General features: G+C 60.4%; 50 protein-coding genes (1 of these 50 running past the window's edge). 39 read left to right on the plus strand and 11 right to left on the minus strand.

From position 1 onward, the window contains the following. Nucleotides 1-396: 396 nt before the first annotated feature. The 3 genes from VNV36_RS06930 to VNV36_RS06940 all read right to left on the minus strand — a co-directional run bounded on the left by VNV36_RS06930 (nucleotide 397) and on the right by VNV36_RS06940 (nucleotide 4509). On the minus strand, nucleotides 397-1401 hold the full coding sequence (locus VNV36_RS06930; protein ID WP_325717125.1) for an asparaginase: 1005 nt from the start codon (nucleotides 1399-1401) through the stop codon (nucleotides 397-399). A gap of 30 nt (nucleotides 1402-1431) precedes the next feature. Continuing rightward, nucleotides 1432-2886 (minus strand): alanine/glycine:cation symporter family protein, encoded by a 1455-nt coding sequence (locus tag VNV36_RS06935; protein ID WP_172610237.1) that lies wholly within the window; start codon nucleotides 2884-2886, stop codon nucleotides 1432-1434. A gap of 198 nt (nucleotides 2887-3084) precedes the next feature. Continuing rightward, nucleotides 3085-4509 (minus strand): aspartate ammonia-lyase, encoded by a 1425-nt coding sequence (locus VNV36_RS06940; RefSeq protein WP_325717126.1) that lies wholly within the window; start codon nucleotides 4507-4509, stop codon nucleotides 3085-3087. Between the two features lie 180 nt (nucleotides 4510-4689). On the opposite strand from VNV36_RS06940, the gene VNV36_RS06945 reads away from it, so the two are divergent. From VNV36_RS06945 to VNV36_RS06965, 5 genes are all read left to right on the plus strand, one after another. After that, on the plus strand, nucleotides 4690-5598 hold the full coding sequence (locus VNV36_RS06945; RefSeq protein ID WP_024014837.1) for a LysR substrate-binding domain-containing protein: 909 nt from the start codon (nucleotides 4690-4692) through the stop codon (nucleotides 5596-5598). 334 nt (nucleotides 5599-5932) lie between these two features. Then, nucleotides 5933-6424: a 5-(carboxyamino)imidazole ribonucleotide mutase gene (purE, locus tag VNV36_RS06950; protein WP_007920220.1), complete on the plus strand. Its 492-nt coding sequence runs from the start codon at nucleotides 5933-5935 to the stop codon at nucleotides 6422-6424. 10 nt (nucleotides 6425-6434) lie between these two features. Further along, on the plus strand, nucleotides 6435-7517 hold the full coding sequence (locus VNV36_RS06955) for a 5-(carboxyamino)imidazole ribonucleotide synthase (protein ID WP_325717127.1): 1083 nt from the start codon (nucleotides 6435-6437) through the stop codon (nucleotides 7515-7517). Between the two features lie 111 nt (nucleotides 7518-7628). Further along, nucleotides 7629-7874, plus strand: coding sequence for a GlsB/YeaQ/YmgE family stress response membrane protein (locus VNV36_RS06960; RefSeq protein ID WP_090287652.1), 246 nt, complete (start codon nucleotides 7629-7631; stop codon nucleotides 7872-7874). Nucleotides 7875-7967: 93 nt separating this feature from the next. Further along, entirely contained in the window at nucleotides 7968-8504 is a 537-nt protein-coding gene (locus tag VNV36_RS06965; RefSeq protein WP_325717128.1) for a DUF3299 domain-containing protein, read from the plus strand. An 85-nt stretch (nucleotides 8505-8589) separates the two neighbouring features. On the opposite strand, the gene VNV36_RS06970 is transcribed toward VNV36_RS06965, so the two are convergent. Both VNV36_RS06970 and VNV36_RS06975 read right to left on the minus strand, forming a co-directional pair. After that, nucleotides 8590-9489, minus strand: coding sequence for a D-hexose-6-phosphate mutarotase (locus VNV36_RS06970; protein ID WP_325717129.1), 900 nt, complete (start codon nucleotides 9487-9489; stop codon nucleotides 8590-8592). 57 nt (nucleotides 9490-9546) lie between these two features. Continuing rightward, on the minus strand, nucleotides 9547-9951 hold the full coding sequence (locus VNV36_RS06975; protein WP_003229628.1) for an acyl-CoA thioesterase: 405 nt from the start codon (nucleotides 9949-9951) through the stop codon (nucleotides 9547-9549). Between the two features lie 377 nt (nucleotides 9952-10328). Here VNV36_RS06975 and VNV36_RS06980 point away from each other — a divergent pair, with 377 nt between their 5' ends. The 8 genes from VNV36_RS06980 to VNV36_RS07015 all read left to right on the plus strand — a co-directional run bounded on the left by VNV36_RS06980 (nucleotide 10329) and on the right by VNV36_RS07015 (nucleotide 21123). Further along, nucleotides 10329-11627 carry an MFS transporter gene (locus tag VNV36_RS06980; protein ID WP_325717130.1) on the plus strand — a complete coding sequence of 433 codons (1299 nt, stop codon included), beginning with the start codon at nucleotides 10329-10331 and terminating at the stop codon, nucleotides 11625-11627. Between the two features lie 232 nt (nucleotides 11628-11859). Continuing rightward, nucleotides 11860-12858, plus strand: a complete 999-nt coding sequence (locus tag VNV36_RS06985) for a phosphate ABC transporter substrate-binding protein PstS (protein WP_325717131.1) — start codon at nucleotides 11860-11862, stop codon at nucleotides 12856-12858. A 505-nt stretch (nucleotides 12859-13363) separates the two neighbouring features. Beyond that, the gene (locus tag VNV36_RS06990) at nucleotides 13364-15397 is read left to right on the plus strand and encodes an ABC transporter permease subunit (RefSeq protein WP_325717172.1); all 2034 of its coding nucleotides are present in this window, start codon (nucleotides 13364-13366) and stop codon (nucleotides 15395-15397) included. 16 nt (nucleotides 15398-15413) lie between these two features. Then, nucleotides 15414-17084 (plus strand): phosphate ABC transporter permease PstA, encoded by a 1671-nt coding sequence (gene pstA, locus VNV36_RS06995; RefSeq protein WP_325717132.1) that lies wholly within the window; start codon nucleotides 15414-15416, stop codon nucleotides 17082-17084. Nucleotides 17085-17178: 94 nt separating this feature from the next. Further along, a complete protein-coding gene (gene pstB / locus VNV36_RS07000) occupies nucleotides 17179-18012 on the plus strand; it encodes a phosphate ABC transporter ATP-binding protein PstB (RefSeq protein ID WP_041476597.1) in 834 nt (277 codons plus the stop codon). 119 nt (nucleotides 18013-18131) lie between these two features. After that, nucleotides 18132-18893, plus strand: a complete 762-nt coding sequence (gene phoU, locus VNV36_RS07005; RefSeq protein ID WP_186531114.1) for a phosphate signaling complex protein PhoU — start codon at nucleotides 18132-18134, stop codon at nucleotides 18891-18893. Between the two features lie 167 nt (nucleotides 18894-19060). Next, a complete protein-coding gene (locus VNV36_RS07010) occupies nucleotides 19061-20017 on the plus strand; it encodes a response regulator (protein WP_325717133.1) in 957 nt (318 codons plus the stop codon). A gap of 209 nt (nucleotides 20018-20226) precedes the next feature. Further along, the gene (locus VNV36_RS07015; protein ID WP_325717134.1) at nucleotides 20227-21123 is read left to right on the plus strand and encodes a M23 family metallopeptidase; all 897 of its coding nucleotides are present in this window, start codon (nucleotides 20227-20229) and stop codon (nucleotides 21121-21123) included. Between the two features lie 117 nt (nucleotides 21124-21240). On the opposite strand, the gene VNV36_RS07020 is transcribed toward VNV36_RS07015, so the two are convergent. The 3 genes from VNV36_RS07020 to phoB form a co-directional block, all read right to left on the minus strand. After that, a complete protein-coding gene (locus VNV36_RS07020) occupies nucleotides 21241-22581 on the minus strand; it encodes a hemolysin family protein (protein ID WP_325717135.1) in 1341 nt (446 codons plus the stop codon). Nucleotides 22582-22704: 123 nt separating this feature from the next. After that, entirely contained in the window at nucleotides 22705-24027 is a 1323-nt protein-coding gene (gene phoR / locus VNV36_RS07025) for a phosphate regulon sensor histidine kinase PhoR (RefSeq protein WP_325717136.1), read from the minus strand. Nucleotides 24028-24081: 54 nt separating this feature from the next. Continuing rightward, nucleotides 24082-24771, minus strand: a complete 690-nt coding sequence (phoB, locus tag VNV36_RS07030; protein ID WP_007896474.1) for a phosphate regulon transcriptional regulator PhoB — start codon at nucleotides 24769-24771, stop codon at nucleotides 24082-24084. Between the two features lie 151 nt (nucleotides 24772-24922). Here phoB and VNV36_RS07035 point away from each other — a divergent pair, with 151 nt between their 5' ends. Then, nucleotides 24923-25306, plus strand: a complete 384-nt coding sequence (locus VNV36_RS07035) for a COG4315 family predicted lipoprotein (RefSeq protein ID WP_325717137.1) — start codon at nucleotides 24923-24925, stop codon at nucleotides 25304-25306. Between the two features lie 123 nt (nucleotides 25307-25429). On the opposite strand, the gene ubiA is transcribed toward VNV36_RS07035, so the two are convergent. Continuing rightward, nucleotides 25430-26320 (minus strand): 4-hydroxybenzoate octaprenyltransferase, encoded by an 891-nt coding sequence (gene ubiA / locus VNV36_RS07040; protein ID WP_325717138.1) that lies wholly within the window; start codon nucleotides 26318-26320, stop codon nucleotides 25430-25432. Continuing rightward, nucleotides 26320-26880 carry a chorismate--pyruvate lyase family protein gene (locus VNV36_RS07045; RefSeq protein WP_325717139.1) on the minus strand — a complete coding sequence of 187 codons (561 nt, stop codon included), beginning with the start codon at nucleotides 26878-26880 and terminating at the stop codon, nucleotides 26320-26322. The genes ubiA and VNV36_RS07045 overlap by 1 nt, the downstream gene beginning before the upstream one ends. A 200-nt stretch (nucleotides 26881-27080) precedes the next feature. Here VNV36_RS07045 and VNV36_RS07050 point away from each other — a divergent pair, with 200 nt between their 5' ends. The 3 genes from VNV36_RS07050 to VNV36_RS07060 all read left to right on the plus strand — a co-directional run bounded on the left by VNV36_RS07050 (nucleotide 27081) and on the right by VNV36_RS07060 (nucleotide 28883). Continuing rightward, nucleotides 27081-27248: a rubredoxin gene (locus VNV36_RS07050; protein WP_003177199.1), complete on the plus strand. Its 168-nt coding sequence runs from the start codon at nucleotides 27081-27083 to the stop codon at nucleotides 27246-27248. A gap of 20 nt (nucleotides 27249-27268) precedes the next feature. After that, nucleotides 27269-28417, plus strand: coding sequence for an NAD(P)/FAD-dependent oxidoreductase (locus tag VNV36_RS07055; RefSeq protein WP_325717140.1), 1149 nt, complete (start codon nucleotides 27269-27271; stop codon nucleotides 28415-28417). Nucleotides 28418-28607: 190 nt separating this feature from the next. Next, nucleotides 28608-28883 carry an HU family DNA-binding protein gene (locus VNV36_RS07060; RefSeq protein ID WP_003213368.1) on the plus strand — a complete coding sequence of 92 codons (276 nt, stop codon included), beginning with the start codon at nucleotides 28608-28610 and terminating at the stop codon, nucleotides 28881-28883. A gap of 92 nt (nucleotides 28884-28975) precedes the next feature. Here the strand turns inward: VNV36_RS07060 and VNV36_RS07065 are convergent, their stop codons facing one another. Further along, on the minus strand, nucleotides 28976-29287 hold the full coding sequence (locus VNV36_RS07065; RefSeq protein ID WP_325717141.1) for a hypothetical protein: 312 nt from the start codon (nucleotides 29285-29287) through the stop codon (nucleotides 28976-28978). Nucleotides 29288-30016: 729 nt separating this feature from the next. Here VNV36_RS07065 and tssA point away from each other — a divergent pair. The 22 genes from tssA to VNV36_RS07175 all read left to right on the plus strand — a co-directional run. Next, the gene (tssA, locus tag VNV36_RS07070; protein ID WP_325717142.1) at nucleotides 30017-31579 is read left to right on the plus strand and encodes a type VI secretion system protein TssA; all 1563 of its coding nucleotides are present in this window, start codon (nucleotides 30017-30019) and stop codon (nucleotides 31577-31579) included. A 32-nt stretch (nucleotides 31580-31611) separates the two neighbouring features. Continuing rightward, nucleotides 31612-32115, plus strand: a complete 504-nt coding sequence (gene tssB, locus VNV36_RS07075; protein ID WP_042608085.1) for a type VI secretion system contractile sheath small subunit — start codon at nucleotides 31612-31614, stop codon at nucleotides 32113-32115. Between the two features lie 28 nt (nucleotides 32116-32143). Continuing rightward, complete coding sequence (tssC, locus tag VNV36_RS07080; protein WP_064589845.1) at nucleotides 32144-33619, plus strand: type VI secretion system contractile sheath large subunit; 1476 nt, start codon at nucleotides 32144-32146, stop codon at nucleotides 33617-33619. A 9-nt stretch (nucleotides 33620-33628) separates the two neighbouring features. After that, nucleotides 33629-34036, plus strand: a complete 408-nt coding sequence (tssE, locus tag VNV36_RS07085) for a type VI secretion system baseplate subunit TssE (protein ID WP_007920274.1) — start codon at nucleotides 33629-33631, stop codon at nucleotides 34034-34036. An 11-nt stretch (nucleotides 34037-34047) separates the two neighbouring features. After that, entirely contained in the window at nucleotides 34048-34548 is a 501-nt protein-coding gene (locus tag VNV36_RS07090; protein ID WP_325717143.1) for a PAAR domain-containing protein, read from the plus strand. Between the two features lie 14 nt (nucleotides 34549-34562). Then, nucleotides 34563-35387 carry a hypothetical protein gene (locus VNV36_RS07095; protein WP_325717144.1) on the plus strand — a complete coding sequence of 275 codons (825 nt, stop codon included), beginning with the start codon at nucleotides 34563-34565 and terminating at the stop codon, nucleotides 35385-35387. Continuing rightward, a complete protein-coding gene (locus VNV36_RS07100) occupies nucleotides 35377-35721 on the plus strand; it encodes a hypothetical protein (protein WP_325717145.1) in 345 nt (114 codons plus the stop codon). The genes VNV36_RS07095 and VNV36_RS07100 overlap by 11 nt, the downstream gene beginning before the upstream one ends. A gap of 49 nt (nucleotides 35722-35770) precedes the next feature. Next, nucleotides 35771-36148 carry a hypothetical protein gene (locus tag VNV36_RS07105; protein WP_325717146.1) on the plus strand — a complete coding sequence of 126 codons (378 nt, stop codon included), beginning with the start codon at nucleotides 35771-35773 and terminating at the stop codon, nucleotides 36146-36148. A 93-nt stretch (nucleotides 36149-36241) separates the two neighbouring features. After that, nucleotides 36242-38029 carry a type VI secretion system baseplate subunit TssF gene (gene tssF, locus VNV36_RS07110; RefSeq protein WP_325717147.1) on the plus strand — a complete coding sequence of 596 codons (1788 nt, stop codon included), beginning with the start codon at nucleotides 36242-36244 and terminating at the stop codon, nucleotides 38027-38029. Continuing rightward, nucleotides 37993-39000 carry a type VI secretion system baseplate subunit TssG gene (tssG, locus tag VNV36_RS07115; RefSeq protein WP_325717148.1) on the plus strand — a complete coding sequence of 336 codons (1008 nt, stop codon included), beginning with the start codon at nucleotides 37993-37995 and terminating at the stop codon, nucleotides 38998-39000. Before tssF ends, tssG begins: the two co-directional genes overlap by 37 nt. An 11-nt stretch (nucleotides 39001-39011) precedes the next feature. Further along, entirely contained in the window at nucleotides 39012-41669 is a 2658-nt protein-coding gene (gene tssH / locus VNV36_RS07120; protein ID WP_325717149.1) for a type VI secretion system ATPase TssH, read from the plus strand. Between the two features lie 10 nt (nucleotides 41670-41679). Further along, complete coding sequence (locus VNV36_RS07125) at nucleotides 41680-43200, plus strand: sigma-54 interaction domain-containing protein (protein ID WP_325717150.1); 1521 nt, start codon at nucleotides 41680-41682, stop codon at nucleotides 43198-43200. A 297-nt stretch (nucleotides 43201-43497) separates the two neighbouring features. Further along, nucleotides 43498-43638, plus strand: a complete 141-nt coding sequence (locus VNV36_RS07130; protein ID WP_003229566.1) for a hypothetical protein — start codon at nucleotides 43498-43500, stop codon at nucleotides 43636-43638. 18 nt (nucleotides 43639-43656) lie between these two features. Continuing rightward, a complete protein-coding gene (tagH, locus tag VNV36_RS07135; protein WP_325717151.1) occupies nucleotides 43657-44853 on the plus strand; it encodes a type VI secretion system-associated FHA domain protein TagH in 1197 nt (398 codons plus the stop codon). A 5-nt stretch (nucleotides 44854-44858) separates the two neighbouring features. Continuing rightward, nucleotides 44859-45359, plus strand: coding sequence for a type VI secretion system lipoprotein TssJ (tssJ, locus tag VNV36_RS07140; RefSeq protein ID WP_325717152.1), 501 nt, complete (start codon nucleotides 44859-44861; stop codon nucleotides 45357-45359). Nucleotides 45360-45361: 2 nt separating this feature from the next. Beyond that, nucleotides 45362-46693, plus strand: a complete 1332-nt coding sequence (gene tssK / locus VNV36_RS07145; protein WP_016772510.1) for a type VI secretion system baseplate subunit TssK — start codon at nucleotides 45362-45364, stop codon at nucleotides 46691-46693. 5 nt (nucleotides 46694-46698) lie between these two features. After that, nucleotides 46699-47574 carry a type IVB secretion system protein IcmH/DotU gene (gene icmH / locus VNV36_RS07150; protein WP_325717153.1) on the plus strand — a complete coding sequence of 292 codons (876 nt, stop codon included), beginning with the start codon at nucleotides 46699-46701 and terminating at the stop codon, nucleotides 47572-47574. Between the two features lie 13 nt (nucleotides 47575-47587). Further along, complete coding sequence (gene tssM, locus VNV36_RS07155; RefSeq protein ID WP_325717154.1) at nucleotides 47588-51127, plus strand: type VI secretion system membrane subunit TssM; 3540 nt, start codon at nucleotides 47588-47590, stop codon at nucleotides 51125-51127. Further along, on the plus strand, nucleotides 51127-51855 hold the full coding sequence (locus tag VNV36_RS07160) for a PP2C family protein-serine/threonine phosphatase (protein WP_042608097.1): 729 nt from the start codon (nucleotides 51127-51129) through the stop codon (nucleotides 51853-51855). Before tssM ends, VNV36_RS07160 begins: the two co-directional genes overlap by 1 nt. After that, a complete protein-coding gene (locus VNV36_RS07165) occupies nucleotides 51852-52853 on the plus strand; it encodes a serine/threonine-protein kinase (RefSeq protein ID WP_325717155.1) in 1002 nt (333 codons plus the stop codon). Before VNV36_RS07160 ends, VNV36_RS07165 begins: the two co-directional genes overlap by 4 nt. 28 nt (nucleotides 52854-52881) lie before the next feature. After that, nucleotides 52882-54924, plus strand: a complete 2043-nt coding sequence (locus tag VNV36_RS07170) for a type VI secretion system Vgr family protein (RefSeq protein WP_325717156.1) — start codon at nucleotides 52882-52884, stop codon at nucleotides 54922-54924. Nucleotides 54925-54975: 51 nt separating this feature from the next. After that, on the plus strand, nucleotides 54976-57671 hold the 5' portion of the coding sequence (locus VNV36_RS07175; RefSeq protein WP_325717157.1) for a hypothetical protein. Its footprint extends 10 nt past the window's final position; only the first 2696 of its 2706 coding nucleotides appear in the window; its start codon is at nucleotides 54976-54978; its stop codon lies off the right edge, out of view.

The following is a 57671-nucleotide window of genomic DNA, read 5'->3' on the forward strand; positions in this document are numbered from 1 at the left end:
GCTTATTCGTGATGAGGTCATGCCCTTGCTTGATGAGGGCATGATTGACGCCAGACGGATACGGACGAAGAGGACGGTCCATCCGCGAGATATCCGTCGATGAAGAGGCCGCTTTCGCGAGCAAGCTTGCTCTCATCAAACACGAAACCACGCCGCCGATACACCAATTGTGGGAGCGAGCTTGCTCGCGAAGGGGTAGGACGTGCGCTGAATCTTCAGCGGCTGAAATGCCGTCTTCGTGAGCAAGCTCACTCCCACAGGGTTGTGTTTGCTGCGCGAGTATAGCGTCTGGACACCGGGCAATTTGCGGCCTGTTGTGGGTTATCGACCTTGCGAAATGTCTGGGCTCATCGCCGGTAAACGCGTGCAGACAACTACCTAAGCGACGCTACTCGCTCAGCGCAACTCGCCACACACATCGAGCTCGACCAATCGCCGCACCTCATTGCCATCCAGTCCGGCCCCCAGCAGCGCATGCAGCTTGCCGAACGCCGCTTCGCGGGTCATGCCGCCGCCTGACAGCACGCCGACGCCTCGCAGACGACTGCCAGCCTCGTACACATCCAGCTCGACGCCGCCTTCGTGGCATTGGGTAATCGCCACCACAACCACGCCTTGCTGGTGAGCACGCTGCAGGCTGCCGAGGAAGTCGGCGTTATCGCTGGGCCCTGTGCCGCTGCCGAAGCATTCCAGCACAAGACCTTGAATACCGCTGTCGATCAAACCGTCGAGCTGGGCCGCGCCAATGCCGGGAAACAGGGGCAGTATCGCCACGTTCGCCAGTTGCTTGAACTGGCGATAATCCAGCGCCGCAGGCAACGTCGAGGCGGCTTCGCCGCCCTGGGCACGATTGAGCGCAGCGAAAGGGTTGCGGCCAAAGCTGCGAATCTTTGCGCAACGCGTCGGTTGGAGAAGCTCGCCGTGGAAGTACAGATGCACTCCTGCGGCAAGCCCTTGACCCAATGCCTGCAAGGCGCCGTTGACGTTTTCCCAGGCATCGCTGTCGGGAACGCCCGCTGGCAACATCGAGCCGGTGAACACCACAGGGGCGTTCAGCCCCAACAGCTGAAAGCTCATGGCCGCTGCGCTGTAGGCCAGGGTGTCGGTGCCATGCAGGATCAGCACGGCATCGCAATGCTGAACCTCAATCGCGTCGACCACCGCCTCACGCAGGCGTTGCCAGTAGGCAGGCGTCATATTGGCGCTGTCGATCAGGGGAGACATTTCGCGGAACGACCACTGCGGCACGACCATTTCAGGCAGCGCAGCCAGTTGCTCAGCCATGCGCGCTTCAAAGCCGGAAGCGGGTGCCAGCCCGTTTTCGCTGGCCTGCATGCCGATGGTTCCACCGGTATACAGCACCATCACCTGGCGGGCGGGTGCGTGGTTTTTGCGACTCATGCCTGTCTCCCTGGATTGAGGTTCAAATGATCAACGCGCGTCCGCGACCGGTTTGCCGCTGACCGCTGCCGTGTGCGCCGCAGGCTGAGCGGCATCAGGCTTTGGCCAGGCTTTCAGGTCCAGGTCCAGATCGGGGAACTGGCTGGAGTCGAAAACTGGCGTCTTGATCCCGGCTTTACGCTGGGCATCGTAGTCTTTCAGCACCCGCAGCGCGATTTTGAACAGCATCGCCAGCGCGATCAGGTTGACGAAAGCCAGCATCGTCATAGTGATGTCGGCGAAGGCGAACACCGTGCCCAGATCCTCGACCGCGCCCCACAGAATCAACGCGAGGACCAACACGCGGTAGCCGAAGATCGCCTTGCGGTTCTCACCCAGCAGGAAGCGCAGGCTGTTTTCGCCCAAGTAGTAGTTGTAGAGAATCGAAGTGAACACGAACAGCGCCAGCGCCACACTGATGAACAGCTTGCCCCAGTCACCGACGACGGCGGCGAGGGAGTTCTGCGTCAGGGCAATGCCATCGCCTTCGAAGCCCGGGGTGTAGAAACCGGACAGCAGGATCAGCAACGCGGTGCAGGTGCAGATGACGAACGTATCAAGGAACACGCTGAACGCCTGAACCACACCTTGTGCAACCGGGTGCTCGACCTGAGCCACCGCCGCTACGTTCGGCGCGCTGCCCAGGCCGGCTTCGTTGGCGAAGACGCCACGTTTGACGCCCATGACAATGGCGCTGCCGATCAGGCCACCAAACACTTCATCCATGCCGAACGCGCTTTTGACGATGGTCATCAGCATGTGCGGAACGTGTTCGAACTGCACGCCGATGACATACAGCGTGACGGCGATGTAGACCAGTGTCTTGATCGGCACCAGCAGGTCGGCGACCTTGGCGATGCGCTTGATCCCGCCGACGAACACCAGGCCCAGCAGAATCGCCAGACCGACGCCGGCGTAGCTTGGCGAGATCTTGAACGCGTCGTTGAGCGAGTGGGTCACGGCGTGGGATTGCAGGCCATTGAAGGCAAAGCCGAAGGTCACCAGCAGCAACACCGCCATGATCATGCCCAGCCAGCGTTTGCCCAGGCCGTGCTGGATGTAATACGACGGACCGCCGCGGTATTGACCTTCGGCGTCGCAGCGTTTGTACAGCTGACCAAGGGAGCATTCGAAAAAGCTGCTCGCCATGCCGACCAGCGCAGTGACCCACATCCAGAACACCGCGCCCGGTCCGCCTAGGGTGACGGCGATGCCGACGCCGGCGATGTTACCGGCGCCGACGCGGCCGGCAAGGCTCAGCATCAGGGCCTGGAATGAACTCAACTGGCCGGCGCTGCTGCGCAAACTGTCGCGAAACACCGCGAACATGTGAAAGAAGTGACGGAACTGAACGAAACGCGAGCGAATCGTGAAATATCCACCGAGCCCAACAATGAGCACGATCAGTACTTTTCCCGAGAGGAAGTCGTTGATGACTTCAAGCATTGGTGTTTCCTCGCTTTCTTAGAGGGTGCGCACTATACCGGTGCGCGTTATTGGAGTCTTTATTCGGTTTGCTGCAAGCCGGCATAAAGCAGGCAAAAAAAAGGGCCTGGAAGCGTGTGCTTCCGGCCCTCAAAAGGGTGAGGGGTGTCTAGACCCTCAGCCTGGTGATCGTGTTGCAAGTGCTGGAGAGCCGGACGATCAAGCCTTCAAAGGCACGAGCCGCGGCGCAATCATGTTCTCTGGGCGCAGGATGTCTGCCAGCATGACGTCATCGAGCAAGCCCTCTTCACGCACCAGCTCCAGTACGCCACGGCCCGTTTCCAGTGCAACGCGGGCAATGCGGGTGGCGTTTTCGTAACCGATGTAAGGGTTCAGCGCAGTGACCAGGCCGATCGAGTGCTCGACCAGCTCACGGCAGCGCACTTCGTTAGCGGTGATGCCGACGATGCAGTGCTCGCGCAGCATGTCCATGGCGCGTTGCAGCAGGCGGATCGAGTCGAGGATCTTGAAGGCGATCAGCGGCTCCATCACGTTCAGCTGCAACTGGCCGCCTTCGGCTGCCATGGTCAGCGCCAGATCGTTGCCGATGACCTGGAACGCCACCTGGTTCACGGCCTCCGGGATCACCGGGTTGACCTTGCCGGGCATGATCGAGCTCCCTGGCTGGCGCGCCGGCAGGTTGATTTCATTGATGCCGGTGCGTGGGCCGCTGGACAGCAGGCGCAGGTCATTGCAGATCTTCGACAGCTTGACCGCGGTGCGCTTGAGCATGCCGGAGAACAGCACGAAAGCGCCCATGTCGGAGGTCGCTTCGATCAGGTCGGCGGCCGGAACCAGCGGCTGGCCGCTGATCAGCGCCAGACGCTGTACGGCCAGCGCCTGGTAGCGCGGGTCGGCGTTGATGCCGGTGCCGATCGCGGTGCCGCCCAGGTTGACTTCGGTCAGCAGTTCCGGGGCCAGCGTTTTCAGACGGGCCAGGTCTTCGCCCATGGTGGTGGCGAACGCGCGGAATTCCTGGCCGAGGGTCATCGGCACGGCGTCTTGCAGCTGGGTGCGGCCCATTTTCAGTACGTGGTCGAACTCTTTGCCCTTGGCCGCGAAGGCTTGAATCAGGCTGTCGAGGCTGGCCAGCAGCGCGTCGTGACCCAGCAGCAGACCCAGACGGATCGCCGTCGGGTAAGCGTCGTTGGTCGACTGCGCCATGTTCACGTCATCGTTCGGGTGCAGGTACTGGTACTCGCCTTTCTCGTGGCCCATCGCTTCCAGAGCAATGTTGGCGATCACTTCGTTGGCGTTCATGTTGGTGGACGTGCCGGCGCCACCCTGAATCATGTCGACCACGAACTCTTCGTGGTAATCGCCGCGGATCAATCGTGCACAGGCTTCGCTGATGGCAGCGTGCTTGGCTTCGCTCAGGTGACCCAGCTCGCGGTTGGCGTCAGCGGCGGCCTGTTTGACCATCGCCAGGCCCACAACCAGTTTCGGGTAGTGCGAAATCGGAACACCGGAGAGGCGGAAGTTGTTCACCGCTCGCAGGGTCTGGATGCCGTAATACGCATGGGCCGGTACTTCGAGGGCGCCAAGCAGGTCGGTTTCTGTGCGGAAAGATGCAGCGCAGGACATGATAGAAATCATCTCGATAAGGACCCGGTCTGTGCCGGAACGCTGCGAATGCTAGGCTTGTGGGAATTTTTGGGCCAATGCTGTTCAGCACTGCCCTATGCACATTCGGCATAATGCCCATGTGACGCCGCCAGTGCGGCAGACGTGTGACCTGTTTTGGTGCGTGTCCGGGAGGACGTGATGAATCTGGAAAGCAAATGGCTCGAGGACTTCAGTGCCTTGGCCGCCACCCGCAGCTTTTCGCAGGCCGCTGAGCGGCGCTTCGTGACCCAGCCGGCGTTCAGTCGGCGGATCCGCAGCCTCGAAGCCGCGCTGGGGCTGACCCTGGTCAATCGCTCGCGCACGCCGGTCGAACTGACGGCGGCGGGGCAGTTGTTTCTGGTGACCGCGCGCACCGTGGTCGAACAGCTTGGTGAAGTGCTGCGCCATCTGCATCATCTGGAAGGCGGGCAGGGCGAGGTGATGCAAGTCGCGGCGGCGCACTCACTGGCGTTGGGCTTTTTCCCGCGCTGGATCGCCCAGTTGCGCAACGAAGGGCTGAACATCGCCACGCGGCTGGTGGCGACCAACGTTGGCGACGCCGTGCATGCGCTGCGCGAAGGTGGCTGCGATCTGATGCTGGCGTTCTATGATCCGGATTCGGCGATGCAGATGGATCCGGAAATCTTCCCGTCGCTGCACCTGGGCCAGACCGAAATGCTGCCGGTATGCGCGGCAGATCTCGATGGCAAGCCGTTGTTCGATCTGGAAGGCGAGGCGAGTGTGCCGCTGCTCGCCTATAGCGCCGGGGCGTTTCTCGGGCGCTCGGTCAATGGCCTGCTGCGCCAGCGCCAGTTGCGCTTCACCACGATCTACGAGACCGCCATGGCCGACAGCCTGAAAAGCATGGCACTTGAAGGGCTGGGCATTGCCTGGGTACCGCAGTTGAGCGTACGCGCCGAACTGGCGCGCGGCGAACTGGTGGTGTGCGGCGGCCCGCAGTGGCATGTGCCGCTGGAGATCCGCCTGTACCGCTGCGCCCTGGTGCGCAAGGCCAACGTGCGCCTGTTGTGGCGCAAGCTCGAAGGCGGCGCTGCCCAAAGCGCTTGAAGCTGATGAAGATCGAATGTGGGAGCGAGCCTGCTCGCGAAGCGTTGTGTCAGGCCCCGAGGTGCCGCCTGACACAACGCTTTCGCGAGCAGGCTCGCTCCCACAGGGAGATTTTTGCGGTGTTCTTTCGCTGACCTCAAGGTCAATAAAACCGGGCCTTTCGCTCATTTGACAGATGGTCGTTTCGGGGGCTGTTTATTGCTTTCTTTGCGGTATACTGCGCGGCCTTCGGCCGGCACGTCCGGCCATTTTTCGTACAATCAAGCCACGCAACCTGCGTGGCTTGTTGTTTTATGACGCGCCTGCGGGCGCTCCAGAGAGAAGAGGCGCGACGATGAGTGCACTGGTTGGCGTGATCATGGGCTCCAAGTCCGATTGGTCCACCCTTAGCCACACCGCCGATATGCTGGAAAAGCTCGGCATCCCGTACGAGGTCAAGGTGGTTTCCGCTCACCGCACCCCGGATCTGCTGTTCCAGTACGCCGAAGAGGCTGAAAGCCGCGGCATCGAGGTGATTATCGCCGGTGCCGGTGGCGCAGCCCACTTGCCTGGCATGTGCGCGGCCAAGACGCACCTGCCGGTGCTGGGTGTGCCGGTGCAGTCGGCCATGCTCTCGGGCGTCGATTCGCTGTTGTCGATCGTGCAGATGCCGGCGGGCATTCCGGTCGCTACCCTGGCCATCGGCAAGGCCGGCGCGATCAACGCCGCGCTGCTTTCGGCGAGCATCCTCGGCGCCAAACACCCGCAATTTCACGCGGTACTGAAAACCTTCCGTGCCGAGCAGACAGACAGCGTCCTGGACAATCCAGACCCACGTATTGCCTGAGGTTGTTGAGATGAAGATCGGTGTAATCGGTGGCGGCCAGTTGGGCCGCATGTTGGCTCTGGCGGGCACTCCGCTGGGCATGAACTTCGCTTTTCTCGACCCCGCGCCGGACGCTTGTGCGGCCGCGCTGGGCGAACACCTGCGGGCCGATTACGGCGATCAGGATCATTTGCGCCAACTGGCCGATGAAGTCGATCTGGTGACCTTCGAATTCGAAAGCGTCCCGGCCGAAACCGTGGCATTTCTCTCGCAGTTCGTGCCGGTATACCCGAGCGCCGAAGCGCTGCGCATCGCTCGTGATCGCTGGTTCGAAAAGAGCATGTTCAAGGACCTCGGCATCCCGACGCCAGCCTTCGCCGACATCCAGTCGCAAGCTGATCTGGAGGCTGCCGTCGCGTCGATCGGTCTGCCGGCCGTGCTGAAAACCCGCACCCTGGGTTATGACGGCAAGGGCCAGAAAGTCCTGCGCAAGCCGGAAGATGTTGCCGGCACCTTCGCGGAGCTGGGCAGCGTCGCTTGCCTGCTGGAAGGCTTCGTGCCATTCACTGGCGAAGTGTCGCTGATCGCCGTGCGGGCTCGCGATGGCGAGACGAAGTTCTATCCGCTGGTGCACAACACCCACGACAGCGGCATTCTCAAGCTGTCGGTGGCCAGCACCGATCACCCGTTGCAGGCGCTGGCGGAAGATTATTCCAGCCGGGTACTCAAGCACCTCGACTACGTCGGCGTGATGGCGTTCGAGTTCTTCGAAGTCGACGGTGGCCTGAAAGCCAACGAGATTGCCCCGCGTGTGCACAACTCCGGGCACTGGACTACCGAAGGCGCCGAGTGCAGCCAGTTCGAAAACCACCTGCGCGCGGTGGCCGGCCTGCCGCTGGGTTCGACGGCCAAGATCGGCGAGAGCGCGATGCTCAACTTCATCGGCGTGGTGCCGCCGGTTGAGAAAGTCGTCGCCATCGAAGACTGCCATCTGCACCACTACGGCAAAGCCTTCAAGGCCGGACGCAAGGTCGGCCACGCCAACCTGCGTTGTGCCGACATGGCCACGCTGCAGGCGCAGATCATCAAGGTAGAAGCGCTGATCGCCGAGTAAAGCAGTTTCATGTGGCAGCGGCGGAACCATTCAGGGGCCGCCGTTCTCTCATGGCAGGATGCCAAAGTCTGACTAGGCTTTCGCATAGCCACTTAATCAGAGGGAAATGCCATGGGAATTATCGGAACCATCTTTATCGGCCTGATCGTCGGCCTGCTGGCTCGCTTCCTGAAGCCGGGCAATGACAGCATGGGCTGGATCATGACCATTCTGCTCGGTATCGGCGGTTCGCTGGCAGCCACCTACGGCGGCCAGGCTCTGGGCATTTATCAGGCGGGCGAGGGCGCAGGGTTCATCGGTGCACTGGTCGGCGCCATCGTGTTGCTGGTGATCTACGGCCTGATCAAAAAGAACTGATCCAAAGCGACAAAGCCCTCTCTGCCATCGCGGCCGGGAGGGCTAGAATGCTCGGCGATGCACCGTTCATTCCTTACGATACCGAGCACCTTCATGCGCCGTCTTCTATTGACTCTCCTCTTGCTGGGCAGCGGTTTGGCCCACGCCGGCGAACTGCCGGAAACCGACTGGCTGGAACTGATGCCTAGGTCGGACCAAAAAGCCCTCGAGGCCATGCCTGAAATCGACCACGACTCCCCCGAAGCCAGCGGGACCTTCACCGAGAAGGGTGGGATGAAGCAGGCCAAAGGTCTGCCGGCGGTGATGTATTCGACCAAAACCGTGGCGTCGATGAATGACAAGCACATCCGCATCGGCGGTTACCCGGTGCCGCTGGAGTCCGATGCCAAGGGCCGCAGCACACTGTTCTTCCTCGTGCCGTATCCGGGCGCGTGCATCCACGTGCCGCCACCGCCGCCGAACCAACTGGTGCTGGTGCGTTATCCGAAAGGGTTGAAGCTGGACGACATCTACACACCGTTGTGGGTGACCGGCACGCTGAAGATCGAGAAGGTCAGCAATGATCTGGCCGATGCCGCGTATGCGCTGGAGGCGGAGAAGGTGCGGGTGGTGCAGGAAGCAGATCTCTAAAACAAAAGATCGCAGCCTTCGGCAGCTCCTACAGGGAAAATACATTCCAAATGCAGGAGCTGCCGAAGGCTGCGATCTTTTGATCCTAAAGCGGCTTTGAGCCGACACTCACGCCCATGGTATGGCTCGCACCCGGCGCCAGCGTCACCAGATCACCCATCACATTCGCCGTCTCGATGCACAGCATGCGCTGCCAGCCATCGTTGTCCATGTCGGGCAGTGCGGCGGCGCGATCGATCCACGGGTTCCAGATCACCGCCGTGCGTGAGCCCGTAGAGGTCAGGACGATGCGTCGCGCCCAGTCCTTATCGACGATGCTCAGCTGTGGCGGAGCATTGAGGTAGATACGGTCGGTTTCACCGGTGAAGTGCAGATCGCCGGCTTGGCTGGCGACGTTCCAGTCGTCCAGCGTCTCGATGTAATTCAGCCCGGCCACACCGTCGACATGCACATTGCGCACGTCGCTGACAGCGAAATAGGTGTGCAATGCCTGGCTCAAGGTGACGGTATCGGCGCCACGGTTATGGCTGGTCAGGCTGTAGTGCAATTGATCGGACAGGTGGAGCGTAAGGGTCAGATCGACCTCGTGCGGCCAGCCCGGCAGGCCACCCTCCGGACAGGGCAGCTTGAACTCGACCTTGATGCCGTTACTTTCCGACTCGATGCCGCCCAATTCCCAATCCATCGCCCGCACCAGACCGTGGGCGGGCGCCGGCTGTGCACCGGTGTACATGGCCTGCACGCTCTGCGGGTTGCGTTCGAACTTGCCGAACCACGGCCAGCACACCGGGACGCCGGCGCGGATGCTTTTGCCGGACTTGAACTCGGCCTTGTCGTTAAGCCAGATGATCGGCGGTTGACCGTCGATCTGATAACTGAGGATGTGCGCGCCCTGCTGGGCCACCAACACTTCGGCCTTGCCGTGGCGGATGCGCCAGCAGTTCAGTTCATCCTGTTTCACGGCTTCAACGTTGGGCGTGTTCATGGGGCAACTCTCGATCAGACACTGGGACGACTATCGACCGCAAAACGGCCGTGAGGTTTAACGCGCGCGTGGCGGCACCGAGCGGGTGCGGCCGCTGCCGTCGATGGCGACGAAGACAAAGACTGCCTCGGTCACTTTGCGCCACTCGCTGGACAGTGGGTCATCGCTCCACACTTCGACCATCATCTGGATCGAGCTGCGGCCGATTTCCAGGGTCTGGGTATAAAAGGACAACTGCGCGCCAACGGCGACCGGGACGAGGAACGCCATGCGGTCGATGGCGACAGTGGCGACGCGGCCACCGGCAACGCGGCTGGCCATGGCGGTGCCGGCCAGATCCATTTGTGCTACCAGCCAGCCGCCGAAAATATCGCCAAAGCCGTTGGTTTCGCGCGGAAGTGCGGTGATTTGCAGGGCCAGGTCGCCCTGTGGGATCGGATCTTCTTGTTCGAGCTCTATCATGCCGGGGGGCCTCTGACCCGTGACTCTTCGTGGGTATTGCGGGTGGTAGCCGTCTTCAAGAAAAACGATTCAACACCGAACACACTGCGTTCGTCACGTTTTCCATCAGGCGCCTAAAGGGAAACTCTGCGAAAAAGGCTAAATCCCGAGCAAAGGACGGGCCAACAACGTTTTCGCACAGTAACCTCTTACAAATCCTGCGCAGGTGGCGAGTATATCGGTCGATAGACCCCGCGACGACCACCCGGTTCTGATTTCGACCGTCAATTACGCGCCTCTATGTGCTTTTTCGAACAATTTGCTATGGTGCCGAACCTGTCCGAGCCACCGCCAGCGTTGTTGTGGCGACAGATTCGACTATAAGAGAAGCCCTTGCCATGACCACAGCGCCTTCGAGCCTCGCGCAGCCCGAGCAACCCGCACGACCGTTGACCCGCAACGATTACAAGACTCTGTCGCTGTCCGCTCTGGGTGGCGCATTGGAGTTCTACGATTTCATCATCTTCGTGTTCTTCGCCACCGTGGTCGGCAAGTTGTTCTTCCCGGCCGACATGCCCGAGTGGCTGCGGTTGATGCAGACCTTCGGCATCTTTGCCGCCGGCTATCTGGCGCGTCCTTTGGGCGGCATCGTCATGGCACACTTCGGCGACCTGCTGGGACGCAAGAAAATGTTCACCCTGAGCATTTTCATGATGGCTGTGCCGACCCTGATCATGGGGCTGTTGCCGACCTACGCGCAGATCGGCATCTGGGCGCCGATCCTGTTGCTGCTGATGCGGGTGATCCAGGGCGCGGCGATTGGCGGTGAGGTGCCGGGGGCGTGGGTCTTCGTTTCCGAACACGTGCCGCAAAAGCACATCGGTTATGCCTGCGGCACCCTCACCAGCGGCCTGACTGCCGGCATCCTCCTCGGCTCACTGGTCGCGACCGCAATCAACAGCATTTATACGCCAGCGCAAGTCTCGGATTACGCCTGGCGGATCCCGTTCCTGCTCGGCGGCGTGTTCGGGCTGTTCTCGGTGTACCTGCGCCGCTGGCTGCACGAAACCCCGGTGTTCGCGGAGTTGCAACTGCACAAGGCACTGGCCGAAGAAGTACCGTTGCGCGCAGTGCTGCGTGATCATCGCGGGGCGATCGCCATTTCGATGCTGCTGACCTGGCTACTGTCTGCCGGTGTCGTCGTGGTGATCCTGATGACCCCGACCGTGTTGCAGACGGTCTACCACTTCCCGCCAACCACCGCGCTGCAATCCAACAGCCTGGCTATCGTGTTCCTCAGCCTCGGCTGCATTGGCGCCGGCGCGCTGGCCGATCGCTTCGGCGCCGGTCGCGTATTCGTGTTCGGTTGCCTGGGCCTGCTGATCAGCTCCTGGACCTTCTACCACAGCCTCGCCGACCACCCGAACTGGCTGTTTCCGCTGTACGCGCTGACCGGTCTGCTGGTCGGCACCATCGGCGCGGTGCCATACGTGATGGTCAAGGCGTTCCCGCCGGTCGTGCGTTTCAGTGGGCTGTCGTTCTCTTACAACGTCGCTTACGCAATTTTTGGCGGCTTGACGCCGATGGTGGTGAGCCTGCTGCTCAAGGAAAGCGCGATGGGGCCGGCCTACTATGTAGCGGTGTTGTGCGGGGTAGGAATTCTGGTGGGGGCGTGGCTCTGGAAGAAGGGTCGCTGAGCCTGAGACCTCCTCCAGCCATACTGGCTTGTTCGCGAGCAGGCTCGCTCCCACAGTTGGAATGCATTTATTGTGGGAGCGAGCCTGCTCGCGAATGGGGGCGCCACGAATCCCCCATTAAAAACCGAATGCTGGCCTTTCATCCAATTGTCATATTTCAGCCATAGAGTGTTCACACGGCCTGCTGATACTTGGCCCCGACTTAACACACCCTATCTGCTAGGAGTAAGGCATGAAACTGAAGCGTTTGATGGCGGCAATGACTTTTGTCGCTGCTGGCGTTGCGACTGCCAACGCGTTCGCCGCTGTTGACCCTGCTATCCCGAGCTACACCAAGACCACTGGTGTGTCGGGCAACCTGTCCAGCGTCGGCTCCGATACCCTGGCCAACCTCATGACCCTGTGGGCCGAGAACTACAAAAAAGAATACCCGAACGTCAACATCCAGATTCAGGCTGCAGGCTCCGCTACTGCGCCACCTGCGCTGACCGAAGGCACCTCCAACCTGGGCCCGATGAGCCGCAAGATGAAGGACACCGAACTGGCGGCCTTCGAACAGAAATACGGCTACAAGCCAACCGCTATCCCGGTTGCCGTGGATGCCCTGGCCGTGTTCGTGCACAAGGACAACCCGATCCAGCACCTGACCATGGAACAGGTTGATGCGATCTTCTCGTCGACCCGTCTGTGCGGTGCCAAAGCCGACGTGAAAACCTGGGGCGACCTGGGCGTGACCGGCGACCTGGCCAACAAGCCGGTGCAACTGTTCGGTCGTAACTCGGTATCCGGCACCTACGGCTACTTCAAGGAAGAAGCCCTGTGCAAAGGTGACTACAAGCCAAACGTCAACGAACAACCGGGTTCGGCGTCGGTGGTGCAGTCGATCAGCTCCTCGCTGAACGGCATCGGTTACTCGGGCATCGGTTACAAGACCGCCAGCGTGAAGACCGTACCGCTGGCCAAGAAAGGCAGCACCGAGTTCATCGAGGACACCGAAGAAAACGCCCTGAACGGCAAGTATCCGCTGTCGCGCTTCCTCTACGTTTACGTCAACAAGGCGCCGAACAAGCCTCTGGCCCCGCTGGAAGCCGAGTTCGTCAAGCTGGTTCTGTCGAAACAGGGTCAGGAAGTTGTAGTGAAAGACGGCTACATCCCGTTGCCAGCCAAGGTTGCTGCCAAAGCACTGGCTGACCTGGGTTTGAAGGAAGGCGCTGAAGTCGCCAAGAAGTAACACCCCGGATCCGGGCTAATCCCCGGATCTGCAGGAACCCTGTAGGAGCTGACGAGTGAAACGAGGCTGCGATCTTTTGATCTGGCCTTCGATTGCAAGATCAAAAGATCGCAGCCTCGGTTCCCTCGACAGCTCCTACACAGGTTTCACAACCTCGAATTCTCGATTCCTCCTCCAGTATCTCGCTGGCGGTGGATTTGCTGCGTCACTACATTGTCATCTTTCTGTCATACAGGATCGCTAGGGTGTGCGCATGAATGATCTGGCCAATTCCCCAATGACTACGACTTCCCCTCCCAAGCGCATTGATTTCAATACGCCTGAGCTGCAACGCAAGCGCCGCATTCGCGCGCTCAAGGATCGCTTCACCCGTTGGTACGTCCTCGTCGGCGGCCTGGCGGTGCTGGCAGCCATCACTCTGATCTTCTTCTTCCTCGCCTACGTGGTTGCGCCGCTGTTCCAGGGTGCCGACCTGAGTGCGAAAGATTCGATTACCCCGGCCTGGATGCAGGACGCCGGCAAGCCGCTGATGATTTCGCTCGAAGAGCAGAATCAGGTGGCCATGCGCGTGTCCGACAAGGGCCAGGCGCTGTTCTTCGATATCGACAGTGGCGCTGAACTCAAGCGTGTCGATCTGCCTGTGCCGGCCGGCGCCAGCGTGACCTCGATCGGCGAAGATCAGCCAGGACATCCGCTGGTGGTCGTGGGCCTGTCCAACGGTCAGGCACTGGTGTTCCGTCACACCTATAAAGTCAGCTACCCCGATGGCAAGAAAACCATCAGCCCGGCCATCGAGTATCCGTACGGCGAGGCGCCGATCGCGCTCAACGAAAGCGGCGGTGCGCTGGAGCATGTCAGCCTCAACGCCACCGATTCGACCCTGATGCTGGTCGGCTCCACCGGTTCGCAACTCAATGTGCTGTCGCTGACCAGCGAAGAAAACATGATGACCGGCGAAGTCACCAACGAGCAGAAGCGCATCGATCTGCCGCAGATGACCGAGCCGGTGAAAAACATCTTCGTCGACCCGCGCCAGCAGTGGCTGTACGTGGTCAACGGACGTGCCCAGGCCGACGTGTTCAGCCTGCGCGACAAGAGCCTCAACGGGCGCTACAAGCTGCTGGAAAATGCTGACGCCGAAGTCACCGCCACCACGCAACTGGTCGGCGGCATCTCGCTGATCGTCGGCGACTCCAAGGGCGGCCTGGCTCAGTGGTTCATGGCCCGCGATACCGATGGCGAACTGCGCCTCAAGCAGATCCGCACCTTCCAGATGGGCACCACGCCAATCGTTGAAATCGCTGCCGAAGAACGCCGCAAAGGCTTCCTCGCCCTCGATGCCAGCGGCAAGCTCGGCGTGTTCCACAGCACCGCACACCGCACTTTGCTGGTCGATCAGGTAGTCGAAGGCCAGGGCCTGTTCGGTCTGTCGCCGCGCGCCAACCGAGTGATCGTCGAAGCCGGCGGAAAACTGCAACCGCTGCTGCTCGACAACCCGCACCCGGAAGTGTCGTGGAGCGCGCTGTGGAGCAAGGTCTGGTACGAGAACTACGACGAGCCTAAATACGTCTGGCAATCGACCGCGGCCAACACCGATTTCGAACCGAAGCTGAGCCTGTCGCCGCTGACCTTCGGCACCCTGAAAGCCGCGTTCTACGCGATGCTGCTGGCCGCGCCACTGGCCGTCGCTGCGGCGATCTACACCGCCTACTTCATGGCCCCGGGCATGCGCCGCAAGGTCAAACCGGTGATCGAACTGATGGAAGCGATGCCGACGGTGATCCTCGGCTTCTTCGCCGGTCTGTTCCTCGCACCGTATGTCGAAGGCCATTTGCCGGGCATCTTCAGCCTGTTGATGTTGCTGCCGATCGGCATTCTCGTCGCCGGGTTTACCTTCAGTCGCCTGCCTGAATCCATCCGCCTGAAAGTGCCGGACGGTTGGGAAAGCGCGCTGCTGATTCCGGTGATTCTGTTCGTGGGCTGGCTGTCGCTGTACATGAGCCCGTTCATGGAGAACTGGTTCTTCGGCGGCGACATGCGCATGTGGATCTCCCACGACCTGGGCATCACCTACGACCAGCGCAACGCTCTGGTGGTCGGTCTGGCCATGGGGTTTGCGGTGATCCCGAACATCTATTCGATCGCCGAAGACGCCGTGTTCAGCGTGCCACGCGGCCTGACCCTGGGTTCGCTGGCCCTTGGTGCGACGCCGTGGCAGACCATGACCCGTGTGGTGATCCTGACCGCCAGCCCGGGCATCTTCTCGGCGCTGATGATCGGCATGGGCCGTGCGGTGGGCGAAACCATGATCGTGCTGATGGCCACCGGCAACACGCCGGTCATGGAAATGAACCTGTTCGAAGGCCTGCGCACCCTGGCTGCCAACGTCGCGGTGGAAATGCCCGAGTCGGAAGTCGGCGGCAGCCACTACCGCGTGCTCTTCCTTTCGGCGCTGGTGCTGCTGCTGTTCACCTTCGTCATGAACACCCTGGCAGAACTGATTCGTCAGCGTCTGCGCAAGAAATACTCGTCGCTTTAAGCAAAGGTAGAAGTCTGTGAAACAGAACTCCCTGAAAGGATGGTTCAAGAGCGGCGCCCCGGGCGTCTGGATCAGCGGTGGCGCGGTGTCCATCGCGGTCATCATGACCATTGGCCTGTTGGCGGTGATTGCCGTACGTGGTCTCGGTCATTTCTGGCCGGCAGATCTGATCCACGCGCATTACGACGTGCCGGGTCAGGCCAATCACCTGGTGATCGGCGAAGTGGTGCAGAAGGAAGAAGTGCCGCGCGCGCGTCTGAAGAGCGCCGGCCTGCCGGTACCGGACGAAGGCCCGGAATTCATGACCCGCGAGCTGATCAAGGTCGGCAACCGTGATCTGAACGGCAACGACTTCACCTGGATCGTCGGCGAGTGGCTGACCAAACAGACCACGCCGCCGGAGTTGATGGCGATCGAGCGTCGCGAGTGGGGCAACTTCTACGGCTATCTGGTCAACGTCAAACAGGACGGCAAGGTCGTCGCCGAGGGCGAGGCTGCCTGGCCTGAACTGCAAGCGCGGATCGAGCGTGTGAACGGCCTGGCGGCACAACTGAAGTCGCTGGAAAAAGTCGACATCGGCGCGATCAACGCAGGCCTGGAGCGCATCCGTCTGCACGGCCGCAAACTGGAACTGGAAGGCAAACTCGACGCTACCGCGCAAGCGGATATGGAGTCCGAGCGTGCCGAGCTGAACGCCCGCTATCAGGAAATCGAAGCGCGTCTGGCCGACTTGCATGCGCAGTTCAACCGCGATGCATTGACCGCTCGCGATGCCAACGGCAAAGAGATTGAAATCAGTCTGGGCAAAGTGGTGCATGCCTACCAGCCGAACGCGATGAGCACGACGACCAAGGTCGGTTTCTACTTCAGCAAGATCTGGGAGTTCCTCTCCGATGATCCGCGTGAAGCGAACACTGAAGGCGGGATTTTCCCGGCGATCTTCGGCACCGTGATGATGACCCTGATCATGGCGATGATCGTGACCCCGTTCGGCGTGCTCGCGGCGGTTTATCTGCGTGAATACGCCAAACAGAACACCCTGACCCGGGTGATTCGCATCGCGGTGAACAACCTCGCCGGCGTACCGGCGATCGTTTACGGCGTATTCGGTCTGGGTTTCTTCGTCTACGTGCTGGGTGGTTCGGTTGACCGCTTGTTCTTTCCTGAAGCGCTGCCGGCACCGACCTTCGGTACGCCGGGCCTGCTCTGGGCTTCGCTGACCCTGGCGCTGCTGGCGGTGCCGGTGGTGATCGTCGCGACCGAGGAAGGCCTGGCGCGAATTCCGCGTACCGTGCGTGAAGGCTCGTTGGCCCTCGGCGCGACCAAGGCAGAAACGCTGTGGAAGATCGTCATTCCGATGGCCAGCCCGGCGATGATGACCGGCATGATCCTCGCCGTGGCCCGCGCCGCCGGTGAAGTGGCGCCGCTGATGCTGGTTGGTGTGGTGAAACTGGCGCCGTCGCTGCCGGTGGACGGCAACTACCCGTACCTGCACCTGGACCAGAAGATCATGCACCTGGGCTTCCACATTTATGACGTCGGCTTCCAGAGCCCCAACGTCGAAGCGGCCCGCCCGCTGGTGTACGCCACGGCACTGCTGTTGGTGCTGGTGATCGCGACGTTGAATCTGTCGGCGGTATATATCCGCAACCACCTGCGCGAAAAATACAAAGCACTGGACAGCTAAAGCCATTAGCCACAAGCGGCAAGCTACAAGCCGCTTTTGCTCAAACTTGCAGCTTGCAGCCAGAAGCTTGCAGCTACGAACGGAGTGAGACCCCATGCAGCACGAAACACACAGCCACGGCATCAACATGTCTGCCCTGGGCCGCGACAAGCAGAGCCTGAACCTTGCGCAGGAAACCGTTGCCATCGAAGTCCCGGGCCTGAGCCTGTACTACGGCGACAAACAAGCGCTGTTCGACGTCAGCATGAACATCCCGAAACAGCGCGTGACCGCGTTCATCGGCCCGTCCGGCTGCGGTAAGTCGACGCTGCTGCGCACCTTCAACCGGATGAACGATCTGGTTGACGGCTGCCGTGTCGAAGGCGCGATCAACCTGTACGGCAACAACATCTACCGCAAGGGCGAAGACGTTGCCGAACTGCGTCGTCGCGTCGGCATGGTGTTCCAGAAGCCCAACCCGTTCCCGAAGACCATCTATGAGAACGTGGTCTACGGCCTGCGCATCCAGGGCATCAACAAGAAGCGCATCCTCGACGAAGCGGTCGAGTGGGCCCTCAAAGGCGCGGCGCTGTGGGACGAAGTCAAAGACCGTCTGCACGATTCGGCCCTCGGCCTGTCCGGTGGTCAGCAACAGCGTCTGGTCATCGCCCGCACCATCGCCGTTGAACCGGAAGTGCTGCTGCTCGACGAACCGTGCTCGGCACTCGACCCGATCTCGACGCTGAAAGTCGAAGAGCTGATCTACGAGCTCAAATCCAAGTTCACCATCGTCATCGTTACCCACAACATGCAACAGGCGGCGCGGGTGTCCGACTACACGGCGTTCATGTACATGGGCAAACTGGTGGAATTCGGCGACACCGACACTCTGTTCACCAACCCGGCCAAGAAGCAGACCGAAGACTACATCACCGGTCGCTACGGCTGATTGAGGCAGCTGCAAGCCGCAAGCTTCAAGCGGCAAGAAAGATGCGGTGCGATATCAGGACTTACACACAACTGCTTGAAGCTTGCAGCTTGAAGCTTGCAACTTTCGCGGAGCGAACAATGATTTCTAAAGAAGGCCTTACCCATCACATTTCCGCGCAGTTCAACGCTGAACTGGAGGAAGTGCGCAGCCACCTCCTTGCCATGGGCGGGCTGGTCGAGAAGCAGGTCAACGACGCGGTCACCGCGCTGATCGAGGCCGACTCCGGCCTGGCTCAGCAGGTGCGCGAGATCGACGACCAGATCAACCAGATGGAACGCAACATCGACGAAGAGTGCCTGCGCATTCTCGCCCGCCGTCAGCCGGCGGCGTCCGACCTGCGGTTGATCATCAGCATTTCCAAGTCGGTGATCGACCTCGAGCGTATCGGCGACGAAGCCACCAAAATCGCCCGCCGTGCCATCCAGTTGTGCGAAGAAGGCGAAGCACCGCGCGGTTACGTCGAGGTTCGGCACATCGGCGACCAGGTGCGCAACATGGTCCGCGATGCGCTCGATGCATTCGCCCGTTTCGACGCCGATCTGGCGTTGTCGGTGGCGCAGTACGACAAGATCATCGACCGCGAATACAAGACTGCCCTGCGTGAGCTGGCCACCTACATGATGGAAGACCCGCGCTCTATCTCGCGGGTTCTGAGCATCATCTGGGTTCTGCGTTCGCTGGAGCGTATCGGCGATCACGCACGCAACATCTCTGAACTGGTGATTTATCTGGTGCGCGGTACCGACGTGCGCCACATGGGCCTCAAGCGCATGAAGGAAGAAGTTGAAGGCACAAGTGGTGAAACCGCTAATGTTCCGGGCGAAGCTGACGATAAGTAAGATTGCCTGAGAAAAGCGCCCGGCCCTTTGGCCGGGCGTTTTTGTTTACGGTTTTTGTATTGAAAAGCAGCACCCGCGAACGAAAAGTCCCGGCGTGACTGAAAAGTTTTGGCAAAGTGCCATCATTCAAGCGTTATGCTTGCCGGGATTTTTTTTAGGGGTGTTGGATGAGCAAGATCAGTGTGTTGGTCGTGGACGATGCTTCGTTCATTCGTGACCTGGTGAAAAAGTGCCTGCGTAATTACTTCCCCGGGATCCGCACCGAGGACGCCATCAACGGCAAAAAGGCCCAGGCCATGCTGGCCAGAGAAGCGTTCGACCTGGTGCTGTGCGACTGGGAAATGCCGGAAATGTCCGGTCTCGAATTGCTGACCTGGTGCCGTGAGCAGGACAACCTCAAGACCATGCCGTTCATCATGGTGACCAGCCGCGGCGACAAGGAAAACGTCGTGCAGGCGATTCAGGCCGGCGTTTCCGGCTACGTCAGCAAGCCGTTCACCAACGAGCAGTTGTTGACCAAGGTCAAGCAGGCGCTGAACAAGGTCGGCAAGCTCGATACCTTGATGAACAGCGCGCCGACCAAAATGAACTCGGCGTTCGGCAACGATTCTCTCAGTGCCTTGACCGGCGGCAAAACTGCCGTGGTCGGCGGCGCTCCGACCGCCGCTGCGGTCAACCCGTTTGCCAAGCCTGCCGCTGCTGCCCCGGCAGCCGCCGCTGCGCCGTCACGCGGTTTGCTCAACAGCCCGCCGGTGCAGGCGCCCGGCGCATCGAAAGCGCCGGTCGGTGGTCGCGGCCAAGGCCAGTTGCGCCTGCCAAGCGGTACTCAGCAATGCGTGATCAAGGCCCTGAGCATCAAGGAAGCGCTGCTGGTGGTGAAACGCACCGAAACCCTGCCGCAGATCCTCGACAGCGCTGTGCTCGATCTGGAGCAGGGCGACAACGCCGAGATCGCCCGTCTAAATGGTTACCTGCACGCCATCGTCGCCCACGAGCAGAAAGCCGACAGCGACTGGTTGCAACTGACCTTCCGCTTTGTCGACCAGGACGCGCAGAAGCTCGACTACATCTCGCGCCTGATCGCTCGCGGTACGGCGCAGAAGCATTTCGTGCCCGGCGCGTAACCTTCGGCGCCTGATACACCGCCTTCGCGAGCAGGCTCGCTCCCACCTTGGAATGCATTTCAAATGTGGGAGCGAGCCTGCTCGCGAAGGGGCCATCCAAAACACCCCCCCATCTCCCGCGCTGGCCGTTTTGAAACATCTGTCGACTAGCCTGGTCTGTCTCAGCTGCTAGGCTGATTCCCAGGCCTTCCTTCGACAGACTTTTGCCCATGCTCGCGCGCCTGCTGTTTTTCTGCGGTCTTTGCCTGGCCTCCCAGCTGGCGATGGCCATGACCATCTACAAATCCACCGATGCCAACGGTGTGGTCTCGTACAGCGACCGCCCGAGCAAAGGCGCGCAGGTGTTCGTGTTTGAGGACCGCATGGTCGAGCGGCTGGATCGTCAGGTGTACCTGGACATCAAGAAGCAGAAGGGCGCCGACATCGTGTTTGCGCGCAACGACCTGTACGCGCCGGTTGAGGTTGCACTCGCGTTCATTGGCATGAGCAATGTGCGCGGCGCGCCTGCCCAGACGATCCGGCGCGTGCTGCCACCGCGCAGCAACACGCGGCTGGCGCTGCTGACGGCGATCAGCCGCGACCAGCCGCTGGTGTATTCGCCACAGTTCCAATATTCCCTGGGCGACCCCTCAGGCACCGCGCAGAGCTATCGCTATCCGCTGCCCTGGCGTGGCGGACCGTTTCGCCTGAGCCAGGGCGCCAACGGTCAATACAGCCACTACGGACCGAAGAACCGCTATGCCATGGACATCGCCATGCCCGTGGGGACGCCGATCATCGCCGCGCGAGCGGGGGTGGTGGTCAAGACCGAGAATTCACAGAGCGGGCGCGGCACCGATGCGTCCGGCAACTTCGTCCGGGTGCTGCACGATGACGGCACCATGGGTGTGTATCTGCATCTGAAGCAGGGTTCGGTGAGCGTGCGCGAAGGGCAGCGGGTAAAGGTCGGCAGTCCGCTGGCGCTGTCAGGCAACACCGGCAACAGCAGTGGCCCGCACCTGCACTTTGTGGTGCAGCGCAATACCGGCGAAGGGCTGGTGTCGATTCCGTATCAGTTCGTTCAGCCGCTTGGAGCGTTGCCCAATTTTGCGCTGGGCAAGCAATAAACCGCCAAAAGCAAAAGATCGCAGCCTTCGGCAGCTCCTACAGGGGTACGCATTCCCATGTAGGAGCTGCCGAAGGCTGCGATCTTGTAGCAGGCAATGCGGTTTCCCGCATTGCACTCAATCCAGCATCAACACCTTGGCCAGGACAATCTTCGGCCCTTTCATCTTCTTGATGATGATGCGCAGGCCTTCGACTTCCAGCACTTCTTCCTCTTCCGGCACCCGTTTCAGGGTTTCGTAGACCAGCCCGGCAAGGGTTTCCGCTTCGATGTGATCGAGATCGATGCCGAGCAGGCGTTCGACCTTGAACAGCGGCGTATCACCCCGCACCAGGAGTTTGCCTGGCTGATAGGCGAGAATGCCGCGCTCGGCCTTGCGGTGTTCGTCCTGAATGTCGCCGACCAGCACTTCCAGTACGTCTTCCATGGTCAGGTAGCCGATGATGTTGCCGTCAGCCTCCTCGACCACGGCGAAGTGCGAGCCGCCCTTGCGGAACTGTTCCAGCAGCTGCGACAGCGGCATGTGGCGTGACACGCGTTCCAGCGGACGGGTCAGCTCAGCCAGGTTGAACGACTCGGGAATGTGATCCAGCGCCGCCAGTTCCAACAGCAGATCCTTGATGTGCAGCAGGCCGACGAACTCCTGGCGATCGCTGTCGTACACCGGATAACGGCTGAACTTGTGGCGACGGAACATCGCCAGGATTTCTTTCAGCGGCGCGTTGAATTCCAGGGTGATCAGGTCTTCCCGGGAGTTGGCCCAGTCGACCACTTCCAGCTCGCCCATTTCCACCGCTGACGCCAACACGCGCATGCCCTGATCGCTCGGATCCTGGCCGCGGCTGGAGTGCAGGATCAGTTTCAGTTCTTCGCGGCTGTAATGGTGTTCATGGTGCGGGCCCGGCTCGCCTTGGCCGGCGATGCGCAGAATCGCGTTGGCGCTGGCGTTGAGCAGGTAGATCGCCGGATACATCGCCCAGTAGAACAGGTACAGCGGCACCGCCGTCCACAGCGACAGCAGCTCCGGTTTGCGAATGGCCCACGACTTGGGCGCCAGCTCGCCGACCACGATGTGCAGGTACGAAATGATGAAGAACGCGGTGAAGAACGAAATGCCTTTGATCACTTCCGGCGACTGCACGCCGACCGCACTGAGCAGAGGTTCGAGAATGTGCGCGAATGCCGGCTCGCCGACCCAGCCAAGGCCCAGGGAAGCGAGGGTGATGCCGAGCTGACATGCCGACAGGTAGGCATCGAGCTGACTGTGCACGGTGCGCAGGATGTGTCCGCGCCAGCCGTTCTGTTCAGCGATGGCCTCGACCCGGGTCGAGCGCAGTTTGACCATGGCGAATTCCGCCGCAACGAAAAAGCCGTTGAGCAAAACCAGGATCAGAGCAAAAAGGATCATGCCGAAGTCGGCGAACAGTGTTGCGAGGGACAAGCCAGGGGAAGGGTCCATGATGGAGTTTTGCGGGTTCCGTGTGATTCGAAAGTGGGGGAGAACAGCGCCTGAAAGGCAGGCACAAGTCAGCCAATGTAGCGGCTGACCGTGCAATTGCCTAGTGGCGTGTGCCGGGCGGCATCAGTCGGCGGCGCTGATTGCCCGTGCGCTGGCCACTTGAGCCGGGGCGAAATGGCAGGTGAACGTGCTGCCGTGGCCGGGCACGCTACTGATTTCCATGCGCGCGCGGTGGCGCAATAACACGTGTTTGACGATGGCCAGGCCAAGCCCGGTGCCGCCGGTGTTGGAGTTGCGGCTGGAGTCGACGCGGTAGAAGCGTTCGGTCAGACGCGGCAGGTGCTTGCTGTCGATGCCGATGCCGGAATCCTGCACGCTCAAATGCGCACCTTGCTCGTCGCCCCACCAGCGAATGCGGATGTTGCCCTCGGCCGGGGTGTACTTGACCGCGTTGAACACCAGATTGGAAAACGCGCTGCGCAACTCCGCCTCGCTGCCCTTGAGCAGCAGACGGGCATCGGCTTCGAGGCTGATGTGCTGATTTTTCGCCCCGGACAATTGTTGCGCATCGCTGGTGATCGATTGCAGCAGCGTGTCGATCTGCACCGGCTGGTTGTCGGACGGGTAATCGGTGGCTTCCAGTTTCGCCAGCAGTAACAGGTCGTTGAGCAGCGTCTGCATGCGCCCGCCCTGTTGCTGCATTTGCTGCAGCGCGCGGCTCCAGCGCGGGTTCACTTCTTCGACATTGTCGAGCAGGGTTTCCAGGTAGCCGCAGATCACTGTCAGCGGCGTGCGCAACTCATGGGAGACGTTGGCAATGAAGTCCTTGCGCATCTGTTCCAGTTGATGGATGCGCGTGACATCTCGCACCAGCATCAGGTGTTCATTGTTGCCGTAGCGAGTCAGGTACAGCTGAATGCGCACGCGGTCGTTGGTCGGCGAGGGGATTTCCAGCGGTTCGGCGAAGTTGTCCTGCTCGAAATACTCCTTGAAGCGCGGATGTCGCACCAGGTTGGTCACCGGTTGGCCGCTGTCCTGTGGGGTCTTGAGGCCGAGCAGGGTTTCGGCGGCGCGGTTCCACCATTCCAGATTGCCGTCGCTGTCGAGCATGATCACCGCATCTTTGAGCGCGGCGGTGGATTCCTGAACCCGATCGATCACTGCCTGCAGACGCCCGCGCACCCGTTGGTCGCGACGTTGCAGGTGGTAGATGCTGTCGAAGACCTCGCCCCACAGGCCGTAGCCATCGGGCGGCGCTTCGTCGGGCTGGTGCTGGCGCAGCCATTCGTGCAGACGCAGCAATTGCTTGAGGGTCCAGGCCAGGTAAAGGCCCAGGCCTGCCGCCAGGCTCCAGCCGTAATAGCCGGTGATCAGGCCGACCACCAGGCAGGCGGTGACCAGCAACAGCATGTGGCGAATCAGGGTGCCATGCCAGTTTTGATTCACAGAGGCGTCCTTAGCCGCAGCGTCGAATTTCAAGCTACAAGCTTTCAGCTGCTTTTATGCTTTTGTGGAGAAGCGGTAGCCAGTGCCGCGCACGGTTTGTACCAGATTTTCGTAAGCGTCGCCGAGGGCCTTGCGCAGGCGGCGGATGTGCACGTCGACAGTGCGCTCTTCAACGTAGACGTTGCCGCCCCAGACCTGATCGAGCAACTGGCCACGGGTGTAGGCGCGTTCCTGGTGGGTCATGAAAAATTGCAGCAGACGGTATTCGGTCGGACCCATCTCGGCGGGTTTGCCGTCGATGGTCACGCGGTGGCTGATCGGGTCGAGCAGCAGGCCACCGACTTCGATCGGCGCTTCGCCATCGGTGGGGCCGGCACGGCGCAGCACGGCTTTTAGGCGGGCGACCAGTTCACGCGGGGAAAACGGTTTGGTGATGTAATCGTCGGCGCCGACTTCCAGACCCTGAATCTTGTTGTCCTCTTCGCCTTTGGCGGTAAGCATGATGATCGGGATGTCCCCGGTCAGCTCGTCACGCTTGAGGCGCCGGGCCAGTTCGATGCCGGAAGTGCCGGGCAGCATCCAGTCGAGCAGGATCAGGTCCGGTTTGCGGTCGACGATAATGGCATGGGCCTGCTGCGAGTTCTCTGCCTCGAGGCAGTCATAGCCGGCCATTTCCAACGCCACGGCGATCATTTCGCGAATGGGCGCTTCGTCGTCGACGATCAGAATGCTCCTGCCAACCATGCCTTAATCCTCTTGTCATTTAACTGTCTTGCGCCGCATTAGATAACGGAATTATTGCAGTCGTGTGACAGTATTTCAGGCCGGCAACATTTGCACGCATCCTCGACTAAGCTCTAAGTCCGAATCCTGACAACCACAAAAGAAGGTTTCCATGACTCAGATGACTGCTTCTTTCAAAGCCCTGCTGATGGCCGCTGCCCTGACATTGCCGGGCCTGGCCATGGCGGCCGATCCGGCGATGGAGAAGGACGGCATGTTCACCGACCACAAGGGCATGACCCTGTACACCTTTGCCAAGGACTCTGCTGGAAAATCTGCGTGCAATGACAAATGCGCGGCGAACTGGCCACCGCTGAAGGCTGGGGCCGGCGACAAATCCACGGGCGACTGGACGGTTATCAAGCGTGACGACGGAACGATGCAGTGGGCCTACCAGGGCATGCCGCTGTACACCTTCGTGATGGACAAGAAAGCCGGCGACATGACCGGCGACGGCAAAATGGACGGTGCCTGGAAAGTCGCCAAAGCCAAATAATCACCAATCCACTGTGGGAGCGAGCCTGCTCGCGAAAGCGGTCCGTCAGTTATTGCATAGGTGACTGACACACCGCCTTCGCGAGCAGGCTCGCTCCCACAGATGTCCCACAGATGTCATGAATCAGCGCAGTGCGTAATCCAGCACAATCCCGACAAATATCGCCAACCCTGCCCAATGGTTGTGCAAGAAGGCCTGGAAGCAACGCATGCGGTCCTTGCTGCGCGTGTACCAGAACTCCCACGCATAACACCCCGCAGCCACCAGCAGGCCGAGGTGGAACCAGATCCCCAGCTCGAACTTCGACCCGGCCAGAATCAGGCAGCCCAATGACAACGCCTGCAAGCTGAGGATGATCACCCGATCCGCCTCGCCAAACAGAATTGCCGTGGATTTCACGCCGATCTTCAAGTCGTCATCGCGATCGGTCATCGCGTAATAAGTGTCGTAGCCCACCGTCCACAGCAGGTTGGCGATCCACAGCAGCCACGCCGCCGCCGGCAGCTCGCCGGTCTCGGCGGTGAACGCCATCGGCATGCCCCAGGAGAACGCCGCGCCGAGCACCACCTGTGGGTAGTAGGTGTAGCGCTTCATGAACGGATAGGTGAACGCCAGCGCCAGGCCGCCCAGCGACAGCCAGATCGTCGGCGCATTGGTGCACAGCACCAGCAGAAAACTGATGCCCATCAGCACGGCAAAGAACACCAGCGCTTCCTTCGAACTGATCCGGCCGCTGGCCAGCGGTCGTTGTGCGGTGCGTTTGACGTGGCCGTCGACCTTGCGGTCGGCCCAGTCGTTGATCACGCAGCCGCCGGCACGGGTCAGCACCACGCCGAGAGCGAAGATGACGATGTTGGCCAGCGACGGCGAACCCTGGCCGGCGATCCACAGCGCCCACAGCGTCGGCCACAGCAGCAGGTAAATGCCGATCGGCTTGTCCATGCGCGTCAACTGAATGAAATCCCAGGCGCGCGGGTGCAAACGGTTCAGGGACTTGAGCAGGCTCTGGTACATCAGCAGTTCTCCGGATGGACGCGGGCGGCGTCCCACAGGCTCGGCAGGAAGATTTCCGCGACCAGCACGCTCAGTGCGCCACGGTCGAAACGCGAGCGTCGGCCCCATAGCTCAGGGGCTCTCACCGCTGGCGGCAGCCATTGTTCAGGGTAGTGGCAGACTTCAATGGCGCAGCGCTGAAACGCCTGATCGCAAAACAGCAATTCGCCCAGCGAGCGGCTGCCCAGTTCATCCATGTGCAAGCCGTCGCCCTGCAGGGCGGCGCGTGCGGCAACGCTGCGGGCGAATACCCAGGCTTCACCATGGCCGCGCAAATACACTTCGCGCACCCAGCCTTCGCTGCCTGCGGCCAGCTCCAGTGCCGCGCATTCATCGGCGCGCAGGGTGTCCCAACCTTCGAACAGCGGCGACACGCTGAAGCCATCGTTGGACAAGCGGGTCAGGCGGCGGGTCAGCGAACCTTCGTCGAACAGCCAGTCGAGGGTCAGCGGATCGGGGCGGGGCGTCAGGCGGTCTTGGGTCAGCCAGAGCGGGGCGGGGCAGGCATTTGAATGTTGCACAATGAGTCATTATTGGCCGCAAATGAGGCGGCGAGCTTACCATGGCGGGCGCCAAGATCGAGTGGCACCGGCCGCCGTTGCGCCGATCAGGCTTGCATCTGCCCGGCACCCTCAGTACAAAACGCCCTGAGCCGGATGGCAGCGCAGCACCCATCGACCGTCCGCGCCGGCATACGCCTGAACCCTGAGGAAGTACCTGAATGAAGAAGTGGCAATGTATCGTCTGTGGCCTGATCTATAACGAAGCCGACGGCTGGCCGGATGACGGCATCGCGCCGGGCACCCGCTGGGAAGACGTACCGGCAGACTGGCTGTGCCCGGACTGCGGCGTCGGCAAAATGGACTTCGAAATGATCGAAATCAACTGAGTACCTACAAGGAGCAAGGCATGAGCGCACCAGTCGTCATCATTGGCACCGGGCTTGCGGGCTACAACCTGGCCCGCGAGTTTCGCAAGCTCGACAGCGAAACCCCGCTGCTGTTGATTACCGCCGATGACGGCCGCTCTTACTCCAAGCCGATGCTCTCCACCGGTTTCGGCAAGAACAAGGATGCCGACGGCCTGAGCATGGCCGAACCCGGCGCCATGGCCGAGCAACTGAACGCTGAAGTGCGCACCCACACGCGCATCAGCGGCATCGACGCCGGTCACAAGCGCTTGTGGATCGGTGAGGAAGCCGTGCCCTATCGCGACCTGATCCTGGCCTGGGGCGCGGAAACCGTGCGCGTGCCGATCGAAGGTGATGGCGCTGATCGGGTGTTCCCGATCAACGATCTCGAAGATTACGCACGCTTCCGTGCCGCAGCGGCGGGCAAACGGCGGGTGCTGTTGCTGGGCGCCGGGCTGATCGGCTGCGAATTTGCCAATGACCTGATCCTTGGCGGTTACGAAGTGCAACTGGTCGCGCCATGCGAACAGGTCATGCCGATGCTGTTGCATCCCGCGGCTGCGGCGGCCGTGCAAACCGGGCTGGAAAGTATCGGGGCAAGATTTCACCTCGGCCCGGTACTGACCCGGCTGGAGAAAGTCGCCGATGGCCTGCAAGCGCACCTTTCCGACGGCCAGGTCATACCGTGCGATGTAGTGGTCTCGGCCATCGGCCTGCGCCCACGCATCGACCTGGCGGCGGCTGCCGGCGTGCAGGTCAATCGTGGCGTGATGGTCGATCGTTACTTGAAAACTTCCCACGCCAACATCTACGCGCTGGGCGATTGCGCCGAAGTCGACGGGCTGAATCTGCTCTACGTGATGCCGCTGATGAGCTGTGCACGCGCATTGGCCCAGACCCTGGCGGGAAACCCGACCGCCGTCAGCTATGGCCCGATGCCGATCACCGTAAAAACCCCAGTGTGCCCGCTGGTGGTATCGCCGCCGCCGCGGGGCAGCGAGGGCGTCTGGGCCGTCGAAGGGCAGGGCGCCGACATCAAAGCCTTGTGCCGCAGCGCCGACGGTCAGTTGCTCGGTTACGCCCTGACCGGCGCGGCGGTCATGGAAAAACTGGCCCTGAACAAACAGCTTCCGCCCCTGCTGGCGTAAATGCCGGTCGTTCTGTCGCAATCACCGCTCTTTTGCCCCGACAAAGGTCGTGGGGACACTGGCGCCGCCGTTGGCGGCGTGCCATTCTCACTCCCGTCTGCCGCAGAGTAGAGCCTGCGGCGCCTTGGGCGCTGTTCCAACGAGAACAGCACGGACATAACAACAAAAAACCGTCAAAGGGGCTTCACTAATGCGTAAACCAGAACTCGCCGCTGCAATCGCCGAAAAGGCAGACCTGACCAAAGAACAGGCCAATCGCGTCCTCAACGCCGTCCTCGAAGAAATCACCGGCGCCCTGCACCGCAAGGACAGCGTGACGCTGGTCGGCTTCGGCACCTTCCTGCAACGCCACCGCGGCGCCCGCACCGGCAAAAACCCGCAGACCGGCGAGCCGGTCAAAATCAAGGCCAGCAACACTGTGGCGTTCAAGCCTGGCAAATCGTTGAAAGACAGCGTCAATCCTTGATGGCGACGTGCTCCCCTGAATAACGGGGAGAACCGCAAAAATGGGCACACCGATTGCGGTCGGGTGCCCATTTTTTGTGGCTGCCTGTTGGCTTACTGGCGTCGGAAGCAAGCCTTGCCGTTGCCGAAATCGACGGCCAGGCAGTTTGGCTCGATCGCCAATTGCAGATCCTGGAACAGGCCGCCCAAATCACTGTTGGACGTCGGCTTGGTCTGGCTTTTCAGCAACACTGTCTGGTTCTCTACTTTCCAGGTGCCTTTGGCAAAGCCGTCGGCGCTGCCATAGGCCACACCGGCATCAAAGGTGCCGTCCTTGCGCAATAGCAACTCGGCGCCCATTTCCATTGCGCCGGTCAGATAGTAATGACCGTCCAGTGACGGGGCGTCCGCGGATACCGCAGACAAGGGAAGGCCCATGAGTGCGGCAAAAAATAGTGATTTCAATTCCATGTGTTAAGGCTCCTGACCCGCGCTTTTGGGGAGGGCGTAATTTACTAGGGTTCCGGACTTTCAAGCCAGGTTCGTGAAAATGAATTTATGTAGGAAGTAACCCCTGACTTTTGTCTGAGTATTCTCAGGCGTGGAGTCAGGGAGTTGCCGAACAAAGGTGTATCGATAACTATCGGGTTTTGCACTGCAACGGCTTGTTTCTTGACGACAGAACGCGTTAAACAAATGAAATGCCATCATTGTGATAGCACTTTTTTCGTTGTCCGTTGTCGCCGGCGAATTGTTAAAAGATGCCGGTCATAATTCGGAAGTCTCCTACTTCTAATCTTTCCTGGATTTGTCATGCTGCACGTCGCTTGAGAGTCGCAGCGCTTGGGCAAGCTCCCATGGCTGCGCCGGGAGGCTCTGGAACAACGGTTTGGCGCAGGCATGCAAAAGTCGCTGATTATCAGTCGCCCTCGGGAAATCCCCTGTGACATATAGGGCAATCTCCTACAGGTCTTAATGAACACTTCGTCTTGTTGTTTAATCAGATGCTTGCTAGTGGCCATCATTGTGATTACGATGCGCCCACTTGAAAGAGCACATCTCAATTGGATGAGTCGCTGAACTGCTCTTCGATACTGTCCCGCGTTGCGAAACTCCACTCGCGCGCATGACTGTAATCCTTAATAAAGGCCATGGATGTCCTACTCAAGCAAACTTTCCGCCCATTACCTTGAACTCGCAAAAGTCTCTGTTTCCAAAGAGAATTTCGCGGGCGAAGACGTTCGTTTCTCGAGCGAATTCGAGGCATTGGAAAGCGAGCTGGCCAAAGCGTCGTCGATGCACGAAAGCGGGCAGATCGACTGGCTGAAAATTCGCGAAAACAGCGAAAATCTCCTGCGTACCCAATCCAAGGATCTGCGTGTCGGCGCCTGGCTGACATGGTCGCTGTACCAGCGTGAATCCTTCCCCGGGCTGCTTGCCGGCCTCGGTTTGCTGCACCATCTGTCGGAAAACAACTGGGCCAACGTCCACCCGCTCAAACCCCGCACCCGTGCCGCCGCGATCGGCTGGCTGGTGCCGCGTCTCGAGCAGGTCATCACCGAAAACATTGCGATCAAAGAGCAGTTGCCGATGTTCCGGCAGCTGTCCGAGCATCTGGCCGGCCTGGAAGCGGCTTGCACTGAACACCTGGGCGACGACGCGCCGCTGCTGCTGCCGATCTCCCGTCGCCTGAAGACCATGATCCAGCGCGCTGCCGACAATCAGCCTGCACCCGGCGTGGTGGGCGCGGCGGTAGCGCAGGTCAAGCAGGCGGCGACTCAGTTGCTCACCCCCGGCGCGCCGATCGACAACGAGCGCGACGCGCACAAAGCCCTGCGCGCCCAGCAGGAAAGTGCCCGGCCGTTGTGCGCCTGGTGGCTCAAACAGAAGGCCACCGACCTGCGGGCCCTGCGCCTCAATCGCACACTGCTGTGGATGACCATCGACGCGGTGCCCGAGCGCAACGCCGACCAGATCACCGTGCTGCGCGGCCTGCCGCTGGAAAAGCTCAAGCTCTACCAGGACCGTTTCGATCAAGGCAAATACGCCGACCTGCTGGTGGAACTGGAGGCGAGCCTGGCGAAGGCGCCGTTCTGGTTCGATGGCCAGAGGATGGTCTGGGAATGTCTCCAGAACCTTAACGCCGAGCTGGCCATGCGCGAAGTGGAAATCCACTTCGCGCTTTTGATTCAGCGCCTGCCAGGCATCATCGAGTTGCGCTTCCATGACGGCGCGCCGTTTGCCGATCCGTCCACCCGGGCGTGGATCGCCGCCAACGTCATGCCACATCTGCAAAGCGCCAGCGCGCCGCGCAAGGTCGAAAGCGAAACCGTCGAAACCCAGCCGGCCTGGGAAAAAGCCCTTGAGGACGTCCAGCCGATTCTGCGCAAGGAAGGTTTGAAGCCAGCCGTGCAGATCCTCAAGCAGGGTTTGCAATCGGCCTACGGCGGTCGCGAACGCTTTTTCTGGCAGTTCGCCCTCGCACGGCTGTGCTTCCTGGCCAAGAAATACGAACTGGCCAAGAACCAGCTAGAGACCCTCGATCAGACATTACAGGACTCAGGCCTGCACGCCTGGGAGCCCGATCTTGCATTGGAAGTGCTGCACCTGCTGCACAGTTGCTGCGAGTTGTTACCGCAGAACCATGCCGTACGTGAACGCAAGGAAGAGATTTATCGCAGGCTGTGCCATCTCGACCTCGAAGTGGTACTCGAATAGGCCCCAGGGCCACAACCGCAAGGAGAAAAGCCATGGCCAAAGAAGGCTCGGTAGCCCCCAAGGAACGCATCAACGTCACCTTCAAACCCGCCACCGGCGGTGCTCAGGAAGAGATTGAACTGCCGCTGAAGCTGCTGGCAATCGGTGACTACACCCACCGCAAGGACGATCGCAAAATCGAAGATCGCAAGCCGATCAGCATCGACAAGGTGACTTTCGACGAAGTGTTGGCCAAGCAGGAACTGGGTCTGACGCTGAGCGTGCCGAACCGTCTGCAGGAAGATGGCGAGGCCGAAGAGCTGGCTGTGCAACTGCGCGTCAATTCGATGAAGGACTTCAACCCGGCCAGCCTGGTCGAGCAAGTGCCCGAGCTGAAAAAACTGATGGAACTGCGCGATGCGCTGGTGGCCCTCAAAGGCCCGCTGGGTAACGCACCTGCGTTCCGTAAAGCGATCGAAGGCGTGCTCGCCGACGACGAATCCCGCGGTCGCGTACTCGGTGAGCTGGGCCTGAACGCCGCAGCCCCGGACGCCTGAGACTCCAGTAGCCAAGGAAGCCAACACAATGAGCACTAGCGCAGCACAAGAGAAGAGCGCCGCCAGCGGCGAATACAGCATTCTCGACAGCATCATCGCCGAAACCCGTCTGACTCCGGACGACGAAGCCTACGACATCGCCAAGCGTGGCGTGTCGGCGTTCATCGAAGAGCTGCTCAAGCCGCAGAACAACGGTGAGCCGGTCAAGAAGGCCATGGTTGACCGCATGATCGCCGAGATCGATGCCAAGCTCAGCCGTCAGATGGACGAGATCCTCCACCACCCGGATTTCCAGGCGCTGGAATCCTCGTGGCGTGGTCTGCAGTTGCTGGTCGACCGCACCAACTTCCGCGAAAACATCAAGATCGAAATCCTCAACGTCTCCAAAGAAGACCTGCTGGACGATTTCGAAGATTCGCCGGAAGTCATGCAGTCGGGCCTGTACAAGCACATCTACACCGCTGAATACGGCCAGTTCGGTGGTCAGCCGGTGGGCGCGATCATCGCCAACTACTACATGTCGCCAAGCTCGCCAGACGTCAAGCTGATGCAGTACGTGGCCAGCGTGTCGTGCATGTCCCACGCGCCGTTCATCGCTGCAGCCGGGCCGAAATTCTTCGGCCTGGAAAGCTTCACCGGCCTGCCCGATCTGAAAGATCTGAAAGACCACTTCGAAGGCCCGCAATTCGCCAAATGGCAGAGCTTCCGTACTTCGGAAGACTCCCGTTACGTTGGCCTGACCGTGCCGCGTTTCCTGCTGCGCAACCCGTACGATCCGGAAGAAAACCCGGTCAAGTCGTTCGTCTACAAGGAAACCGTTGCCAACAGCCACGAGCACTACCTGTGGGGCAACACCGCATTCGCGTTCGGCACCAAGCTGACCGACAGCTTCGCCAAATTCCGCTGGTGCCCGAACATCATCGGCCCCCAGAGCGGTGGCGCGGTTGAAGACCTGCCTTTGCACCACTTCGAAAGCATGGGCGAAATCGAAACCAAGATCCCGACTGAGGTTCTGGTTTCCGACCGTCGTGAATACGAACTGGCCGAGGAAGGCTTCATTTCCCTGACCATGCGTAAAGGCTCCGACAACGCGGCGTTCTTCTCCGCAAGCTCGGTGCAGAAGCCGAAGTTCTTCGGCATCAGCGCAGAAGGCAAGGCCGCAGAGCTGAACTACAAGCTCGGCACCCAACTGCCGTACATGATGATCGTCAACCGTCTGGCTCACTACCTCAAAGTGCTGCAGCGCGAGCAACTCGGTTCGTGGAAAGAGCGTACCGACCTCGAGCTGGAACTGAACAAGTGGATCCGTCAGTACGTTGCCGACCAGGAAAACCCGAGCGCCGAAGTGCGTGGCCGTCGTCCGCTGCGCGCTGCGCAAGTGATCGTCAGCGACGTTGAAGGCGAGCCGGGCTGGTACCGCGTGAGCTTGAACGTGCGTCCGCACTTCAAGTACATGGGTGCCGATTTCACCCTGTCGCTGGTTGGCAAGCTGGACAAAGAGTAAGAGCGACTCATGGACGGATACGGCAGCCTGTTCGAACGCCTCAACGGCGACGCACAACTACGCAAGGGCAACAGCCTTGAGGCTTGTGCCATGGCGTCAGTGGCTGCCCATCTGGCCAAAATGCTCAGCACCCGGGCCGGCAGCGTGCAAACGCTGGCCGACTACGGGTTGCCCGATCTCAATGACATGCGCCTGAGCCTGCACGACTCCCTGAGTCAGGCCCGTCTGGCTATCGAAAACTTCATCGAAGCCTACGAGCCGCGCCTGAGCAACGTGCGTGTCATTTCCCTGCCGCGTGACCACGATCAGCTTCGCCTGGCCTTCAGTATCGAAGGCCTGCTGGAAGTCGAGGGTTTCAAGCGTCAGGTCAGTTTCTCCGCGCGCCTGGATGGCAGCGGTCAAGTCAAGGTCACCTAAGGAGATCCCCGATGTCTGGCAAACCCGCAGCGCGCGTATCCGACCCCACCGCTTGCCCGCTCCCCGGCCACGGCACCAACCCGATCGCCGCCGGTTCCGGCGACGTGTTCTTCGACGGCCTCGCGGCCGCCCGCCAAGGCGATGCCTCGGCGTGTGGTGGTGCGATGTCGGGCGGTTTGGCGACCACTGTGTTGATCAACGGCAAACCTGCCGCGACGGTTGATTCGGTGGGGACTCATGGCAACAAGGTTACGGCTGGATCCGGCACGGTGATTATTGGCAATTCGCATACGCCGGCGCCGTTTGTGCCGCCGTTGCCTTTGATCATTCCGGGCTTTGATGCTCAATTCCAACTCAAAAACGGCCAGGGGAACCCGCTCGCGGATACCAAGTACTTACTACGCCGAGCGGATGGATCTCTCGAAAGCGGAATCACCAATGAGTTGGGTCTGACTCACCGCGTGAAGGCACACACAGCCTCCGAAAAAATTGAAGTGTTTATTGAGAGCTGAGGGAGTACTCGTTCATGGCCGAGGCTGAAAAAATCAGTATGGATGGGCAGGAATATGTGCCAGCGGGCGCGGCCGCGAGCACGAAAACCTCTGATGTTGCGCCAGTAGAGTTGCAAGTTTGCCGCTGTAATGGAAAAGAAGTCACGACGCTGACTGGCTACGACAGTGTCCCAAGCTATACCGGTGAGCTGCCTTCTCCGTTGCAAATAATGTGGTATGTGCCAAAAACCAAAGAGATGCTCAAGGCGAGCTTCTCTGATACAGAAATTCGAGTCTGGATTAAGCAGGCGGCTGAATATTATGGGATCCCGCATATTTTGCTTGCGGTTATTCTTCAGCAGGAGAATGGACCTAAGGGTAGTAAATTTCTGCAAACTATGCAGTTCGGCGAACGGTCGCTGACCACTCTGTTAGCGATTGTCGACAATATGGCTTTTGACGCCGTGCCGGACAAGTTGGCTGGGGGCTCGAGCGGTTTTGCCAACATGAGCCGCGCAACATTGCAGAACTCTGTTAAATACACGGAGAACTATTACTGCAAGAAACCATTGCCCGAAGACGTTCAGTACCGGATTTTTGGTTGGAATCAAGACACGCGAATCCCTGGCGATGACTGGAAAGCAGACCTCTACTATTGCGCCGGTCATCTACGTGAACTGGTTGACCGGGCGACCGGGACTCGCTGTCACTCCGGGGCATTGTCCGCGGATCAACTGAAAAAAGTCATTGCTTCCTACAACGGTTCGGGCCCGCTTGCCGAAAAGTATTCAAGCGATGCGATGGCGTTGTTAGACGCAGCGAAAGCAGGCACTGCGTGGTTGTATTTTTATGAAAAATAAGCTGTCGACGTCTACCACGATTGCGCTTGTTGCCGGAATTTTGGTTTTGGGGGGCGTCTTGCTGACTAATATTTTCTCTAATTCGCTGATGCTGTTGATGGATCGCGTTAATTTTATTCCTGCGGAATCTTCAATCGTCGCCTTCGAACCCTATGAAATAAATCAAGGGTCGTCCTCTTATTGGATCTACGGCCAGGACGGTGAGAATTATTATTATTTTTCTTATGACGCGGCTGCGCCTTACATTTTTATTTCCAAAGCAAATGTTTGTCAGGGGTTTGATCGCTTGAATTTCAAAACATGGTGCAGTGCGAAACAAGGTGCGAAGAGATGATCGGCGAGACAACGATCTACCCATGATTTTTTTTTTGCGGAACAGCTCAATGAAAATCAGAGCGTGGCAATGCCTTGGCGCTTTCCTATCTTCGGTCGGTTTGCTGACGATTCTGGTCGGCTTCGCTGTGCTGTTGCGAATGGAAAGCTCGACCGAACCAAAGCTGTTCGCGCATCCAAATGCATTGTGGGTTGGGGCCGAGGATGGCGGGGTATTCGTCGAGATTACGAAGCACGAAGCGCCGGACTACTACGTGGAAATTCGTCACCAGAATGGTGGGATGTGGACTGAGGGTTGGGTTCGATATGGCACCCGGGATAGCCATCCACTCAGCGCTGCGGCAATTGGTGGCTATGGCGGCGAAGAGCTCTATGTGTATACGGGCGTCGAGATCACCCCGCAAAAAAAAGGGGCCGCACAACGATGAATATCTACGTGCACGTCGCGCAGACGATGTCCGCAACGACAATCGTGCTCCAAACGATGTTTTTCATGCGATTCAATACCAGGCAGGTACCCCGTGTCCTTTAACCACTACTACCAAAGCGAACTCACCGCACTGCGCCAGCTCGGTCGCCGTTTCGCCGAGCGTAGTCCGGCGCTGGCGCCGTATCTGGGGCAGGCCGGGCGGGATCCGGATGTGGAGCGGTTGCTGGAAGGCTTTGCGTTCCTTACCGGGCGTCTGCGCCAGAAGCTCGATGACGAACTGCCGGAGCTCAGCCATTCGCTGATGCAGCTGCTGTGGCCGAACTACATGCGTCCGTTGCCGGCATTCAGCATTTTGCAGTTCGATCCGCTCAAGCGATCCGGGCCGGCGCTGCTGGTCGAGCGTGATACGCCGATCGAGAGCAAGCCGATCGAAGATGTCCGTTGCCGCTTTCGCACCTGCTACCCGACCGAAGTGCTGCCGCTGGATCTGGCTGCGCTGAATTACTCGGTGAAGGGCGACGGATCGCTGCTAAGCCTGCGTCTGGAAATGAGCGCTGACGGCCACCTCGGCGAACTGGAGCTGAGCAAACTGCGCCTGCACTTTGCCGGCGAGCGCTACATCAGCCAGATGCTGTACCTGAGCCTGCTGCGCAACCTCGACGGCATCGAACTGATCCCGCTCGACGGCGCCGGCAAGGCGATCGATGGCGTCAGCGGCAAGCCGATGGCGTTCAAGATCCCCGGCGATCGGGTAAAACCGGTGGGCTTTGCCGAAGAAGAAGCGTTGATCCCGTATCCGCTGAACACCTTCCGTGGCTATCGCTACCTGCAGGAATACTTCGCCTTCCAGGACAAATTCCTCTTCGTCGACGTCAATGGCCTCGACATCCTCAAAGCGCTGCCGGAAGACACCCTCAAGCAAATGCGCGGCCTCGAATTGCGTTTCGACATCCGCAAGAGCGGCATCATGCGCATGCGCCCGACCCTGGATAACGTCAAGCTGTTCTGCACGCCGATCGTCAATCTGTTCGAGCACGACGCACTGCCGATTCGCCTTGATGGCAAGCAGGACGAATACCTGCTGCTGCCGGCGGAATACGACCTGGAAAACTGCGGCGTGTTCTCGGTGGAAACCGTCACTGGCTGGAAGCCCGGCGGGCTCGGTTATCAGGAATACGTGCCGTTCGAATCCTTCGAGCACGACCCGAGTTTCGACGTGCCCAACAGCCGTCCGCATTACAGCATTCGCCAGCGTTCATCGCTGCTGCATGACGGCCTCGACACTTACCTGAGCTTCGGCATCCGCCACACCGAAGCCCACGAGACCCTGTCGATCGAGCTGATGTGCACCAACCAGAACCTGCCGAAAAAGCTCAAGCTCGGCGACATCTGCATGGCCAGCGAGCAGACCCCGGAATTCCTCAGTTTCCGCAACATCACCCCGGCCACGTCGAGCTTCGCGCCGCCGCTGAACCGCGACTTCCTGTGGAAGCTGATCAGCAACATGTCGCTTAACTATCTGTCGCTAGCGGACGTCAATGCGTTGAAGGTGATTCTGGAAACCTACGACCTGCCGCGCTACTACGACCAGCACGCGGAGAAGGTCAGCAAGCGCCTGCTCGGCGGCCTCAAGCACATCAAGCATCACCACGTCGACCGACTGCATCGTGGTCTGCCGGTACGCGGTTTGCGCACCGAACTGACCATCGACCCGGAAGGCTATATCGGCGAAGGCGACCTGTTCGTCTTCGCTTCGGTTCTCAACGAGTTTTTCGCGCTTTACGCCAGTCTCAATTCATTCCATGAGCTGCGGGTAAAAAGCACACAGGGAGAGGTGTACCAATGGACACCACGTATGGGCCTGCAGCCTCTGCTTTAAACGGGCTGACCAAGGTAATACGCGAGTACTCGCTGTTTCAGGCCGTGCTGCTGGTGATCGACCGGCTGCGCGAGGCGCACCCGCATCTGAGCGAAGACGATCTGTACGACCAGGTCGAGTTCCAGGCCAACCCGAGCCTGGGCTTTCCGCGCAGCGACGTCGATCGCGTGGAGTTTTTCGAAGAGCACGGCAAGATGCGCGCGCGCATGCGCTTCAACCTGATCGGCCTGGTCGGCTCCGGTTCGCCGCTGCCGGCGTTTTACGGCGAACAGGCCCTGGGCGACAGCGAGGACGGCAACCCGACGCGCAATTTCCTCGACCTGTTCCACCATCGCCTGCAACGGCTGATGCTGCCGATCTGGCGCAAGTACCGCTATCGCGCGAGCTTCCAGAGCGGCGCGATCGACCCGTTCTCCTCGCAACTGTTTGCCCTGATCGGTCTGGGTGGCGACGAGATCCGCAAGGCCAAGGAACTCAACTGGAAACGCCTGCTGCCGTACCTCGGCCTGCTCAGTTTGCGAGCGCACTCGGCGGCGCTGATCGAAGCCGTGTTGCGTTACTACTTCAAGCACGAAGACCTGGTGATTGAGCAGTGCATCGAGCGCCGCGTGGAAATTCTCGACGAGCAGCGCAATCGTTTGGGCCGCGCCAACAGCGTGCTTGGCGAAGACCTTGTGCTCGGAGAACACGTGCGCGATCGCAGCGGCAAATTCCGCATTCACATCACCGAACTCGACTGGCAGCGATTCCATGAATTCCTGCCGATCGGTTTCGGCTATCAGCCGCTTTGTGCGCTGGTGCGGTTCACCCTGCGTGACCCGCTCGATTACGACATTCGCCTGGTTTTGCGCCAGGAAGAAATCCGCGAACTGCGCATCGGTGAGCAGAACGCCTGTCGCCTCGGTTGGACCAGTTGGCTGGGCCGCGAAAAAGCGGACGGCGTGGTGACCCTGGGCAGCAAAATTCATTAAGGACGTGAGCCATGATCAACGTAGACCTGCAACAACTCATCCAGGCGCTGGACGCCGAAACCCGTCGTGATCTGGAGCGTTCGGCCGAGCGTTGCGTGGCCCGGGGCGGCAGCAAGATCCTCGTCGAAGACTTGCTGCTGGGTTTGCTCGAGCGCCCGAACGGCTTGCTCAGCCGCGCCCTGCAGGATGCCGATGTCGACGCCGGTGAACTGACCGCTGCATTGCAGTCGCGGGTCGAGCACAGCGCCTCGCGCAACCCGGTGTTCGCCCCGGAACTGGTGCAATGGCTGCAAGACGCCTTGCTGGTGGCCAACCTTGAACTGGGTCAGACCCAGGTCGAAGACGCCGCACTGATTCTCGCCCTCCTGCGCAATCCGATGCGTTATGCCGGCAGCCGTTATCAACCGCTGCTCGCCAAACTGAACATTGATCGCCTGAAAGAATTTGCCCTGTCGCAACAGGAGCAACCGGCCGCCAACGGCAAACCGGCGGCGCAGGGCGAATCCCTGCTGCAGCGCTTCACCCACAACCTGACCCAGCAGGCCCGCGACGGTAAACTCGACCCGGTGCTATGCCGCGATGGCGCGATTCGGCAGATGGTCGACATCCTCGCCCGTCGCCGCAAGAACAACCCGATCGTCGTCGGTGAAGCCGGCGTCGGTAAAACCGCCATCGTCGAAGGCCTCGCTTCGCGCATCGCTGCCGGTGAAGTGCCGCAGGTACTCAAAGGCGTTGAATTGCTGTCGCTGGACATGGGCCTGTTGCAGGCTGGCGCCAGCGTCAAAGGTGAATTCGAGCGTCGTTTGAAAGGCGTGATCGATGAAGTCAAAGCCTCGCCGAAACCGATCATTCTGTTCATCGACGAAGCCCACACGCTGATCGGCGCGGGCGGCAATGCCGGCGGCTCCGACGCGGCCAACCTGCTGAAACCGGCGCTGGCCCGTGGCGAACTGCGCACCATCGCCGCAACCACCTGGGCCGAGTACAAGAAATACTTCGAGAAAGATCCGGCACTGGCCCGTCGCTTCCAACCGGTGCAACTGCACGAACCGACCGTCAGCGAAGCGGTGACCATCCTCCGTGGTCTGGCTCAGGTTTACGAGAAGAGCCACGGCATCTACCTGCGCGATGACGCGGTGGTGTCCGCTGCGGAATTGTCTGCGCGTTATCTGGCCGGTCGGCAACTGCCGGACAAGGCTGTCGACGTCCTCGATACCGCGTGTGCCCGCGTGCGCATCAGCCTCGCAGCCGCCCCGGAAAGCCTGGAACGCCTGCGTGGCGAGCTGGCTGAAGGTGGCCGTCAGCGTCAGGCCCTGCGCCGCGATGCCGAGGCCGGTCTGCTGATCGACCACGAAGCGCTGGAGGCACTGGAAGCGCGGCTGGACGAAGCCGAAAACGAAATGGTCGCCCTCGAGACCCTGTGGACTGAGCAGAAAGCGCTGGCCGAGCGCTTGCTTGAGCTGCGTCAGCAACTGGCCAAGGCCCGCGAAGCCGCAGCCGTTGAGCCGACCGTGAATGTTGAAGAAGACGCCGAAGGCACCGTGATTGAAACCGTGGTCGCCGAAGTTGATGAGGGCCAAAGCGTCGAAGCTCTGGAAGCTCAGCTGCATGAAACCCATGCCGCGCTGACCGCTGCGCAAGTCAAAGAACGTCTGGTCAGCTTCGAAGTGTGCCCGCGTCTGGTCGCCGAAGTGATCAGCGCCTGGACCGGCGTGCCGCTGGCGCAACTGGCCCGCGAGCACAATGCCAAGGTCGCCAGTTTCGCCACCGACCTGCGCACACGCATTCGCGGTCAGGAACAAGCCGTACACGCGCTGGATCGCTCGATGCGCGCCACCGCTGCCGGTCTGAACAAGCCGGATGCGCCGGTCGGCGTGTTCCTGCTGGTCGGCCCGAGCGGTGTCGGCAAGACCGAAACCGCGCTGGCTTTGGCTGACTTGCTGTACGGCGGCGATCGTTTCATCACCACCATCAACATGTCCGAGTTCCAGGAGAAGCACACCGTCTCGCGTCTGATTGGCGCGCCACCGGGATACGTCGGTTACGGCGAGGGCGGCATGCTCACCGAAGCGGTGCGCCAGAAGCCCTATTCGGTGGTGCTGCTCGATGAAGTCGAGAAGGCTGATCCGGACGTGCTCAACCTGTTCTACCAGATCTTCGACAAAGGCGTGGCCAACGATGGCGAAGGTCGTGAGATCGACTTCCGCAACACGTTGATCCTGATGACTTCGAACCTCGGTAGCGACAAGATCAGCGACCTCTGCGAAAACGGCGCGCGACCAACCGCTGAAGTCCTCGAAGAAACCATTCGCCCGGTACTCAGCAAACACTTCAAACCGGCGCTGCTGGCACGGATGAAAGTGGTGCCGTACTACCCGGTGGGCGGGCCGGTGCTGCGCGAGCTGATCGAGATCAAACTCGGCCGTCTCGGCGAGCGCCTGAACCGTCGTCAGCTGGAATTCAGCTGGTGCCAGAACCTCGTCGATCACCTGTCCGAGCGCTGCACGCAAAGCGAAAGCGGCGCGCGCCTGATCGACCATTTGCTCGATCAGCACGTGCTGCCGCTGGTGGCCGATCGTCTGCTCGATGCCATGGCCACCGGCGAAAGCCTCAAGCGTGTGCATGCCACGCTCGATGGCAACTCCAGCGTGACCTGCGAGTTCGTCTGAGGTGGGCGTGATGTTCACTCAAGTGCCGCAGCCACTGGTCTACGCCGAAGCGTTGCTGGCGCAGTTCGCCAGTCTGTCGCGGGCGGCGGACAGTGCTGCGCTGCTGGGTGAATTCGTCCGCGGTCTGGCTGAACTGAGCGGTTGCGAGCTGACCCAGCTGTATCTGCTCGACGCCACCCACACCTGCCTGGGGATGAACGCCGAGTGCCTCGACGGCGCGCTGCAACCGCGTCAGGCGGCGAGCCTGCCGGCAGATTACAACGGCGAGCAGCTGCTGCAATTCGCCCTGTGCCAGAACCGTGTGGTCTGCCTCGATGACCTCGCCGGCAGCCTGCATGAAACCAGTTTTCTGCCGGCGGCGAGCACGCCGTGGCAGTCGCTGTTGTGCGTGCCTCTGGTCAATCAGCACAAGTCGGTTGAGGGCTTGCTGCTCTGCGCCAGCCGTCGCCGCACTGAGCTGCAAGGTTTTGCCGACTCGCTCGGCCAGCTCGGCTCGTTCGTGCTGGGCCAACTGCATTTGCTGCAACGCCTGCGTCAGCCGTCGACCGAGCCAGCCACGGCCACACGCAGTGTGCCGAGCATCAGCGGCTACGGCCTGATCGGCAAGAGCGCAGCGATGCGCCAGACCTACTCGCTGATCGGCAAGGTTCTGCACAGCCCGTACACCGTGCTTTTACGTGGCGAGACCGGCACCGGCAAGGAAGTGGTGGCGCGGGCGATTCATGATTGCGGCCCGCGTCGGTCCCAGGCGTTCATCGTGCAAAACTGCGCGGCGTTTCCGGAAAACCTGCTGGAAAGCGAACTGTTCGGCTACCGCAAAGGCGCCTTCACCGGTGCCGATCGCGATCGCGCCGGGCTGTTCGATGCAGCCAATGGCGGCACGCTGCTGCTCGATGAAATCGGCGACATGCCGTTGTCGCTGCAAGCGAAGATTCTGCGCGTATTGCAGGAAGGCGAGATCCGTCCGCTGGGTTCCAACGACACCCACAAGATCGACGTGCGCATCATCGCCGCAACTCACCGTGACCTGGCCGTGCTGGTCAGCGAAGGCAAGTTTCGCGAGGACTTGTACTACCGTCTCGCGCAGTTCCCGATCGAGTTGCCGGCCCTGCGTCAGCGCGAAGGCGACATTCTCGAGCTGGCCCGGCATTTTGCGGAAAAGACCTGCACCTTTTTGCAGCGCGACCCGGTGCGCTGGTCGGACTCGGCCCTTGAACATCTATGCAGTTACACCTTCCCTGGCAACGTTCGCGAACTCAAGGCACTGGTCGAGCGCGCGGTGTTGCTATGCGAGGGTGGCGAGTTGCTTGCCGAGCATTTTTCCCTGCGCCTGGAACCGATGCCCGAAGACAACAGCGGCCTGAACCTGCGCGAACGGCTGGAACAGGTCGAGCGCACTTTGTTGCTCGATTGCCTGCGCAAGAACGACGGCAACCAGACCCTTGCCGCCCGCGAACTGGGCCTGCCGCGACGCACGCTGTTGTACCGTCTCGGGCGCCTGAATATCAATTTGGGTGACTTCGATGGTTGATCCGAAATTGATGATTCCAGCCTGCAATTTACCTGTGGCGAGGGAGCTTGCTCCCGCTCGGCTGCGCAGCAGTCGTAACCCGGTAAGCACGGTTTCCCTGATGCACCGCAGTGACTGGTTTTGGGGCTGCTTCGCAGCCCAGCGGGAGCAAGCTCCCTCGCCACAAGAGGTTGTCGCTCCTCCGTGGCATGGCTCCAGGCCACGGTTCAGAGCCTCGCAAAACAATGAATTCGCTAATAACGGCGCCGCCCGCAAGGGCCGGCGCTTTGTGCTTTGTCTACACCTGGAGACCCTCTGATGTCTGTTCGTCACTGGCACGCTGTCCTGCTGACCCTCGTCGTTCTATGCGGCCTTGGCGGCTGCAGCGGCAATTACAAATTCAACGACAACGACTATCGCCCGTTGGGTGATCCGCAAGCGGTCAATCGCGGCAAGTGACCGCAAGGAGCATCAAACATGGAACTGGTTTTCGAAATGCTGAACACCAAGCAGTTCGTGCCCACCGAACTGTGCCAGCGGACCTTCAAACAGGCCGGTGGCGTGATCGGGCGCGGCGAGGACTGCGACTGGATCATCCCTGACCGCAAGCGCCACCTGTCCAATCACCACGCGATTGTCAGCTACCGCGAGGGCTCGTTCTTCCTGACCGACACCAGCAGCAACGGTGTCCAGGACGGCAGCAGCGGCGCACGCCTGCACAAGGGTGAGCCGGTGCGCATCGAGCACGGCAGCACCTACATTCTGGGCGACTTCGAGATTCGTGCGCGGCTGGTTCGTGACCCGGCCACCTTCGACGGCGAAGTCGGCCGTCCACGTGCCGCTGGCAGCATCATTCCGGACGACGCGTTCCTCGATCTCGACCCGCTCAACGCCCTCGAACAGCAAGAGCGCGTGTACTCGGAAATCGACGAGCTGCTGTCGCCTACCGCCAAGCCGGAAGATTCCCGTCAGCGTGCCGACTATGCGCGCATCGACATGGAAAGCCTGATGGTTCCGGAGCTGATTGCCGCCCCGGTCGAACCTGAGCCCGCGCCTGCGCCGAAAGCCGTCGAGCGTCAGAGCGAAGGTTTCTGGGAGCACTTCGGCGCGGCGCTGGGCGTCGAGGTCAAAGGCCTCAGCCACGACGAACGCGAAGCGCTCGCGCTGAACGCTGCGCGCCTGCTGCGCCAGAGCATCGGTGGTTTGCAGCAGAGCCTGCGCACCCGCTCGGAACTGAAAAACGAACTGCGTCTGGCCCAGACCACCGTGCAAGGCACCAACAAGAACCCGCTGAAATTCGCCGTCGATCCGAGCGAGGCTCTGGAGATTCTGTTGCAGCCAAGCAAGCCCGGACACCTGCCGGCCGAGCAAGCGATCTCCCGCGCGTTCCGTGATCTGCAGGCGCATCAAGTGGCCTTGCTGACCGCCAGTCGCGCCGCCGTGCGGGGCACGCTGGAGCACTTCTCGCCAGAGCAACTGACCCTGCGTTTCGAGCGCGACAACAAGCCGTTGATTGCGACATCGGGCGGCCGCTGGAGAGCGTTCGGCCGTTATCACCAGGCGCTGCGTCAGGACGATGACTGGAGCGAGCGTCTGCTGGCCCGCGACTTCGCCCAGGCCTACGAAGAACAGATCCGCCTGATCTCCACCCTCCACACCGACCACCAAGGATGATGCGCATGTCTCGCCGCTCGACCGCTTTTCTCAAGACGCTGACTGCGCTCACCATGCTGGTGCTGCTCGCCGGTTGCTCGTCGCTGTCGCCGTACTCGAAAGTGACCAAAATCAACCTGAAGCTGACCGGCAGCGATCAGCTCAACCCGGACCTCAATGGTCGGCCGTCACCGATCGTCGTGCGCCTGTTCGAACTCAAGCACCCGGTGACTTTCGAGAACGCTGATTTCTTCAGCCTCTACGAGCGCGCCAAGGAGTCCCTCAACCCGGACCTGGTGGCCAGCGAAGAACTCGAACTGCGCCCGGGTGAAACCGTGGAACTGAAACTCAGTGTGGAGGAGGGCAGCCGTTACGTGGGCATCCTCGCCGCTTATCGCGACCTCGCGGATACGCAATGGCGCCACACCGTGCAGATCACTGCGCTGGAACTCACCGAGGCTGATCTGACCCTCGATCAGGCCGGTATCCGCAACACCCAACAAGTGCTCGCCAAGGCGGATGACTGATCATGAACACCCATAAAGTCATTTGGCAGGAAGGCATGCTGCTGCGCCCGCAGCACTTCCAGCACAACGATCGCTATTACGATCACCAGATGAAAACCCGCACGCAATTGCTCGGTGGCTACACCTGGGGTTTTCTCAATCTGGAGATCGACCTGCAATTCCTCAACATGGGCAAACTGGTGATCAGTGAAGCCTCGGGGATTCTGCCGGACGGCAGCCTGTTCGAACTCGGCGGCAACACCGAGCCGCTGGCGCTGGACGTGCCGCCGAATACCGGCAACACGCCGATCTATCTGGCGCTGCCACTGGTCACCGGCAACCACATCGAGGCCCGTCGGCCGGAGCAATCCGACGTACTGGCGCGTTACACGGCGTACGACGCCGAAGTGGCCGACTCCAACGCCGGCGACGATTCCGCCAGCCAGGTCAGTTGCGGGCGACCGGATTTCAAACTGTTGCTCGGTGAGCAGCAGAGCGATCAAGCCTACGTGAAGCTGAAGATCTGCGACGTGCTCGACACCACGCCCGACGGCGTGATCAGCCTCGACCCGGACTTCGTGCCGACCTACATTCAGGCCCACGCCTCCAGCTATCTGCTGTCGTGCCTGAAAGAAGTCATCAGCATGCTCAGCCACCGCGGCGACACCATCGCCGAGCGGATTCGCTCCAACGGCAAGGTCGGCGGCGCCGAAGTCGGCGACTTCATGATGCTGCAACTGATCAACCGCACCGAACTGCTGCTGCGCCATTATCTCGGTCTGGAGCAGGTGCACCCGGAAGAACTGTACCGCACGCTGCTGACCATGCTCGGCGATCTGGCGACCTTCTCCGGCGAGAGCAAACGCCCGCGTCTGGACAGCCGCTATTCCCACGCCGATCAGGGCGCAAGCTTCCGCAAATTGATGGAGGCGATCCGTCAGGTGCTGTCGATGGTGCTCGAGCAACACGCCATCGAACTGATCCTGCAGGCGCGTCAGTACGGCATCATCGTCTCACCGTTGCACGACCACAAACTGCTCGGCTCGGCCTCGTTCGTGCTGGCGGCCAGTGCCAACTGCGACTCCGAAGAACTGCGTCAGCGTTTGCCGCAGCACCTCAAGGTCGGCCCGGTGGAGCGCATCCGCCAACTGGTCAACCTGCACTTGCCGGGGATCAAGGTCAAACCGTTGCCGGTGGCCCCGCGGCAGATCGCGTTCCACTCGAACAAAACCTATTTCATCCTCGAACTCAGTTCCGAAGACCTGGCACAACTCGAGCGCTCCGGCGGTTTCGCGTTCCACGTGTCCGGCGAATTCGCCGAGCTTGAACTGAAATTCTGGGCCATCAGGAACTGACCGACATGATCAAGGAAACGGATTACAACCAGGACGACAAAACCGTCCTGCTCGACCGTCAGGGCCACGGACCGGCATCGAGTCCGCTGACCGACTTCGCCGCGCCACCGCGTTTCGAGCAGCTGGAAGAACGCATGATCTACGCCGCGCGCCTGCGTCCGGCAGAGGCGTTCAACATCAGCCTCAATTCGCTGGTGGCGGCCTCGTCCGACCTGCTCTCGGAAGTGGTGCGCCTCAAGCACAGCGAAACCCGCGAAGACCTGTATGCGCTCAACGAGCGCCTGACCGCCGGGCTCAAGCTGTTCGAAGTACGCGCCCTGCACAACGGCGCCGAAAGCAGCCAAGTGATGGCCGCGCGTTACGTGCTCTGCACCGTGGTCGACGAAGCCGTTGTGACCACGCCGTGGGGCAACGAAAGCGAGTGGTCGCAGATGAGCCTGCTGAGCAGCTTCCACAACGAAACCTTCGGCGGCGAGAAGTTTTTCCAGCTGCTCGACAGGCTGTCGAAAAACCCGGTCAAGCACCTGCCGATGCTCGAACTGATGTACCTGTGTCTGTCCCTCGGTTTCGAGGGCAAGTACCGCGTACAGGCACGCGGCATGCTTGAACTCGAAGGCATCCGCGACGCCTTGTACCGGCAGATCCGTCAGTTGCGTGGCGACGTGCCGCGCGAATTGTCGCCGCACTGGGAGGGCCTCAACGATCAGCGCCGCAACCTGGTGCGCATCGTGCCGGCGTGGATGGTGGTGCTCTTCACTCTGGTCTGCCTGGTGGTGATGTATTCGGGCTTCGCCTGGGTCCTGGGCGAGCAGCGCGACACCGTTCTGAAACCTTATCAGCCGCTTGATCCAGCCGCGGTGCAACCGCAGGCGCAGCCGTAAACAGGGACGTGTGATGAAAAAGTTTTTCAAGAAAGTCGGCGCCTTCCTGCGCCAGACCTGGGTCTGGACCCTGCTGCTGGTGCTGTTCGTGGCGCTGCTGGTGTGGTTCGTCGGCCCATTGTTGGCGGTGGATGATTACAAGTTCTGGGAAAGCGCGACCTCGCGCCTGCTGACCATCAGCGTGCTGTTCCTGATCTGGGGCCTGACCATGGTCTTCGTCAGCTGGCGCGCCGGTATCCGCAAAAAAGCCGAGGAAGAAAGCGAGGACGGCCAGGATCGTATTCGCCGCGAAGAGCTGATCGACGAAGAGCAGAAAGAGTTGAAAGCGCGTTTCAAGGACGCACTGAAAACCCTGAAGACCTCGAGCCTGTATCGCGGTCGCAGCGAGCGCTGGCGCAGTGACTTGCCGTGGTACCTGCTGATCGGCCCGCAGGCCTCGGGCAAGACCAGCCTGCTGGACTTTTCCGGTCTGGAATTTCCGATCAACAAGATCGATCGCAAGCTGACCCGCGACACCCACGGCACCCGTCATTGCGACTGGTATTTCGCCGACCACGGTGTGCTGATCGACACCGCCGGGCGCTACACGACCCAGCCTGATGCGGAAGTCGACGGCAACGCCTGGACCACGCTGCTGGAGCTGCTGCGCAAGCGTCGTCGCGGGCGTCCGTTGAACGGCGTGCTGGTGACCATTCCAGTGGAAACCCTCACCGGCGGCAGCGAGCAGGACATCGACACGCTGGCGCGCCAGGTGCGCAGCCGTCTGCAGGACGTACATCAGAAACTGCACGTCGACGTGCCGGTGTACCTGGTGTTGAGCAAGGCTGACAAGCTGCTCGGCTTCGACGAGTTCTTCGACCAACTGACCCGCGAAGAAAGCGATCAGGTGCTCGGCACCAGTTTCCGCAAGGATCAGGTCGGCACCGACGTGGCGGTATTGCGCAACGAGTTCGAAGAGCTGCTGCGCCGCTTGAACAGCCAGGTGATCATGCGCATGCACTCCGAACGCGACACCCAGCGCCGTGGTCGCATCCTCGACTTCCCGCATCAGTTGGGGCAGATCGGCGAGCGCCTGTGCCTGTTCGTCGATATGGCGTTCACCGGCAACCGTTACCAGCGCGCCACGCAACTGCGCGGCTTCTATCTGACCAGCGCGCCGCACCTGACTCAGGAAATGGACGCGACCACCGCCGGCATCGGCGCCAGCCTCGGCATGAACGCCGGCGTGCTGCCGACCTTGCGCAGCGGCCGTTCGCGTTTCATCCATCACTTGCTCAGCCAGGTGATTTTCCCAGAGGCCGATCTGGCCGGGCTGGACAAGCGTGAGCGCAGCCGCATCCATTGGGGCCAGCGCGCGCTGTACATCGGCGCGCTGGCGGCACTGGCACTGTTCGGCATGCTCTGGGCCGGTGGTTTCTCGGCCAACTACGAGCGCCTGGAAAACCTGCGCACCCTGGCGCAGAACTGGACCCAGCAGCGCTCGGCCGTGTCGCCGCGCGATGACGCCATGGGCGTACTGAAAGTCCTCGACACCAGCTACGCCGCGACCCAGGTATTCCCGGACAAGGGCGACGTGTCGTACCACGAACGTGGTGGCCTGTATCAGGGCGAAGAGATCAATCCGGTGGTGAAGACTGCCTACGAGCGTGAGCTTGAAGCGCAGTTGCTGCCACGGGTGGCGACCCTGCTCGAAGGGCAGATCCGCGCCAACATGAAGGACCGCGACCGTCTGCTCAACAGCCTGCGCGCGTACCTGATGCTGAACATGAAGGATCGTCGCGACGCGGCGTGGCTCAAGGACTGGGTCGCCACTGACTGGTCGCAGCGCTACACCGGCAACACCGCTGTGCAGAATGGCTTGAATACTCACCTTGAACGCTTGCTCAAGCAGCCGTTCATCTACCCGCTCAACGATCAACTGGTGGCGCAGGCGCGTCAGGTTCTGCGCAGTGAGTCGTTGGCCAACGTGGTTTACCGCATGCTCCGCGAGCAGGCGCGCAACCTGCCGGACTACCGCTTCAGCCAGCACCTCGGCCCGCAAGGCTCGCTGTTCATCGGCACTGAATACGTGATCCCGGGTTTCTACACCCAACAGGGTTATCAGCAGTATTTCTCGGTGCAGGGCGCGGCGCTGGTCACCGATATCCTGCGTGACAACTGGGTGCTGGGCGAAGGCGCGGGCATCAGCGACATGGACTTGCGTCGCCTGATGGTCGAGCTCGAGCAGCTGTACTTCCGCGACTACGCCAACTACTGGAGCGAAGCCGTCGGCCAGGTCGCATTGCCGCCGATCAGCGACGCCGGCGAAGGCGCCGAGCAACTGGCGGGCCTGACTTCGGCCAACTCGCCGGTACTCGCGCTGCTCACCGAAGTTCGGGAAAACACGCGCTTCGAAGCTGCGGTTGATCCGGTCGACGAAGCCGGCGAAGCCGCCGATGCGCTGGCCGGGCAGAAGGGCAAGCTGGGCAAGGTTGGCAAACTCGCTGCCGCGGCCGCCGACAAGGCGTCGGCGCTGAACGTGGCGAAAAATCTGCCGGACACCGCGAAGAAATCCCTGCAGCGCCGCTTCGAACCGCTGCATCGTTTGCTCGATGACAACAACGGCCCGGGCGCTGACCTGACGCCGGCGTTCAACGCGCTCAACGACCTGCAACTGCAACTGGCCGGTCTGGCCCGTTCCAGCACGCCGGAGCAGGCCGCGTTCGAAATGGCCAAGACGCGCATGAGCGGCCAGCGTGACGCGCTGACCAACCTGCGTGCCGCTTCCGGTCGCTTGCCGCGTCCGCTGAGCGTGTGGTTCAACGTGCTGGCCGAAGACTCGTGGCGCCTGGTGCTCAACGATGCCTATCAATACCTGAACGGTCGTTATCAGAGCGAGCTGTACAGCGTGTATGGCAAAACCATCAGCAAGCGCTATCCATTCAGCGCCAGCAGCACCAGCGACGTGGCGATCAGCGATTTCCGCGAGTTCTTCCGCGCTCAAGGTACCGTCGACCGCTTCTTCGACAGCTACCTGCGTCCGTTCGTCAGCGGCGATCCGGGCAGCTACCGCATGCGCAGCGTCGACGGTCACAGCCTGCCGGTATCGAAGGTCTACCTCGACCAGATGGCGGCGGCGCAGACGATTCGCCAGAGTTTCTTCTCGATCAACCCGGCCGAGCCGACCGTGCAGTTCAAGCTCGAGCCGTACACCCTCGATCCGGCGGTCAGCCGTTCCGAGTTCAAGTTCGGCGACAAGACCATGGAATACCGTCACGGCCCGATCCTGCCGATGACCTTCAAGTGGCCGACCGACGCTGAAGACGGTCGCACCAGCCTGGTCATGGACAAGATGGCCGGCCGCCCGATCGGTATCGAGAAGAACTCAGGCCCGTGGTCGCTGTTCCGTCTGTTCGACCTGATGCAGACCGAGTACCTGAACGGTCGCGACGTGCTGGTGCTGAAAGCCGACGTGGGCGGCCTGCGTGCCAACTACCTGCTGACCAGCCAGCGCACGCCGAACCCGTTCGACATGGGCGTGCTGCGCACCTTCCGTATGCCGGTGCAGCTCTGATGCTGGTGGCCAGTCCCTGGCGCAGCGCGGCGCGCACCGACCCGGGCAAGGTGCGGGCGCGCAACGAAGATGCCTTCCTCGATTCCCCGCAGCATGGGCTGTGGGTGGTCGCGGACGGCATGGGCGGTCATCAGGGTGGCGACATCGCCAGCCAGTTGATCGTCGCCAGCCTGGCTGAGTTGCCGCAACACGAGGACTTCGATGAACGCCTCAAAGCCATCCGCCAGTGCCTGCACTGGCTGAACCGGCGTTTGGGCCAGGAATTGACGGTCACCGCCGGGCGTCACGACAGCATCATGGGCAGCACCGTCGTCGCGCTGCTGGTGGAAGGCAATCGCGCGGCCTGCATTTGGGCCGGCGACAGCCGTTGCTACATGTGGCGCGGGCAGCGGCTGTATCAGCTGTCCAAGGACCATTCGCTGCAACAGCAACTGATCGACGAACAGCAAATGAGCGTCGAACAGGCGGCGGCGCATCCAGCGGCTCAGGCCTTGACCCGAGCCGTCGGCGCCGCCGAAACACTGACCCTGGATGTGCTCGAATTGGAGGTTTATCCAGGTGATGTGTTTTTGCTCTGCAGCGATGGTTTGTATCAGGGCCTGAGCAGCGACGCCCTCGGCAACGCCCTCAGCCTCAGCGCGCCGCATGTGGCGCTGGAACGTTTGTTCGATGGCGCCCTGCGTGGCGCCGCGCGCGACAACCTGACAGCCGTGGTGATCCGCCAATGAGTGAACTCGAATCGCCAATCGACGACCTGCTGATCAGCGAAGAGCAGGCCAACAACCTGACCTACTTTGCCTTCGCCAAAGGCAACAGGGCCGAACCGTTGCTGGCGCCGATCAAGGCCAGCATCGGTGCGCTGCCGGATGTACTCGCCGGTCGCTACCACCTCGAGCGCCTGCTCGGGGCCGGTGGCATGGGCGCCGTCTACCGGGCGCGGGATCTGCTGCACGAACAGTTCGGCGATCCCGACCCTTACATCGCGCTGAAAATCCTCAGCGAAGAATTTGCCGAATCGCCGGACGCCAGTGCCTTGCTCTATAGCGAGTTCGCCCTGACCCGGCGCCTGCGCCACGACAACGTCGTGCGTGCGCACACCTTTGAAGTCGACACCGACTGCCAGCGGGCCTTCATCACCATGGAATACATGCGTGGCCTGACCCTGGACAAATTGCTCTGCGAGCGGCCCCTCGGCCTGCCGTGGAAGGAACTGCGCGACATCGTCCTGCCGCTGCTCGACACGCTGGCCTACGCCCACCGTCGCGGCGTGCTGCACGGTGACCTGAAGCCGAGCAACGTCATGCTCAGCGAAGACGGCCTGCGCCTGTTCGACTTCGGCTTGGGCCAGGCAGAGGAGGGCACCTTGCCCGGCCTGCCGCACCTGAGCCGCGAACGCTTCAACGCCTGGACCCCGGGCTACGCCGCCCCCGAACTGCTTGAGGGCCAACCGTTGTCGGCCAGCGCGGACGTGTACGGCGTGGCCTGTGTGATCTATGAACTGGCGAGCGGCAAACACCCGTTCCGCCGCCTGCCCTCAACCCAGGCCCGCGACGAGCACCTGGAGCGCGAGCTGCACGCACCGAAAAATCTAGCGAAACACGGCTGGTCAGCGCTGCAGACCGCGCTGAGCTTCAATCCGGCAGAGCGCAACATCACTGCCGCACAATTGCGTGACGCCTTGGGCGCCACCTCGTCCTGGCTGCAACGTCTGCGACTTCGGGCGTAACGGATGACATTCGAACAGGGAGCACACGATGTTCAACTCAGCTAACGCAACCCACTTCAGCCTCAAGGTCGAAGACTACGTCGGCGACCTGCAAGTGCTGTCGTTCACCGGCACCGAGGGCATCAGCCAGCCCTATCGCTTCGACCTCGAACTGGTCAGCGAAAACCCCGATCTGGACCTCGAGCAACTGCTGCACAAGCAGGCGTTTCTCGCGTTCGATCCACAGGGGTCGGGTATTCACGGACAGATCTACCGCGTCGCCCAGGGCGATGCCGGCAAACGCCTGACCCGCTACAAAGTGTCGATCGTGCCGCAACTGCAATACCTGCATCACCGCACCAACCAGCGCATCTACCAGCAGATGTCGGCGCCGAAAATCATCGCGCTGATCCTCGAAGAGCACGGCATCAAGAGTAACGCCTACAGCTTTCAGCTCAGCCAGCCGTGCCCGGATCGCGACTACTGCGTGCAGTACGACGAAACCGACCTGCATTTCGTCCAGCGCCTGTGCGAGGAGGAGGGCATTCATTACCACTTCCAGCACAGCGAAAAGGCTCATCTGCTGGTGTTCGGCGACGACCAGACCGTGTTCCAGAATCTCGGTCAGCCAACTGCCTATGTGCAGGGCAGCGGCATGGTCGCCGACGAGCCGGTGATCAAAGGCTTCAAACTGCGCCTGGAAACCCGCACCACCCGCACCACCCGCCGCGACTACGACTTCGAAAAACCGCGCCTGCAAATGGAAGCCGCGTACAAACCCGATGGCGACAGCACTGAACCGGATCTCGAAGATTACGACTACCCCGGCCGTTTCATCGACCGCGCACGCGGCAAGTTCCTCAGCCAGCGCGCCCTCGAACGCCACCGCGCCGACTACCGTCAGGCTGAAGGTCGCGGCGACCAGACCAGACTGGTCAGCGGCCACTTCATGGAAATGTCCGATCACCCACGCAGCGAGTGGAACGACCTCTGGCTGCTCACCGAAATCTTCCATGAAGGCAAACAGCCGCAAGTCCTCGAAGAAGGCGTGACCAGCGACACCACCAACGAAAAAGACGACTTCCACCAGGGCTACCGCAATCGCTTCCTCGCCACCCCGTGGGACGTGTTCTACCGCCCGGCCCTCGAACACCCGAAACCGCGCGTGCTCGGCAGCCAGACCGCCATGGTCACCGGCCCCAAAGGCGAAGAAATCCACTGCGACCAGTACGGCCGCATCAAGGTGCAATTCCACTGGGACCGCGAAGGCCTCGCCGACGACAAAACCAGCTGCTGGCTGCGGGTCTCCAGCTCCTGGGCCGGCGACCGCTACGGCGCCATCAGCATCCCGCGCATCGGCATGGAAGTCCTCGTCACCTTCCTCGAAGGCGACCCCGACCAGCCCCTCGTCACCGGCTGCCTGTACCACAAGGAAAACCCGGTGCCGTATGCACTGCCGGCGAACAAGACTCGCAGCGTGTTCAAGACGCTTAGTTCTCCGGGTGGGGGTGGGTACAACGAACTGCGCATTGAAGACAAGAAAGGTGCGGAGCAGATCTACATTCATGCCCAGCGGGATTGGGATGAGAACGTTGAGCATGATCAGAAGATTCGGGTTGGTAATGAACGTCATGACACGGTAGTGAAGAACACCTACACCGAGCTCAAGGCTGAAGAACACCGCACCACGATTGCCGACCGCAAGGTTGAAGCGAAGCTGGATGATCACCTGACAATTGGGCAGAACCAGCATGTGAAGCTGGGGACTGCGCAGCTCACCAGTGTGGGGAAAGAGATACACCTCAAGGCTGGGGACAAGATTGTTATCGAGGCGGGGACAGAGCTGACCATTCTTGGGGGTGGGAGCTTTATCAAGCTCGACGGCGGTGGGGTTACGGTGGTTGGGCCGGTGATCAAAATTAATGCTGGCGGTTCTGCGGGATCGGGCACTGGGATTGGGGTTAAACCGCCGGTGCTGCCGGGGGCGGCGGATAAGGATAAGGCGGGGAGTTTGATGGATCAGGCGTTGTTGAATGCGTCTGAGGAAAGGACCAAACGCAAACCGAAGCGCATGCTCAATTTTTCCGGGTAAGACATCGACGGCAATCCAAGCCACCAGGGATCAGAATTCAGGTAATTGGTAATGACAGAGACAACCAAGAAAGTAGAAAAATGGTCGTATCCCCTGAAAGTAGGGGCAGCAGGAGCGACGGATCCGCAGCAGTTTTATAAGGCTTTAGCCAATGCCAAAGATGGGTTCTATCCATTGGGGGCCAATGGCCTTTGGCATGGTGGTGTTCATTTCGATGAAGCCTCGGGTTTGGTAACTGACTTGGCGGAAGTTAAATGCATCGCTGACGGTGAAGTAGTCGCTTATCGCATTGACAGCACGTACCCGAAATCCGCTTATGATACGGCTGAGGCTGAGTTTTCGACCGGTTTTGTATTGGTTAAACACCGATTGGAAGCGCCGGTGCAACCAGCAACCCCAGCTCCTGCTGGATCGCCCGCTTCACCGCCAGCGGTTGGTCCAAGCCTGAACTTTTTCAGTCTTTACATGCATTTGTTGCAGTGGAAGAACTACGAAGAAACTCCAGCATTGTCGCGACCACCCTTTTGGGGTGGGGGTACGTTGCAAGTCAAAGCGTCGGCTGACGACGAAATCCTCGGTTTGCGTGTTCGTCAGGAACCGCGTGGCAAGTCAGGGTACGCAACCGTGTTAACGGTTTTGAGCCGCGGTACGATCGTCGAGACGGGTGAAGAAGAAAACGGCTGGCTTAAGGTGGTCAGCGTCACGCCCGCTAATACCGACCTCCAGCCCGGAACAGGCTGGGTATTCAAGAGGGAGATGACAGCCGGTTCGACACCCAATACTTACGTCATTGGTACCGCTGCAAAAGACCCAATGAATCCACCTCAGAAAGGTCTCGTTGTTCGTGCTACTGCGAGCCAGTCAGGCGCTGCAAAAGCCATTTTGCCCCACGGCACACAAGTCAGGATCGGGAGCGACGGGACGCGAGGCAAATACCAGAAACTGTTGGAAATTGTCAGCGGGAATGCTGTTCCACCGTTGGCTCCTGCTGAGGTGCTCGGTTATGTCTGGGAGGGGCAACTTGAAGCCAAAAGTGAGCCTGCCGAAAAGGACGCTGTGCATATCCTGACAACTCCATTCCCGATTACAGCGGGGAGTCTGATCGGCCATGTGGGGAAATATCAAAACCATTCGGATTCGGCCCCGAAGAATTTATTGCACGTTGAGGTGTTTAGCTGCGAAGACGTAAAGGCATTTACCGGACTGAGTAAAGAAAAAGCTGCGGGGTTGCCTGCGGCTGGAAAAACGCTCGTAAAAATTCCAAAAGACAGCGTGTTGGTCACTCACACGCAAGGAATGAGCGCAACAAATCCTCCTAAGGTGACCGATCCCCACAAAAAAGTTGGATATGACTTCTTTGTCCCAGTCGGAGTGTTGGACGCGCTACCAGCGGAAAAAAAGATCAAAGTTCCTGTTGTTATGGGGGGAACCACCACCTACACGCTTTGGTGGCGTCTGGATGGATTGCTTGGTGATGCAGAGGGGAATGAAATTAGCGGGTGGTTTGCAGAGCCGGATACTGCGTTGTCACGCCATTCTCCTTTTGAGTGGGAAGGTTTCAGCTTTATAGATGAGGCTGGAAGCAACGTAGATCATTTGGCCGCGTTTCTTCATGCACAGGAAGGCCTTAGTGAGGAAGAGCAAGCTAACTACCAGCCTAATATCGGTAATGCCGAAGAAGGTTCTACAAAGCAAAAGCTTTACAAAGTTCTAGACAGAAACGGTGATAAAAAGCTCACGCCTTCGGAAATAAAAGAGGCTTTGAGTAAACCATGGTTCGCACAGCCGATTTCTCAGATGGTTACGCGCTATGAAAACGAGTGGCAATTCAAACAAGAAAAATGGGATTCTCTGGATGAGTTGATGGGCCATAGTGAATCAGAGCCACATAATGAATGGATTGAAGAAAAGGCAAGAATCAAGAAGTTGAGTTGGTGGGACGAGCTTGCCGGGAAATATGGAATTACCAGTGATAATAATGTTCAGCATATTCACCCGATTGCGCTTGTTGGAAATTTCACTGCACCGCGTGATCTGATCACCTTGGAAATGCTTAGGGCCGCTAACCCAGCAGGGGCTGAAACACATCACTCGAATATTTTGCCGTATCTCAATAAGTATGCTGCGGCGTACAAGCTCGAGCAACCCAAAGCAATTGCGCATTTTCTCTCCCAAGTTGGCCATGAAAGTCAATTCAGGATTATTGAAGAGGGATTGAATTACAGTGCCCGGCAAATGAAAAAAACCTATGGTTGCAGACGGCATAACAATGTGAATGGCTATAATGAGCAAACGGATAGCTGCGATTTTGGTGTGTTGAGAAGCAAGCTTTGGTCAGAAACTAGTCATTACGCGATGAATGCTGAAAATCTTGCCAGTTACGTTTACGCGGATCGGATGGGGAATGGCAATGAGGCGAGTCGAGACGGTTATCGATATCGTGGCCGGGGAATGCTGCAGGTAACCGGAAAATCCGAGTATCAACGGTTTACCAATGTGCATAACCAGCGGAACCCGTCGGATATTCAGGATTTCGTGGCAAATCCGGATCTGTTGATCTCCTCGACCGAATACGGTGTTGAGTCCGCTTTCGTCTTCTGGTTTACCAAAACTGGGCAGGGAGGCACTAAGTTGTGCGAAGTCGCCAAGACAGGCAGTGTGGCCGACGTGACGCAAATGGTGAATGGCGGCCAGAACGGATATGCAGACAGGAACAGTAGATTTCAAGCACTCGCTGCGCTCATGAA

The sequence above is a fragment of the Pseudomonas sp. genome (assembly GCF_035554175.1).
In the GTDB taxonomy this organism is placed as follows: domain Bacteria; phylum Pseudomonadota; class Gammaproteobacteria; order Pseudomonadales; family Pseudomonadaceae; genus Aquipseudomonas.

Excerpts from the sequence above, each read along its gene's own strand:
- VNV36_RS07165 (WP_325717155.1), top strand. The coding sequence starts at position 51,852 with ATGAGTGAACTCGAATCGCCAATCGACGACCTGCTGATCAGCGAAGAG.
- VNV36_RS07100 (WP_325717145.1), top strand. The coding sequence starts at position 35,377 with ATGAAAAATAAGCTGTCGACGTCTACCACGATTGCGCTTGTTGCCGGA.
- VNV36_RS06940 (WP_325717126.1), bottom strand. The coding sequence starts at position 4,509 with ATGTCCTGCGCTGCATCTTTCCGCACAGAAACCGACCTGCTTGGCGCC.
- VNV36_RS06960 (WP_090287652.1), top strand. The coding sequence starts at position 7,629 with ATGGGAATTATCGGAACCATCTTTATCGGCCTGATCGTCGGCCTGCTG.
- VNV36_RS06945 (WP_024014837.1), top strand. The coding sequence starts at position 4,690 with ATGAATCTGGAAAGCAAATGGCTCGAGGACTTCAGTGCCTTGGCCGCC.
- VNV36_RS06935 (WP_172610237.1), bottom strand. The coding sequence starts at position 2,886 with ATGCTTGAAGTCATCAACGACTTCCTCTCGGGAAAAGTACTGATCGTG.
- VNV36_RS06930 (WP_325717125.1), bottom strand. The coding sequence starts at position 1,401 with ATGAGTCGCAAAAACCACGCACCCGCCCGCCAGGTGATGGTGCTGTAT.
- tssJ (WP_325717152.1), top strand. The coding sequence starts at position 44,859 with ATGTCTCGCCGCTCGACCGCTTTTCTCAAGACGCTGACTGCGCTCACC.
- VNV36_RS06980 (WP_325717130.1), top strand. The coding sequence starts at position 10,329 with ATGACCACAGCGCCTTCGAGCCTCGCGCAGCCCGAGCAACCCGCACGA.
- VNV36_RS06970 (WP_325717129.1), bottom strand. The coding sequence starts at position 9,489 with ATGAACACGCCCAACGTTGAAGCCGTGAAACAGGATGAACTGAACTGC.
- VNV36_RS07060 (WP_003213368.1), top strand. The coding sequence starts at position 28,608 with ATGCGTAAACCAGAACTCGCCGCTGCAATCGCCGAAAAGGCAGACCTG.
- tssH (WP_325717149.1), top strand. The coding sequence starts at position 39,012 with ATGATCAACGTAGACCTGCAACAACTCATCCAGGCGCTGGACGCCGAA.
- tssE (WP_007920274.1), top strand. The coding sequence starts at position 33,629 with ATGGACGGATACGGCAGCCTGTTCGAACGCCTCAACGGCGACGCACAA.
- VNV36_RS06985 (WP_325717131.1), top strand. The coding sequence starts at position 11,860 with ATGAAACTGAAGCGTTTGATGGCGGCAATGACTTTTGTCGCTGCTGGC.
- VNV36_RS07130 (WP_003229566.1), top strand. The coding sequence starts at position 43,498 with ATGTCTGTTCGTCACTGGCACGCTGTCCTGCTGACCCTCGTCGTTCTA.
- VNV36_RS07160 (WP_042608097.1), top strand. The coding sequence starts at position 51,127 with ATGCTGGTGGCCAGTCCCTGGCGCAGCGCGGCGCGCACCGACCCGGGC.
- tssA (WP_325717142.1), top strand. The coding sequence starts at position 30,017 with ATGTCCTACTCAAGCAAACTTTCCGCCCATTACCTTGAACTCGCAAAA.
- VNV36_RS06990 (WP_325717172.1), top strand. The coding sequence starts at position 13,364 with ATGCAGGACGCCGGCAAGCCGCTGATGATTTCGCTCGAAGAGCAGAAT.
- phoU (WP_186531114.1), top strand. The coding sequence starts at position 18,132 with ATGATTTCTAAAGAAGGCCTTACCCATCACATTTCCGCGCAGTTCAAC.
- VNV36_RS07015 (WP_325717134.1), top strand. The coding sequence starts at position 20,227 with ATGCTCGCGCGCCTGCTGTTTTTCTGCGGTCTTTGCCTGGCCTCCCAG.
- VNV36_RS07105 (WP_325717146.1), top strand. The coding sequence starts at position 35,771 with ATGAAAATCAGAGCGTGGCAATGCCTTGGCGCTTTCCTATCTTCGGTC.
- tssM (WP_325717154.1), top strand. The coding sequence starts at position 47,588 with ATGAAAAAGTTTTTCAAGAAAGTCGGCGCCTTCCTGCGCCAGACCTGG.
- VNV36_RS07170 (WP_325717156.1), top strand. The coding sequence starts at position 52,882 with ATGTTCAACTCAGCTAACGCAACCCACTTCAGCCTCAAGGTCGAAGAC.
- VNV36_RS07095 (WP_325717144.1), top strand. The coding sequence starts at position 34,563 with ATGGCCGAGGCTGAAAAAATCAGTATGGATGGGCAGGAATATGTGCCA.
- pstB (WP_041476597.1), top strand. The coding sequence starts at position 17,179 with ATGCAGCACGAAACACACAGCCACGGCATCAACATGTCTGCCCTGGGC.
- purE (WP_007920220.1), top strand. The coding sequence starts at position 5,933 with ATGAGTGCACTGGTTGGCGTGATCATGGGCTCCAAGTCCGATTGGTCC.
- VNV36_RS07050 (WP_003177199.1), top strand. The coding sequence starts at position 27,081 with ATGAAGAAGTGGCAATGTATCGTCTGTGGCCTGATCTATAACGAAGCC.
- tssB (WP_042608085.1), top strand. The coding sequence starts at position 31,612 with ATGGCCAAAGAAGGCTCGGTAGCCCCCAAGGAACGCATCAACGTCACC.
- VNV36_RS07090 (WP_325717143.1), top strand. The coding sequence starts at position 34,048 with ATGTCTGGCAAACCCGCAGCGCGCGTATCCGACCCCACCGCTTGCCCG.
- VNV36_RS07020 (WP_325717135.1), bottom strand. The coding sequence starts at position 22,581 with ATGGACCCTTCCCCTGGCTTGTCCCTCGCAACACTGTTCGCCGACTTC.
- VNV36_RS06955 (WP_325717127.1), top strand. The coding sequence starts at position 6,435 with ATGAAGATCGGTGTAATCGGTGGCGGCCAGTTGGGCCGCATGTTGGCT.
- phoB (WP_007896474.1), bottom strand. The coding sequence starts at position 24,771 with ATGGTTGGCAGGAGCATTCTGATCGTCGACGACGAAGCGCCCATTCGC.
- VNV36_RS07055 (WP_325717140.1), top strand. The coding sequence starts at position 27,269 with ATGAGCGCACCAGTCGTCATCATTGGCACCGGGCTTGCGGGCTACAAC.
- VNV36_RS07010 (WP_325717133.1), top strand. The coding sequence starts at position 19,061 with ATGAGCAAGATCAGTGTGTTGGTCGTGGACGATGCTTCGTTCATTCGT.
- tagH (WP_325717151.1), top strand. The coding sequence starts at position 43,657 with ATGGAACTGGTTTTCGAAATGCTGAACACCAAGCAGTTCGTGCCCACC.
- tssK (WP_016772510.1), top strand. The coding sequence starts at position 45,362 with ATGAACACCCATAAAGTCATTTGGCAGGAAGGCATGCTGCTGCGCCCG.
- tssG (WP_325717148.1), top strand. The coding sequence starts at position 37,993 with ATGGACACCACGTATGGGCCTGCAGCCTCTGCTTTAAACGGGCTGACC.
- VNV36_RS06975 (WP_003229628.1), bottom strand. The coding sequence starts at position 9,951 with ATGATAGAGCTCGAACAAGAAGATCCGATCCCACAGGGCGACCTGGCC.
- VNV36_RS07125 (WP_325717150.1), top strand. The coding sequence starts at position 41,680 with ATGTTCACTCAAGTGCCGCAGCCACTGGTCTACGCCGAAGCGTTGCTG.
- ubiA (WP_325717138.1), bottom strand. The coding sequence starts at position 26,320 with ATGTACCAGAGCCTGCTCAAGTCCCTGAACCGTTTGCACCCGCGCGCC.
- tssC (WP_064589845.1), top strand. The coding sequence starts at position 32,144 with ATGAGCACTAGCGCAGCACAAGAGAAGAGCGCCGCCAGCGGCGAATAC.
- VNV36_RS06965 (WP_325717128.1), top strand. The coding sequence starts at position 7,968 with ATGCGCCGTCTTCTATTGACTCTCCTCTTGCTGGGCAGCGGTTTGGCC.
- icmH (WP_325717153.1), top strand. The coding sequence starts at position 46,699 with ATGATCAAGGAAACGGATTACAACCAGGACGACAAAACCGTCCTGCTC.
- VNV36_RS07035 (WP_325717137.1), top strand. The coding sequence starts at position 24,923 with ATGACTCAGATGACTGCTTCTTTCAAAGCCCTGCTGATGGCCGCTGCC.